Origin of the sequence: Pseudomonas beijingensis, from assembly GCF_030687295.1 — a bacterium.
GTDB classification, from domain to species: Bacteria; Pseudomonadota; Gammaproteobacteria; order Pseudomonadales; family Pseudomonadaceae; genus Aquipseudomonas; species Aquipseudomonas beijingensis.
This window is the reverse complement of sequence record NZ_CP117425.1, coordinates 3,990,299-4,047,969: the sequence shown is the minus strand read 5'-3', so window position 1 is coordinate 4,047,969 and position 57,671 is coordinate 3,990,299. Positions and strand designations below refer to the sequence as shown.

Annotated in this window: 44 protein-coding genes and 4 pseudogenes (1 of these 48 cut by a window edge); 21 read left to right on the top strand and 27 right to left on the bottom strand. The window is 61.3% G+C overall.

Annotated elements, in window-relative coordinates; all coding sequences use genetic code 11:
• Positions 1–135: 135 nt before the first annotated feature.
• From PSH84_RS18270 to PSH84_RS18210, 13 genes and pseudogenes are all read right to left on the bottom strand, one after another.
• Complete coding sequence (locus PSH84_RS18270) at positions 136–1,116, bottom strand: LysR substrate-binding domain-containing protein (protein WP_305481492.1); 981 nt, start codon at positions 1,114–1,116, stop codon at positions 136–138.
• Between the two features lie 240 nt (positions 1,117–1,356).
• On the bottom strand, positions 1,357–2,301 hold the full coding sequence (locus PSH84_RS18265; RefSeq protein ID WP_122564643.1) for a peptidylprolyl isomerase: 945 nt from the start codon (positions 2,299–2,301) through the stop codon (positions 1,357–1,359).
• On the bottom strand, positions 2,298–2,777 hold the full coding sequence (locus PSH84_RS18260; RefSeq protein WP_305481491.1) for a YbjN domain-containing protein: 480 nt from the start codon (positions 2,775–2,777) through the stop codon (positions 2,298–2,300). Before PSH84_RS18260 ends, PSH84_RS18265 begins: the two co-directional genes overlap by 4 nt.
• A gap of 22 nt (positions 2,778–2,799) precedes the next feature.
• A complete protein-coding gene (locus tag PSH84_RS18255; protein WP_305481490.1) occupies positions 2,800–3,447 on the bottom strand; it encodes a DNA repair protein in 648 nt (215 codons plus the stop codon).
• Positions 3,448–3,462: 15 nt separating this feature from the next.
• Positions 3,463–5,154 carry a putative porin gene (locus PSH84_RS18250; protein WP_305481489.1) on the bottom strand — a complete coding sequence of 564 codons (1,692 nt, stop codon included), beginning with the start codon at positions 5,152–5,154 and terminating at the stop codon, positions 3,463–3,465.
• A gap of 38 nt (positions 5,155–5,192) precedes the next feature.
• Positions 5,193–5,898: pseudogene (locus PSH84_RS18245) on the bottom strand (energy transducer TonB family protein).
• A gap of 2 nt (positions 5,899–5,900) precedes the next feature.
• Positions 5,901–6,326: an ExbD/TolR family protein gene (locus tag PSH84_RS18240; protein WP_003201710.1), complete on the bottom strand. Its 426-nt coding sequence runs from the start codon at positions 6,324–6,326 to the stop codon at positions 5,901–5,903.
• A gap of 10 nt (positions 6,327–6,336) precedes the next feature.
• The gene (locus PSH84_RS18235) at positions 6,337–8,136 is read right to left on the bottom strand and encodes a DUF2341 domain-containing protein (RefSeq protein WP_122564647.1); all 1,800 of its coding nucleotides are present in this window, start codon (positions 8,134–8,136) and stop codon (positions 6,337–6,339) included.
• A 17-nt stretch (positions 8,137–8,153) separates the two neighbouring features.
• A complete protein-coding gene (locus tag PSH84_RS18230) occupies positions 8,154–9,716 on the bottom strand; it encodes a ShlB/FhaC/HecB family hemolysin secretion/activation protein (protein WP_439800567.1) in 1,563 nt (520 codons plus the stop codon).
• Positions 9,717–9,784: 68 nt separating this feature from the next.
• Positions 9,785–10,387 (bottom strand): transposase, encoded by a 603-nt coding sequence (locus PSH84_RS29055; protein ID WP_436278771.1) that lies wholly within the window; start codon positions 10,385–10,387, stop codon positions 9,785–9,787.
• 1,098 nt (positions 10,388–11,485) lie between these two features.
• On the bottom strand, positions 11,486–12,283 hold the full coding sequence (locus tag PSH84_RS18220; protein WP_122564650.1) for a transglutaminase family protein: 798 nt from the start codon (positions 12,281–12,283) through the stop codon (positions 11,486–11,488).
• Complete coding sequence (locus PSH84_RS18215) at positions 12,280–13,230, bottom strand: alpha-E domain-containing protein (RefSeq protein ID WP_003201699.1); 951 nt, start codon at positions 13,228–13,230, stop codon at positions 12,280–12,282. The genes PSH84_RS18220 and PSH84_RS18215 overlap by 4 nt, the downstream gene beginning before the upstream one ends.
• A 3-nt stretch (positions 13,231–13,233) precedes the next feature.
• Positions 13,234–14,643 (bottom strand): circularly permuted type 2 ATP-grasp protein, encoded by a 1,410-nt coding sequence (locus PSH84_RS18210; protein ID WP_122564651.1) that lies wholly within the window; start codon positions 14,641–14,643, stop codon positions 13,234–13,236.
• A gap of 553 nt (positions 14,644–15,196) precedes the next feature.
• Between PSH84_RS18210 and PSH84_RS18205 the strand changes: the two are divergent.
• Positions 15,197–15,529 (top strand): annotated as a pseudogene (locus tag PSH84_RS18205) (LLM class flavin-dependent oxidoreductase); the annotation flags it as partial.
• A gap of 228 nt (positions 15,530–15,757) precedes the next feature.
• Here PSH84_RS18205 and PSH84_RS18200 read toward each other — a convergent pair.
• From PSH84_RS18200 to PSH84_RS18190, 3 genes are all read right to left on the bottom strand, one after another.
• On the bottom strand, positions 15,758–17,809 hold the full coding sequence (locus PSH84_RS18200) for a TonB-dependent siderophore receptor (protein ID WP_305470924.1): 2,052 nt from the start codon (positions 17,807–17,809) through the stop codon (positions 15,758–15,760).
• 239 nt (positions 17,810–18,048) lie between these two features.
• Positions 18,049–19,818, bottom strand: coding sequence for a sodium:solute symporter family protein (locus PSH84_RS18195; RefSeq protein WP_122564653.1), 1,770 nt, complete (start codon positions 19,816–19,818; stop codon positions 18,049–18,051).
• 11 nt (positions 19,819–19,829) lie between these two features.
• The gene (locus tag PSH84_RS18190; protein ID WP_122564654.1) at positions 19,830–20,096 is read right to left on the bottom strand and encodes a DUF4212 domain-containing protein; all 267 of its coding nucleotides are present in this window, start codon (positions 20,094–20,096) and stop codon (positions 19,830–19,832) included.
• A 248-nt stretch (positions 20,097–20,344) separates the two neighbouring features.
• Here PSH84_RS18190 and PSH84_RS18185 point away from each other — a divergent pair, with 248 nt between their 5' ends.
• Positions 20,345–22,141 (top strand): methyl-accepting chemotaxis protein, encoded by a 1,797-nt coding sequence (locus tag PSH84_RS18185; protein WP_122564655.1) that lies wholly within the window; start codon positions 20,345–20,347, stop codon positions 22,139–22,141.
• Positions 22,142–22,495: 354 nt separating this feature from the next.
• Here the strand turns inward: PSH84_RS18185 and PSH84_RS18175 are convergent, their stop codons facing one another.
• On the bottom strand, positions 22,496–22,693 hold the full coding sequence (locus tag PSH84_RS18175; protein ID WP_122566089.1) for a YbdD/YjiX family protein: 198 nt from the start codon (positions 22,691–22,693) through the stop codon (positions 22,496–22,498).
• 15 nt (positions 22,694–22,708) lie between these two features.
• A complete protein-coding gene (locus PSH84_RS18170) occupies positions 22,709–24,769 on the bottom strand; it encodes a carbon starvation CstA family protein (protein WP_305470919.1) in 2,061 nt (686 codons plus the stop codon).
• A gap of 314 nt (positions 24,770–25,083) precedes the next feature.
• Between PSH84_RS18170 and PSH84_RS18165 the strand changes: the two genes are divergently transcribed.
• The 5 genes from PSH84_RS18165 (at position 25,084) to PSH84_RS18145 (ending at position 30,646) form a co-directional block, all read left to right on the top strand.
• The gene (locus tag PSH84_RS18165; RefSeq protein ID WP_305470917.1) at positions 25,084–26,445 is read left to right on the top strand and encodes a cache domain-containing protein; all 1,362 of its coding nucleotides are present in this window, start codon (positions 25,084–25,086) and stop codon (positions 26,443–26,445) included.
• 31 nt (positions 26,446–26,476) lie between these two features.
• Positions 26,477–27,109, top strand: coding sequence for a response regulator (locus PSH84_RS18160; protein ID WP_305470915.1), 633 nt, complete (start codon positions 26,477–26,479; stop codon positions 27,107–27,109).
• Between the two features lie 55 nt (positions 27,110–27,164).
• Entirely contained in the window at positions 27,165–27,956 is a 792-nt protein-coding gene (locus PSH84_RS18155; RefSeq protein WP_122569422.1) for a transporter substrate-binding domain-containing protein, read from the top strand.
• Positions 27,957–28,052: 96 nt separating this feature from the next.
• The gene (locus PSH84_RS18150; RefSeq protein WP_305470913.1) at positions 28,053–29,930 is read left to right on the top strand and encodes a DUF294 nucleotidyltransferase-like domain-containing protein; all 1,878 of its coding nucleotides are present in this window, start codon (positions 28,053–28,055) and stop codon (positions 29,928–29,930) included.
• Positions 29,927–30,646, top strand: a complete 720-nt coding sequence (locus PSH84_RS18145) for a 3'-5' exonuclease (RefSeq protein WP_305470912.1) — start codon at positions 29,927–29,929, stop codon at positions 30,644–30,646. The genes PSH84_RS18150 and PSH84_RS18145 overlap by 4 nt, the downstream gene beginning before the upstream one ends.
• 48 nt (positions 30,647–30,694) lie before the next feature.
• On the opposite strand, the gene PSH84_RS18140 is transcribed toward PSH84_RS18145, so the two are convergent.
• The 4 genes and pseudogenes from PSH84_RS18140 to PSH84_RS18125 form a co-directional block, all read right to left on the bottom strand.
• The gene (locus PSH84_RS18140; RefSeq protein ID WP_305470911.1) at positions 30,695–32,455 is read right to left on the bottom strand and encodes a BCCT family transporter; all 1,761 of its coding nucleotides are present in this window, start codon (positions 32,453–32,455) and stop codon (positions 30,695–30,697) included.
• A gap of 190 nt (positions 32,456–32,645) precedes the next feature.
• A pseudogene (locus tag PSH84_RS18135) lies at positions 32,646–33,667 on the bottom strand (TRAP transporter substrate-binding protein).
• 50 nt (positions 33,668–33,717) lie between these two features.
• Entirely contained in the window at positions 33,718–34,998 is a 1,281-nt protein-coding gene (locus tag PSH84_RS18130; protein WP_305481488.1) for a TRAP transporter large permease subunit, read from the bottom strand.
• Complete coding sequence (locus PSH84_RS18125) at positions 34,995–35,555, bottom strand: TRAP transporter small permease (RefSeq protein ID WP_305470908.1); 561 nt, start codon at positions 35,553–35,555, stop codon at positions 34,995–34,997. Before PSH84_RS18125 ends, PSH84_RS18130 begins: the two co-directional genes overlap by 4 nt.
• A gap of 920 nt (positions 35,556–36,475) precedes the next feature.
• Between PSH84_RS18125 and wecB the strand changes: the two are divergent.
• The 6 genes and pseudogenes from wecB to PSH84_RS18095 all read left to right on the top strand — a co-directional run bounded on the left by wecB (position 36,476) and on the right by PSH84_RS18095 (position 45,476).
• Positions 36,476–37,706: pseudogene (gene wecB, locus PSH84_RS18120) on the top strand (non-hydrolyzing UDP-N-acetylglucosamine 2-epimerase).
• 39 nt (positions 37,707–37,745) lie between these two features.
• Complete coding sequence (locus PSH84_RS18115; RefSeq protein WP_305481487.1) at positions 37,746–39,959, top strand: hypothetical protein; 2,214 nt, start codon at positions 37,746–37,748, stop codon at positions 39,957–39,959.
• A 12-nt stretch (positions 39,960–39,971) separates the two neighbouring features.
• Entirely contained in the window at positions 39,972–42,086 is a 2,115-nt protein-coding gene (locus tag PSH84_RS18110) for a glycosyl transferase family protein (protein ID WP_122569430.1), read from the top strand.
• Entirely contained in the window at positions 42,083–44,074 is a 1,992-nt protein-coding gene (locus PSH84_RS18105) for a bacteriophage N4 adsorption protein A (RefSeq protein ID WP_305481486.1), read from the top strand. Before PSH84_RS18110 ends, PSH84_RS18105 begins: the two co-directional genes overlap by 4 nt.
• Before the next feature lie 177 nt (positions 44,075–44,251).
• Positions 44,252–45,037, top strand: a complete 786-nt coding sequence (locus PSH84_RS18100) for an alpha-amylase family protein (RefSeq protein WP_240998554.1) — start codon at positions 44,252–44,254, stop codon at positions 45,035–45,037.
• Positions 45,038–45,227: 190 nt separating this feature from the next.
• A complete protein-coding gene (locus PSH84_RS18095; protein WP_122569433.1) occupies positions 45,228–45,476 on the top strand; it encodes a phage infection protein in 249 nt (82 codons plus the stop codon).
• Positions 45,477–45,666: 190 nt separating this feature from the next.
• On the opposite strand, the gene hpaR (PSH84_RS18090) is transcribed toward PSH84_RS18095, so the two are convergent.
• Positions 45,667–46,089, bottom strand: coding sequence for a homoprotocatechuate degradation operon regulator HpaR (gene hpaR, locus PSH84_RS18090; RefSeq protein WP_060742174.1), 423 nt, complete (start codon positions 46,087–46,089; stop codon positions 45,667–45,669).
• Positions 46,090–46,293: 204 nt separating this feature from the next.
• Positions 46,294–47,199, bottom strand: a complete 906-nt coding sequence (gene hpaA / locus PSH84_RS18085) for a 4-hydroxyphenylacetate catabolism regulatory protein HpaA (RefSeq protein WP_305481485.1) — start codon at positions 47,197–47,199, stop codon at positions 46,294–46,296.
• Between the two features lie 185 nt (positions 47,200–47,384).
• Between hpaA and PSH84_RS18080 the strand changes: the two genes are divergently transcribed.
• The 8 genes from PSH84_RS18080 to hpaI all read left to right on the top strand — a co-directional run bounded on the left by PSH84_RS18080 (position 47,385) and on the right by hpaI (position 54,794).
• Positions 47,385–48,062: a fumarylacetoacetate hydrolase family protein gene (locus tag PSH84_RS18080; protein WP_305481484.1), complete on the top strand. Its 678-nt coding sequence runs from the start codon at positions 47,385–47,387 to the stop codon at positions 48,060–48,062.
• On the top strand, positions 48,059–48,829 hold the full coding sequence (locus PSH84_RS18075) for a fumarylacetoacetate hydrolase family protein (protein ID WP_305481483.1): 771 nt from the start codon (positions 48,059–48,061) through the stop codon (positions 48,827–48,829). The genes PSH84_RS18080 and PSH84_RS18075 overlap by 4 nt, the downstream gene beginning before the upstream one ends.
• Before the next feature lie 5 nt (positions 48,830–48,834).
• Positions 48,835–50,295, top strand: coding sequence for a 5-carboxymethyl-2-hydroxymuconate semialdehyde dehydrogenase (hpaE, locus tag PSH84_RS18070; RefSeq protein ID WP_122569438.1), 1,461 nt, complete (start codon positions 48,835–48,837; stop codon positions 50,293–50,295).
• A gap of 179 nt (positions 50,296–50,474) precedes the next feature.
• Positions 50,475–51,332, top strand: a complete 858-nt coding sequence (gene hpaD, locus PSH84_RS18065; RefSeq protein WP_305481482.1) for a 3,4-dihydroxyphenylacetate 2,3-dioxygenase — start codon at positions 50,475–50,477, stop codon at positions 51,330–51,332.
• An 84-nt stretch (positions 51,333–51,416) separates the two neighbouring features.
• The gene (locus tag PSH84_RS18060) at positions 51,417–51,809 is read left to right on the top strand and encodes a tautomerase family protein (RefSeq protein ID WP_122569440.1); all 393 of its coding nucleotides are present in this window, start codon (positions 51,417–51,419) and stop codon (positions 51,807–51,809) included.
• A 52-nt stretch (positions 51,810–51,861) separates the two neighbouring features.
• Positions 51,862–53,166 (top strand): MFS transporter, encoded by a 1,305-nt coding sequence (locus PSH84_RS18055; RefSeq protein WP_305481481.1) that lies wholly within the window; start codon positions 51,862–51,864, stop codon positions 53,164–53,166.
• A gap of 12 nt (positions 53,167–53,178) precedes the next feature.
• The gene (gene hpaH, locus PSH84_RS18050; protein WP_122569442.1) at positions 53,179–53,982 is read left to right on the top strand and encodes a 2-oxo-hept-4-ene-1,7-dioate hydratase; all 804 of its coding nucleotides are present in this window, start codon (positions 53,179–53,181) and stop codon (positions 53,980–53,982) included.
• A gap of 14 nt (positions 53,983–53,996) precedes the next feature.
• Positions 53,997–54,794 carry a 4-hydroxy-2-oxoheptanedioate aldolase gene (hpaI, locus tag PSH84_RS18045; RefSeq protein WP_305481480.1) on the top strand — a complete coding sequence of 266 codons (798 nt, stop codon included), beginning with the start codon at positions 53,997–53,999 and terminating at the stop codon, positions 54,792–54,794.
• 139 nt (positions 54,795–54,933) lie between these two features.
• On the opposite strand, the gene hpaR (PSH84_RS18040) is transcribed toward hpaI, so the two are convergent.
• From hpaR (PSH84_RS18040) to PSH84_RS18030, 3 genes are all read right to left on the bottom strand, one after another.
• Positions 54,934–55,356 (bottom strand): homoprotocatechuate degradation operon regulator HpaR, encoded by a 423-nt coding sequence (gene hpaR, locus PSH84_RS18040; RefSeq protein WP_122569444.1) that lies wholly within the window; start codon positions 55,354–55,356, stop codon positions 54,934–54,936.
• A gap of 301 nt (positions 55,357–55,657) precedes the next feature.
• The gene (locus PSH84_RS18035; protein WP_305481479.1) at positions 55,658–56,599 is read right to left on the bottom strand and encodes a p-hydroxyphenylacetate 3-hydroxylase reductase component; all 942 of its coding nucleotides are present in this window, start codon (positions 56,597–56,599) and stop codon (positions 55,658–55,660) included.
• Positions 56,600–56,656: 57 nt separating this feature from the next.
• A protein-coding gene (locus PSH84_RS18030) for a p-hydroxyphenylacetate 3-hydroxylase oxygenase component (protein ID WP_122569446.1) crosses the window boundary here: on the bottom strand, positions 56,657–57,671 show its 3' portion. Its footprint extends 155 nt past the window's final position; only the last 1,015 of its 1,170 coding nucleotides appear in the window; its start codon lies beyond the right edge, outside the window; its stop codon occupies positions 56,657–56,659.

The window sequence follows — 57,671 nt, the reverse complement described above, 5'->3', positions numbered from 1 at the left end:
ACATGATTTATCTCAACTGAAGATCCAGGGTGGGAGCGAGCTTGCTCGCGATGAGGCCCTTTCAGCCGGCATTGATGTTGAATGAATGGCCGCTAGCGCGAGCAAGCTCGCTCCCACAGGGTTATGGTGATGCAACTAGGTCTGGAACCAATCCCGGCGCTCATCCAGTGTGTGGTGGATCAGCTCACGCAGCATCTGCACCTCTGGCGAACCTTCGGCCAGGGCATTGACGGCCATCCACAGGTGCCGCTGCATCGACAGGCTGAACACTTGCGGCAACGCCACCAGGCCTCGATCGAAGCGGCTCATGTATTGCGGCAACAGACCGATGCAGGCGCTGCAGCGAATCATTTCCAGCATCAATTCGTAGGATTGCACCTGCACCACACCGGCCCGGCGTTGTTCTATCAGCGCGTTCCACGGTGCGAAGCCGTCCACGTGTCGGTCCGCCTGCCATTGCACCAGCATGTAGTCGTTCAGGTCGTCAAGGCAGTCTGGGCGCGTGGCCGGTCGTGAGTAACGTTTGGCGATGTGCGGCACATAGTCCAGCCGCGCCAATCGATCTGCGGGCAACGTGGCAAAGCTCGGCCCCGGCACCGACGCATGGGCATCGCTCAACCACAGCACCAGGTCGGCGCTGACGGCTTGCAGCGCCAGTTCGCTGTCCAGGGTGATGATCTGCAGTCGCACGCTGGCGTTGCGTCGCAGCAACGAAATCAGGTCGCGCCCGAGGATGTCATGCAGAATCGACTCGGCCACGGCCAGGCGAATCAAGGGCTGATCGTTCAAGGGCGGCGCGCTTTCGTGGGCCAGGCTGATCAAGCGCGCCTGCAACTGCCGGCCTTCGCGACTGAGGGTCAAGGCGCTGCCCTGGAAGCTGAACAGCGAACGTTGCAACCGCGCCTCCAACTGCGCCAACTGCTTGCGCAGCCAGGTCGCCTTGACGTTGAGGCTGCGTGCCGCTTGCATGAAACAGCCGCAACGAGCACTGACCAGGAAACACTGCGCCACCTGCGGCTCGATACCACCGGCCATGGCCAGCCACGGGTCGGGGGCACGCAACGGGGTGCGGTATGGGGTGACAGCCTGGCGTCCTGCGGGCTCGATAAAGGTCATGGGTGACTCCCTGTCGGTTGTACGAATACTTGGGGCTGCGCGGCGTTCCAGATACAGCGCTGCTCCCTATGGCGAAGGGATTCATCTGTGGGAGCAAGGCTTGCCCGCGATGAAGATGACGCGGTCTCCCTGGGAACCGAGGCGTTTGCATCGCGAGCAAGCTTTGCTCCCACAGATAAATCCCCTCGCCATAAAAGGTGTCATCTCACAAAGGTGTTCACATCAAAAAAAATGCCGCGGTTAAAGCCCCTCCTCCAACACCTTGCTCAACTGCGCGCCATCGATGCTCAACGTTGCCGTGTCGAGCATGCCGTCCAGGTACGCCTTGGCGATCTGTTCCTGGCGCTGGGCACGCAGGGCCTGGGTCAGGCGCTCGCGGACTTCGTCCAGGGTCGCCTCTCGGGCCGGTTGTTGTTCGGTGAGCTTGATGACATGGAACCCTGCCGGGCTTTGCACCGGGTCCGACACCGCGCCGACCTTCAAGCGTGCCACCGCCTCACGCACGGGCGGAACCAATTGCTGCAGCGGCTGGAAACCGCTGTCACCGCCGCGCTCGGCACTGGTGCGGTCCTGGGAAAAACGACTGGCCAGGGCACCGAACTCAGCGGGCGACGCCTGGGCCTTTTTACTCAATTCCAGCGCTTGCCGGCGCACCGCCTCCACGGTTTGCGGCTCGGTGGCCGCCAGGAAAATCTGGCTGACCCGGTACAGCGCCGGCGCGGTCCAGTTGGCTTTGCCGGCGTCGTAAGCCTGTTTCAGCTCGTCTTCACTGGGATACCCGGCCGGCACCTGGCTGACCGACTGTAAATAGTCACGAAACACGATCTGCTCAGCCGCCGCTCGCGTCTGCCGCTCCACCTCGGGCCGCTGACGCCAACCCTGGGCATCGGCCTGCTCCAACACGGCTTTTTCCGCCAGGCGGGTACGGATCCAGCCCTCCAGCGCAGCCCGGTTGCCACGCATTTGCTGGCGTACCTCTGGGGCCAGTGCGGCCAGCAAGGTCTTGAGCTCTTCGGGGCTGACCTGCTGGTTGCCCAATCGGGCCAAGCTCGGCGAGTCGGCCGCAACAACGCTGGCGGTCTGCACCGCGGCGACCGGATCGCTGCCCGGCCGCAGGCCCAGCACCAGCGCCACGGCGATCAGGCCCAGCGCTGCGGCACTGATGACGAAGGTCGGCTTTTTCACGATGCGACGGCCTCCTCCAAGGGCGCCTCAACAGGCTCGGCCGGGGTTTGCACCCGCGCCGCGTTCTGGCTGTATTCACGCAGGTAGACAATGAACTCCTGCAACAGTCGATCCCACAGTTCCAGATTGCTGCGCAGATGATCGGCACTCACGCCCGCCGCAACCACCACGTCCATTTCCATCATCAGGAATTCGCCTTGCAGCGACAGCCGGGCAAAGCGCCGCGAAGCGTTCCACAGTTCTGCCAACCCGGCCGGCAACTCGCCCTGTACCCGCAAGGCACAGCTGAAGGTGAAGTCCAGGTATTCCCCCGCCGTCGCCGCAGGATTGCCGAAACGCACAGCAAAACCGATACCCTGGCTGGCGCTGAGCAGTTGCACGATACCGTTCTGCTCGGTTTCGTTGACCCGATAACCCGCGGCCTGCAACAACTCGGTCAGGGATTTTGCACCGACGTTTTCAATCATTGAGGTCATGTTCGATTCTTCCTTGTTCTATTCAGTGAGTGATCGAGGTCTGGGGCGCATCGAAACGGTTCTTGTAGAGATCATCGCCAAACCCTTGGGCCAGCTCTTCGAAACGCACCCGGGCCTTGGCCGCGAACGGCTGGCGGATCTTCATGATGTCGGTCACATCGATGGTTTCGTAGGCATGCAGCAGCGTCTTGGCGACTTCGTACATCTGCTGATTCTTGACCGAACATTGCTGCACTTGTGTGTCACGCTCGCTCAATTGCGCTTCCAAACGCGCCCGCTCGGTCTCTTTGCCACGGGCCAGGGTCAACAACTCCTCGTAGGCTTTCTTGAACTTGCCGACCTGCTCGTTGCTGGCCGCCACCTGGGCCTGGGCCTGGCTTTGCAGGCTTTGCTGATGCCCGGCCAGTTGCTCGTTCAGGGCCTGGGCCTTGCTCAGTTGCGCGGTCAATTGCTTGATCTGCGCCTGGGCCTCCTTGGCCTGACTCTCCGCCGCCTGCCGGGCAGCGCTGGCCTGGGCCTGCTCGCTTTGCAGGGCTTGCAACTGCGCGGTGGTGCTACGCAGTTGCGCCCGCAGCCGCTCTTCCAGGCCTTCGCCGTGGGCCATGCCACTGAGCAGCAGGCCCAATATCAACAAAGCACTTGGGCATGGGTATTTGGCTCGCCTTTGCATGGGGCCTCCTTGCGCTTAGAAGCGCGTGTTGATTTCAAGCTGCAAGACATCGATGTCGTACGGCGCGCCGTACACCGCTTCGGAACTCAACCAGCGACCGGTGGCGAAGACGTTGCTCGCCAAGCCATAGTTGCCGCCCAGGAAATACCCCTTGGCGTTGGTGCCACCCAGATGGAATGACGAATCGTTGAAGCCGTCCGGCAAGGCGTCCGGCTGGATGTACTTGTAGCCGGCAAACAGGTTCCAGTCGCCTTCGCGCTTGAGTTCCAGGGAGTTGCCAAGGGTGAACTGGAGCATCCAGGCGTTGGCACCGCTTTCCACCTCGCCATCGCTGTCCAGGTTGTTGGCGAACTGCCCCGCGGAGCGCTTGCGCATCTCGCCTTCGTCGTAGCCCAGGTTGTGAACATAATGGGCCTGGCTGCGCAGCTTCAGGTCTTCAGGCAAATCGGTGTCCCACGCGAAGTTCAGGTCCAGCAGGTTGAACTCCGAGGCCAGGCCGACGAATTGCGGCTGTGGCGTGGTGGACGGGTTGAGGGGGTTGGGCGTGATGTCGCGCAACAGGAACACCGTGTTGCCCTTCTGCATGAACGCCACCCGCGAACCGTCGCTGTCGCAACCTGGATCACCGGCCCAGGGCTGACACGGCGAAGAACGCTGGCCTTCGATGTCGTCGAAGCGGTAATAGGCCATCGCCCCCTTGATCCGGTTGCTGTCGTTGATGGCCCAGTTGGCCCCCAGTTGCGCACCGTACAGCCACTTGTTCTCGCTCTCTTCCTTGTCACTGCCGTTGCTGGTGCTGGTGTCGTTGGTGTACTCCACCGGGAATGCACCGACAGTACCGAAGACGCCCCAGTCCTGGTTGAGCTTTTGGTTGAAATTCGCCGCCACGCCATCGAAGTTCAGGTCACCGGAATACAACAGGTCGGTGGAGAAAAACGGGTTGGCGAAACGCCCGCCGGTCAGGGTCAATTCGTCCGAGGGCTTCCAGGTCAAGTAGCCCTGGTCGAGCCAGATGTCTTTCTTGCCAAAGCCGCCACCGAGGGTCTGAGTGGTGGACACCGGGTTGTTGTCCGAGCCGGTGCCGATGCGGATGCCCGCCGTCCATTGCGGGGCAATCACGGCCTTCATGCCCAGGCGGGCGCGCAGGCGGAACAGGTTTTCCCGGTCTTCGCGGGTATTGAGCAACGGCGGCAGGCTGGAACTGCTGTTGGGGTTGACATCGTAAGGCCCCTTGTCATTGAGTCGGGCGAAGTCGACGATTTCGTTGCTATTGGTGCCTGAGTAATAGCGCGACTCATCCCGCAGGCGAATGTCACCATCAAAACTGATGCGCGAGACCCAATCAGGGAAGGTATTGGGCTGGGCCCAGTTTTCCTGCTTGGCGGTGGCCATGACTTCGGCCTTGACCTGGTCGCGGATCTGCTCACGCACGATGTTCGGCACGTATTGCACCCGCACGTCCCCCGGTGCCCCGGCGGGCGCTGCGGCAACCGCCGTGGCGGCCTGGCGGGCCTGCACGGCTTCCCGCTCGGCCTGGGCGATCAGGCCGTCGGCCTGGTCCTGCTTCAACACGCCCTGCTGCACCAGCAGGCGGATCAGATTGATCGTGGCGTTTTCCGAAGGCGCCGGGGCCGCGGCCGCGTGTCCGGCCAGGCTCAGGACTACCAGGCCGATCGCCCACGACAATCGATTCACATTGGAAATCATCTGCACACAACTCCTGTTGGCAAACTTCAAATAGTCGGTTAACCCGGCCGCCGTCCCTGCAAGGACAGGCGCACGGGCAAGGTCAAGGAGGCCGGTGGCCGTTCACTCAAATGGGGCGCGGCACGCAGGGCGGAAATCACTTGCTCATCCACTTGCGGGTTGCCGCTGGACTTGACCAGCTCGACCCGGGTGATTTCGCCCACGGCACTGAGCCAGACATCGGCCTGCAGCGAGAACGCCAGGCTGCGCAAGTCGGGGTTTTCCCGCAGCAGACGCTGGAAGGTGAACGCCAGGAACTGGCTGTAGGTGCCATTGCCCAAGCGCCCGCCCCCTGCCCCGGCCATACCGCCGCCCTTGCCGGCGCCGATGTTGAACGCGTCGTTGCCGGACTGCGCATCGCCATCCATTTGCATCGGGTTGGCCAGGTCATCCACCGGTGACGACGGCGGTGCTTCTTCTTCGGGCTTGACCTCTTCGGGCTCCGGGGTCGGCTCTGGCTCGACCACCTTTTCCTCGACCTGAGGCTCGGGTTCCTTGGGTTTCTCCGGCGGCGGTGGGGGCGGAGGCGGCAGCGGGATGATGGTTGGCACTTTTGGCGCCTCTCGCCGTACACCGCTCATGTCGTTGGCCCACTGCCACAGCAGCCAGCGCCACGGCGCCCAGCAGCAGGCCGGCAGCCCACTTGAGCAGGCGCAGCGGCGAAGTCTTCACCGGGGGCGGATCGATGGGAAGTCTGGCGGTCATGATCAGCCCTGGCTCGGTTTGCCGGTCACGAGACCGACCTGGGACAGTTCCAGGCGCCGCAACAGATCCAGCACTTCAATGACTTTCTGGTATTGCACCGTCGCGTCGCCGCGCACGATCACCGGAAAGTCCGGGCTCTGGGCCTTCTCGATGCGCAGGCGCTCTTCCAGTTCGGCCAGGGTCACCGGATAGGCATCGAGGAAGACCTGCCCGCCGTCGTTCACCGAAATCGCCTTGGTCTTGGCCTCGGACAACGACACCGAGGCGCTGGCCTTGGGCAGGTTGATCTGGATACCCGACACCTGGGCCGTGGCGGTGAGGATGAACATCACCAGCACCACCATGAGCACGTCCACCAGCGGCGTGATGTTGATGCTGTCGACCGCCGCGTCATCGTCGTCATCGTGTGAAGCGTTTACGCTAGCCATGGCGATTTCCTCAGGCCGGTACGGACGATGGGGCGTGATGATTACGGCGATGCGCCGCTTCACCGGACTGGCCTTCACCGTGCATCTCCGCCAGGCGAGTGATGAACTCGTCAACGAAGACCCGCATGTCGGCGCTGACTTCCTTGTTGCGGGTGATCAGGCGGTTGTAGCCAAACAACGCCGGGATCGCGACGAACAAGCCCATGGCGGTGGCGAGCAAGGCCGCGGCCATGCCCGGGGCGATGGCGTTGATGTTCACGTCACCGGCCATGGCCGTGCCGAGGAACACCACCATGATCCCCAGCACGGTGCCGAGCAGGCCGATGTATGGACCTCCGGCGATGGCGTTGGACAGGGTCGAGAGCTTCGAACTCAGCGCTTGGTTCTCGCGGGTGCGCACGCCGTCCATGGAACAGCGGATCGCTTCGATGGTGGCCGCTGACACCGACGAGGTGTCAGCACCCTGCTCGCGACGGGTGCGGATTTCCTTGACGGCCACCAGGTACAAGCGCCACAGCGACGAATGTTGCAGACGCTGGGCCAGGTCCTGGTCGTCGGCGAACATTTCCAGGCGCGTGCCGATCCTGGCGAACTGCTCGCGAAAGGCTTCGTTGGCGGCGCTGAGGCGGCTGACCATGCGGTTCTTGCGGATCATGATGATCCACGACTGGAACATCATCAGCACCAGCACCCCGATGATCACCCAAGCGTCGAGCGGCACGGCGTTGAGCAGAAAGCCCAGGCTGCCGAAACCAAAGCCCGACTGCTCTTCATCGACACCGTAGGCCACCAGTTTCGTTTCGGCGCCCTGGGCATTGGCGTCGGCCAACAGCAACGGCGCCGGGCGGGCGACCTTGGACAGGCGCGCTTCGTCCATGGCGCCACTGAAGGGCGCGAAGGCACCGGCGGCAACGTCAGCGCCCAAGGCTATCGGCGCATTGAACGCCGGCATCGCCACGGCGAGGCTCGCGGTTTCACGTCCGTTGACGTACAGCACGACCCGGTCGCCCGAGGCGGTCAGCGCCAGGTGCTGCCACTGGCCAGGGTTCAGCGGCTGGGTCGAGACCGCGCGCTGCTCATTGATCGCTACGAACGGCACACCCTGGTTGACCCCAACCAACAAGCTGGTGGCGGCTTCGCGACGGGCCAGGATGAGTTGCTCGCCGCTGGACTGGTCCTGGCGCAGCCAGGTGCTGAAGGTGAACGCCGCGCCGGCACTGTGTTGCAACGACGGACTGGCCGGCAGCAACAGCGGCTGGCCGTTGAACTGCACGGCCCGCCCGATCACGCCGTCGATGCTCACGCCGGCCGCGCCTTGGGCATTGTTGCCGTAGGCCGTGGTGTCCTTGGGCGGCACGCCGGTGGCGCCGTCGAAGTGGTACAGCGCGGTGTAGTCCGGGTCGAAGGTCAACTGGCCGCTGCTCGTGGCCGGCGCCTTCTGGTTGCCGTAATACATCCACAGGTCCTGACGTTGGCCGCCCTCAACGTTGGGCACGTCGACCCAGATCAGCGCCATGCCCATCAACGGGTCGAAGCTTTCGATCTGGTGATTGAGCACGGTCTTGTCGTCGGCGCTGACGAAACGCAAGTCCGAGCCGTCGTCCTTGACGCCGTCGAAGGTGAAGTTGCCGGTGTGCAGGCGCACCAGCAATGCGGTGCGGCCCAAGGCCTGGGCGATGGCGGCGCCCTGGGGCGTGGTGTCCACCGAAATCTGTTTGCGATAGTGCCAGTCGTCCTGCCACCAGGCGTTGGCGGTCGCCGGAAGCACCAGCCCCAGGCAGATAAACAGGGATAACAATAAGCGTTGCATGGACATGACTCCTGGGTTCAAAACGTCGCTTGCAGGTTGAAGTGCAGGCGCGATTCCTGTTTCGAGGTGTTCGGCCCTTCGAGCAGCGGATAGCCCCAATCGAGGCTGCCGGACAGCCACTTGCTCAAGCTCGCACGGGTGCCGAGGCCGACGCTGGCGAGGCTGTAGTCGGCATCCTGGTCGGGCAGTTCGTCACGCAAATACAGCTGCGCACCTTCGGCGAAGGCATAGAAACGCCACTCCTGGACATAGCTGCCGAGGAACTTGGCCAGGGACGGGGTGCGCAACTCCTGGGACAGCAGGTAGCCGTCATCGCCGGTGCGCTCGGCGGCCAGATAGCCGCGCACCGAGGTGGCGCCACCGGCGGAGAATTGCTCGTTGGAGACCAGCGGCCCGGAGGCCAGTTGGAAGGCCGCCTTGGAAGCGGTCTGCCAGTCATTGCCGAAGGTAAAGGTGTAATTGCCGTCGCCCTTGAGCACCGCGAAACTGGGGCTGGCGCGATAGCGCTTGTAGTCGAACTCGTCGTCGGAGCTGCCATAACCCAGCAGGCTCCGGGTGCCCGCCACCAGGCTCAGGCCGAGGCCCAACTGGCTGTGTTCGGTGTAGCGAAAGCCGTTGTAGGCGAAGGTGAACGGCGCGTACTTGAGCGGTGCCTTGTCGCTGGCGCCGCCCAGGTTCAGCTCTTCCTCGAAGTCCTTGAAATCCACCCCGACCGAAAAGCTGTTGGCCCATGCTCCCGTGGACGGCAGGCTGTAGATCGCCGACACCCCGTAGGAATGCCCTTTGCCCAATACGTTGCTGCCACCGACGGTGGCGACGTTGCTGTCGGATTGGTACCCCGAGAACTGCACACTCCAGCGTTCGCTCAGCGGCGCGGTATAGGAACCCGACCAGACCTTGGCGTTTTCGGTGTCCTGGGGCGCAGTGAAGAAAGTCAGCGAAACGCTGTGGCCCAGTTGCCAGAGGTTGTTGTAGCCCAGGCTGGCGACCGTGCGCAGCTTTTCGGTGTCGGCACTGTAGTCGTTGTTCAGCCCCAGGCTGGCTTGCCAGGGATTCTGGTCTTCGACTTGCAAATCCACGTCCATGGTCCCGGGGCGCTGGCCTTCGCGCACCAGCGGCATGACTTGACGTCCCGGGGTCTTGTTCAACAGCGCCAGCTCTGCCTGGACCCGGGCGAAATCCGGTACTTCGCCTTCCTTCAGCGCTGGTACATCATCGCGGATTTCAACGGGCGAATAGTGCTTGGCCCCTACCACCCGCACCCGACCGATCTTGGTCTCGCTGACTTGCAGGTAGACGATGCCGTCTTCGACTTTCTGCTCCGGCAGTTCGACGAACACCGATTGATAACCACGGGTCTGATAGGCTTTTTGCAGGGCTTCCCGGGCGCCTTCGATGTCGCTCAAGGCCTTTTGCGGACCGAGGAACGGGTACACCGCTTCCTCGATGGCCCGGGCATCGAGCACGGTGTTGCCACGCACGAAATACTCGTTCACGTCCACCAGGCGCGCCGGCGCCGCTTCGGCCTCCTGCCCTCCTTCGGCGGCAAAGGCCGACGGCCCCCCGACCGCCAGCAACAGCCAGCCCCACAGCGCCGGCCGCGATTTGAAGAAATGCTCCACATCACCCCCTGAATTCAAAGTACGGCTCAATTGCTGATGGTCGATGTTGTGGCGTGCCGGGCCAGCCAGGTGTGCAGCAGCGCGAAGTTCAAGGAGAACTCCGGCATTTGCAGCAAGGCGCCACAGAACACTTCACCGATGATTTTCTGGATGAGCCGCACCGCCCGTGCATCGCCCAGCAGCGTGGCGAGGTCTCTGCTCAGGACGTTGAAACTCCAGACCTTCTGGTTCAGGTCCAGGCCGACAAACCAGCGGAACAGCAGGTTGTAATTGAGTTGTTCGTAGAGTTGCTGCTCGCTGGGCACCGAATAGAGCAGTTGCAGCAAGAGGATGTGCATGGCGGTTTGCGGCGCGATCAGCATCTGGGCACCGGCGTTGAGGCCTTGCAGCACATCGCGATGGTCATCCAGCAGGTCGTCGATCTGCGGACGTAGCAAGACCAGTGAATGGCCTTGCGGAATGTAGCTGGACACTTCCTTGAGCGCGCCCTGCCAGTCATCCTGGGAAACAATCCAGACCCACGGCGCACCGTAGCGATACACCGAGACCGGCTGTTTGCGCGCCGCCTCGACGATCTTCGACAGCCGCTGGTCAAGCTCCTGCATGCCCACTTTCGAATAACGTTCCATAGTCCCCATCGCCTCACTCCCGGCTTCGCGCCCCGGCTCCAAACGACCTGAAAGGTCCCCTCGAACACGTCACACAGGCATGACGGGAATGGCGATGTGCTACCGAACTTTTGTCATGAAAGCTTCATTTTTGAGGTTGTAGAGGCGTGAGGGTTTTGTGGGAGCGAGCTTGCTCGCGATGGCGGTGGGTCAGGTTGCGGCGATGTTGGCCGGGCGACCGCCATCGCGAGCAAGCTCGGCTCCCACAAGGGTTCTCGGGTGGTTACAAGATTTGTGTCTACCACCCATTCCAGTGTGGGAGCGAGCTTGCTCGCGATGGCGATGGGTCAGTTGGCGGGGATGCTGGATGGACTGCCGTCTTCGCGAGCAAGCCCGCTCCCACAAGGGTTCTCGGGTGGATACAAGATTTGTGTCCACCACCCATTCCGGTGTGGGAGCGAGCTTGCTCGCGATGGCGGGGGGTCAGGTTGCGGCGATGTTGGCCGGGCGACCGTCATCGCGAGCAAGCTCGGCTCCCACAGGGGTTCTCGGGTGGATACAAGATTTGTGTCCACCACCCATTCCGGTGTGGGAGCGAGCTTGCTCGCGATGGCGGTGGGTCAGGTTGCGGCGATGTTGGCCGGGCGACCGTCATCGCGAGCAAGCTCGGCTCCCACAGGGGTTCTCGGGTGGTTACAAGATTTGTGTCCACCACCCATTCCGGTGTGGGAGCGAGCTTGCTCGCGATGGCGATGGGTCAGTTGGCGGGGATGTTGGATGGACTGCCGTCTTCGCGAGCAAGCCCGCTCCCACAGGGGTTCTCGGGTGGTTACAAGATTTGTGTCCACCACCCATTCCGGTGTGGGAGCGAGCTTGCTCGCGATGGCGGTGGGTCAGCTTGCGGCGATGTTGGCCGGGCGACCGCCATCGCGAGCAAGCCCGCTCCCACAAGGGTTCTCGGGTGGTTACAAGATTTGTGTCTACCACCCATTCCAGTGTGGGAGCGAGCTTGCTCGCGATGGCGGTGGGTCAGGTTGCATTAATGCTGAAGGGGCCGGCCTCATCGCGAGCAAGCTCGCTCCCACAGGGGATCGGGTGTTGGCGATGAGGCCTGTGCTGTTATTGGTGCTGCACTTGCACCATCGAGCTCACCTGCACCCGCGCCTGCATCTGTTCCGCCCCGCCACCCCGGCGCATGCCCCGGACCGGGCAGGCGTCGAGGTAGTCCAGGCCGATCGCCAGTTTCAGGTGGCGGTCAGGGCGGGTCAGGCGGTTGGTCACGTCGAAGCTGTACCAGCCGTCGTCCAGCCAGGCTTCCGCCCAGGCGTGGCTCGCCAGGTGGCTTTCGTCTTCGGTGCACAGGTATCCGGAGACGTAGCGGGCCGGGATCCCCAGGCTACGCGCGCAGGCCAGGAACGCATGGGTGTGGTCCTGGCACACCCCGCTCCCCCCGGCAAACGCCTCGGCGGCGGTGCTGCTGACAGCCGTCGTGCCCGGGCTGTAGGGCATGCGGGCGGCCAGACCATTCATCAAGTCGGTCAGCGCCGCTCGATCACGCCGGGCTCCGCATTGCTCCACGGCGAAGGCACTGAGCACGTCATCCGCCTGGGTCAGACGGCTGGTACGCAGGAACGGCAACGGCGATTGGCTGTCCCCCTCCATCTCCACCGTCTGATCGATCTCCACCTGACCATAAGCCGTCAGCACCAAGGCGCCGTGGGGTTCGTCCATGGTCATCACGTGCAGGATGTTGCCATAAGGGTCGACCTGGCTACGCACCAACCGCGGCAGCTCCAGGTGCCATTCCAGGATGCGCTGGCGCTGAGTGTCCCGGGGCGTCAGGCGCAGAAACTGGATGCTGGTGCAGACTTCATCGGCGTAGCTGTAAGTAGTGTCGTGGCGTATGGACAGTTTCATACGACCTCCAGGTAAGACTCATGGACGGTCTGGCCCAAGTGGCGGATCTGACCAATCAGATCAGTCAGCCATTGGTGCAAGCCCGACGCCAGGATCTCGTCGATTCCGGAATAGCGCAGGCGCGCGTTCAGCTCGGCGGCCAGGCGTTGCGCCGGCCGGCCATTGTTGCCCGGCAAGCTGGCGAGGATATGGTCCAGTTCCTCGATGCAGGCATGCAGCGAACGCGGAACGTCGGCCCGCAGCAACAACATCTCGGACACCTGCTCGGCATTGGGCGCGTTGCGGTAGATCTCGTTGAACGCCTCGAACGAAGACAGCGCGCGCAGCAAGGCGCTCCACTGGTAATAGCCGCGGGCCGAATTGTCGCTGACCTCCTCCGACTCCTCGCCGAACATCTCGTAGCGGGCGTCCAGCAGGCGCAGGGTGTTGTCCGCCCGCTCGATAAAGGTCCCCAGGCGAATGAAACAGTAGGCATCGTTGCGCATGATGGTGCCCGACGTCGCGCCACGGAACAGGTGCGAGCGCTCCTTGACCCACTCGCAGAAATGGCTGATGCCATAGCGCCCCAGACCGTTGCTGGCGATGTTGCGCATTTCCAGCCAGGTGGCGTTGATGTTTTCCCACATGTCGGCGGTGATGCGCCCGCGCACGGCATGGGCATTGGTCCGCGCGGCTCGCAGGCAGCTGTAGATACTGCCGGGGTTGGTTTCGTCCAGGGCAAAAAAATGCAGCATGCGCTCGGTGTTGAGCGCGTCATAACGAGCGTTGTAGTCGTCCAGCGTGCCGGCCGCCAGCAGTGACATCGCCAGCTCGGCGTGGCCATCGCTGCGCCCGGCCTGGGGCATCAGCGACAGCGAGTAGCTGACTTCGAGCATGCGCGCCAGGTTCTCGGCGCGCTCCAGGTAGCGGGACATCCAATAGAGGTCCGAAGCAGTTCTTGAAAGCATGTCTTAGTCCTCCACTACCCAAGTGTCTTTAGTGCCGCCGCCCTGGGACGAATTCACCACCAGCGATCCTTCGCGCAGCGCCACGCGGGTCAGCCCGCCGGGCACCAGGCGGGTTTCCTTGCCTGACAGCACGAACGGACGCAGGTCGATGTGGCGCGGTGCGATGCCGCTCTCGACAAACGTCGGGCACGTGGACAGGCTCAAGGTTGGCTGGGCGATGTAGGCTTCGGGACGGGCCTTGAGGCGTGTACGGAAGTCTTCGATTTCCGCCGCAGTGGCCGCAGGGCCGACCAACATGCCGTAGCCGCCGGAGCCTTGGGTTTCCTTGACCACCAGATCGGGCAGGTTGGCCAGCACATGGGACAAGTCCTGGGGTTTGCGGCACTGCCAGGTGGGCACGTTCTTCAGGATCGGCTCTTCGGTGAGGTAGAAGCGGATCATCTCGTCGACGTAGGGGTAGATCGACTTGTCATCGGCCACGCCCGTGCCGACCGCGTTCGCCAGCACCACGTTGCCTGCACGATAAACAGCGATCAGCCCGGGCACGCCCAGCATCGAATCGGGGTTGAACGACAGCGGGTCGAGGTAGGCATCGTCAAGGCGACGATAAATCACGTCCACCTGCCGGGGGCCGGCGGTGGTGCGCATGTACACGTGGTCATCGCGCACGAACAGATCGGCCCCCTCCACCAGCTCCACGCCCATTTCACGGGCCAGGAACGCGTGTTCGAAATAGGCACTGTTGAAGCGTCCCGGGGTCAGCACCACGGCGGTGGGGTTTTCCAGGGGACTGGAGCTTTTGAGGGTATCGAGCAACAGGTTCGGGTAGTGATCGATGGGGGCCACGCGCTGGGCGGCGAAGAGCTCGGGGAACAGGCGCATCATCATCTTGCGGTCTTCGAGCATGTAGCTCACACCGCTGGGGGTGCGCAGGTTGTCTTCCAGCACGTAGTAGCTGCCGTCACCGTCGCGCACCAGGTCGACACCGGCGATATGGGCGTAGATGCCCCGGTGCAGGTTCAGGCCCTGCATCGCAATCTGGTAACCCTCGTTGGCGAGCACCTGTTCGGCAGGAATGATCCCTTCCTTGAGGATGTGCTGCCCATGGTAGATGTCGGCCAGGAACATGTTCAGGGCCTGGACCCGCTGGATGCAGCCACGTTCGACCATTTGCCATTCACTGGCCTTGATGCTGCGCGGGATGATGTCGAACGGAATCAACCGTTCAGTGCCCTGCTCGTCCCCATAGAGGGTGAAGGTGATACCGGCGCGATGGAACAGCAGGTCGGCTTCGCGGCGTCGTTGTTCGAGCAGTTCAAGCGGTGTGTCCGCCAGCCAGCGCGAGAAGGCTTGGTAATGCGGGCGGCAGTCACCCTGGGCGTCATACATTTCATTAAAAAAAGCGTGGGGCATAGCCAACTCCCAGCCGTGTCGTACACGGCATTTCTTATTACGTCGTCATTCCACTCAGTGCGGCCTTGCCTTTTTATGAGCCCTGGTTCTCTTGAATACCTCTTCGGCATGGGTCTCTGATCAGGCCTTTGCGTCCGGATGACGTGCGCCCCCCTGTTTATCTACGTATCGAATACCTCTGGCTGGCTCTGTGGTTCTGGAGTCTTAGCAAGGGCTGTGCCTAAGTGCGGTGCATCGCACCAATGCTGGAAAAACCATCGCAGAACGACAGAAAAGCGAAATTTATTTTCGATTTTGCGACGAAAAACTGTTTGAAGGCTGAAACGTTTATTTCAGTTCCCGGCGTCAATGCCACAAACGGGTCGAATCGGTGCACGCAGGCGGGATGCCGGCGTCGAATGCCCTGAAAAGGGGAAATTTATACCCACCGCTCAAACGCCGGGATTAACCCAACGATAGCTGACACACCGGACTTCGGGGTGATGAATATTCGTGGCGAGGGAGCTTGCTCCCGCTGGGCTGCGAAGCAGCCCTATCACACGTCTATGGAGTGGATGACCTCGAAGGCTGGAAGGTCGGCGCCCAGGCGATCTCGAAGTTCTATCGCACCTTCGATGCCTGGTTCGGCAACAAGCAAGTGCCGGTCAACGGCTTCCTGGCGCCAAGCCCGGAAGAAAAGTTCGCCGAGCGCCCGGAATTCCAGCTGGAAAACATCCGCAAGAACACCATGATCGGCACCCCGCAGCAGGTCGTCGAGCGGATCAAGTATTACCAGGAACTGAGGATGGATGAATTCAGCTTCTGGTGTGACAACAGCCTGCCCCATGCCGAGAAGAAAAAATCCCTGGAGCTGTTCATCCAGCAGGTAGTGCCGGCGTTTCGGTGATCCGCAGCTCTTGAAGTCTGATAGCGGGAGCGCCTGTTCTGGTCAGTCAATTGAACCGCCATCGCGAGCAAGCTCGCTCCCACAGGGGATTCATGGCGAACACAAACTGGATGAGCACCCGCAGCCAATGTGGGAGCGAGCTTGCTCGCGATGGCGACCGAAATGTGAAGGTGATCCCACAAAAAATGCCCGGACTTCAAAGTCCGGGCATTTTGTTTTCTGAATGGATCAGAACGTTACGCTGGCACTCAGGCGAGCGGTACGTGGTTCACCGACATTGACTTGCACCTCGCTGCCAGTGGAAGACGGGTAGTACTGCTTGTCGAACAGGTTGTCGACATTCAGCTGCAACGACGTCTTGTGCCCGAACACCGGCGACTCCCAACGCAGGAAGGCGTCGGCGACGGTGTAGCTGCTCAGCCAGAAATCGTTGGCGTTGTTGGCGGCGCGTTCGCCGACATAACGCGCACCGGCACCGGCGTGCCAGGTACCGAATTCGGCAGGCACGTTCAGGTGGTGGGACAGGTACAGGCTGGCGGTGTGTTTGGGGGCGTCGGCCAGACGATGGCCTTCGTCGTCCGGATCGTCGAGGATTTCCGTGTGGGTATAGGCGTATGTGCCGATCAGGTCCCAGCGGTCGGCGAGGCGACCGGTGATGTCGAGTTCCAGGCCTTGGGAGCCGACTTTGCCGGCGGCTTCCGACAGCGTCACGCCATTGACCGTGGAGGACGTCACGACGTTTTTCTTGACGATGTCGAACAACGCGAGGTTGATGTTCAGGCCTGGTAGCGGATCGTACTTGGCGCCGATTTCATAGCTGCGACCCTCTTCCGGATCGAAGGTATTGCCGGCGTCATCCACGGTGTCATTGGGCTTGAACGACCGGCTGTAGTTGCCGTACAGCGACAGGGTATCGGTGGCTTTGTAGACCAAGCCGAGGAACGGTACGAAGGCGTCGCCGTTGTCATCGCGATTGACTTCGTAGTCCTTACCAAGCCCTTGGTCGCTGTATTGATCGTAGTGCTGATAACGACCGCCCAATACCAATATCCAGCGATCATCGAGATGCCAGTTGTCCTTCAAATAGACAGAACTGGAGTTCAACTGATTGCGTAGATCACTTTGAGTTGTACTGATCACACTGGGCTCAGCCAAACCGCCATAAACCGGCGACGTGATATCGAAACCAGCTTGAGCCTTTCCACGGTAAGTCTTGCCACGAAACTGATCGGAAACCTGATTATCGACGCCGATCAACAAGTCATGACGCTGGCCCAGCAACTCTTGCTTGCCCATGAAATCCCAACTGGCATAACGGGTTTCGTCGTCGTAGTGCGCGCCGTTGGCGGCTCGCTGAAAAACACCGGTTTTCGACAGGCTCGGCTGCGCGATCGAAAGACTGTACCGATCATTGTTCCACCCATAAGTCACGCGGGTCTTCCACGCCTCGCTCAACTCATACTCAAACCGCGCCGTCGCCGTTTCGCGAATACCGACGCTCTTGGCCCAAGGCTCATCAAGACGCTTGTCGTAGTCGATATCGGCCGGATGCCCATCGGTGAATATCGTTCCCCGATCAAACGGATTTGAATATTCGTTGTATTCATAACTCAGGTTCAACGAAGCCCGTTCCCCCGTCCACGCCAGGGACGGCGCCACCAGGGTGCTCTCATTGACGCCGTAGTTGCGCCAGTAATCCTCATGCTTACGCTCGGCAATCAGTCGATAGGCCAGGCCGGTGTCGCCCAGCGGCCCGGTGGTGTCCAAGGCCATGGTGCCGCCACCTTCGCTGTAGGCCGAGCCGCTCAACGTGGTGCTTTGAACATATTCCGGTTTCTTGCTGATGACGTTGATCAGGCCGCCGGGCTCCAGCGCGCCGTACAGCATCGAGGCCGGGCCCTTGAGCACTTCGACCCGTTCGGTGGTAGCGCTGAAGTTGTGCCCCAGGTTCGAACGCACGCCGTCGCGCAGGATCGAGCCGTCGTCGTTGGTACCGAACCCGCGCTTGACCAGCGAGTCCCGCGAGCCGCCCAAGGTGTTGCCCTGGCTGACGCCGCTGACGAACTTCATCGCGTCGTTCAGCGAGCGCACCTGGTAGTCGGCCAGGGTCTGCTGGGTCACCACGTTGATCGATTGCGCCTCTTCCTTGATCGGTACATCGCTCTTGCTCGCCGTGCTGGCTTGCGACGTCGTATAGCCCTCGTCCTGAGTGACACGACTGCCCTGCACGTTGGTGGTGGGCAGCTCCAGAGTGTCTTGTGCCCTCAAGGGGCTTGCCATGAAACAGCAGGACAGCGCAGGTAAAACACATTTGACGAGGGCATTGCGGTAGGTGAGAGGGGTGGAACGATTCAAGACGCGCACTCACAGAGGGATAGTAATGAGAGCGAATATACTTTGAGAATGATTCCCAGTAAATCTTTCTAACATCTCCCTGCTTGACTCTGCGCACAAAAAAGGGCGCCGGATGATAAGTCCGGCACCCTTGATGCTTCCCTCCCAGTCTCGGGCGGGTGCGGTCAGTGGTCGATGGCGGCACCGGCTCCTCTCGGTACGCGGATGTCTTCGACCAGGTGCTGGATGTGCTCCGGTGGCGGTGCGGTAAAACGTGACACCACCACAGCCGCCAGGAAGTTGAAGAGCATGCCCAACGTACCGATACCTTCAGGGGAAACCCCCAGCCACCAATGTTCAGCCGTGTTCATCGTCGGGTTGATGAACTTGAAGTAGACGATGTAAGTGAACGTGAAGGTCAGCCCGACGATCATCCCGGCGATCGCGCCTTCGCGGTTCATGCGTTTGGAGAAGATCCCCATGACAATGACCGGGAAGAACGAAGACGCCGCCAACCCGAAGGCGAACGCAACCACCTGGGCGACGAATGCGGGTGGATAGATGCCAAACAATCCGGCAATCAGCACCGCCACACCGGCGGCAATGCGTGCTGCGAGCAACTCCTGCTTTTCGTTGATCCTGGGCATGATGTTGCTTTTGAGCAGGTCATGGGAAATCGAGGTGGAGATCACCAGCAATAACCCCGCCGCCGTCGAAAGCGCCGCCGCCAGGCCACCGGCCGCGATCAACGCGATCACCCACCCCGGCAGGCCGGCGATCTCGGGGTTGGCCAGCACCATGATGTCGTTGTCGACATAGAGTTCATTGGGCACCGGCGAGAGCTGGTTCGTGAGCAATCGTTGCTCATGCGCCCCACGCTCACCGGTAAAACTCGGCGCTCCGACCAGGGCCGCACCCGGGCTGTATTGGATGATGCCGTCGTTGTTCTTGTCCGCCCACGCAATCAGCCCGGAGTTTTCCCAGGCCTTGAACCAGGCCGGCGCGGTGGCATAACTGACGTTAGGGATGGAGGTCAGCAGATTGGTCCGCGCGAACGCCGCCACGGCCGGCGCGGTGGTGTAGAGGATGGCGATGAACAACAATGCGTAGCCTGCCGACTTGCGTGCATCCCGAACGGTGGGGGTGGTAAAGAACCGCACGATCACGTGAGGCAGGCCCGCGGTGCCGACCATCAGCGCCATGGTGATGAAAAACACATCCATGGTCGACTTGGTGCCATTGGTATAGGCGGTGAAGCCCAATTCAGCGCCCAAACCGTTGAGCCGCTCGATCACGCTCTGCCCCGAGCCGGCGGCCTCGCTGATAAAGCCCAACTGCGGTATCGGGTTGCCGGTGATCATGATCGAGATGAAAATCGCCGGCACCATGTAGGCAAAGATCATCACGCAATACTGCGCCACTTGGGTGTAGGTGATGCCCTTCATGCCACCCAATACCGAATAAAAGAACACGATGGCCATGCCGATCATGACACCGACGTTGATATCCACTTCCAGGTAACGGGAAAAGACGATCCCGACGCCGCGCATCTGCCCTGCCACATAGGTAAAGGAGATGAAGATCACGCAGATCACCGCCACCACCCGCGCCGTCTGCGAGTAATAACGCGCCCCGACGAACTCGGGTACGGTGAACTTGCCGAATTTTCGCAGGTACGGCGCCAGGCACATTGCCAACAGCACGTAGCCACCGGTCCAGCCCATCAAGTAGACCGAACCATCGTAACCGGCAAAGGCAATGATCCCGGCCATGGAGATGAACGATGCCGCCGACATCCAGTCCGCACCGGTGGCCATGCCGTTGAGCACCGGATGCACGCCCTTGCTGGCGACGTAGTATTCGCTGGTGGAACCGGCACGCGTCCAGATTGCAATCGCGATGTACAACGCAAAGGAGGCGCCTACGACCAGATAGATCAGGGTTTTTGTGTCCATGTGCGCCGCCCTCAGTCTTCGTGAACATCATATTTGCGATCGAGCTGATTCATCTTCCAGACATAGAAGAAGATCTCGAGCACAAAGACGTAGATGGAACCCTGCTGGGCAAACCAGAACCCCAAGGGGGTACCGAAGAAACTGACGGTGTTGAGTGCATCAACCAACAAAATACCGAAGCCGAAGGACACCAGAAACCAGATGGCCAGCAATATCACCATCCAGCGTAGGTTTTCCTTCCAGTAGGCGCGCGCAGCCTGTTGCTTTTCAGTGGACATGGAGGTGCCCTCCCGTTTGTTTTTATTGTTTTGCACTTCAAACCGTAGCAGTCACTGGGCATGACGCTAGTACGACTTTCGTCTAATTCGCGCCATTAAGCATTGACATCCCTGCCTAATCGCCACAGGGAGCGCTAAACAGCATCTAGATGCCGGAGTGATATCAAATCGCCCTACCGTCCTAAAGCTTTGGCGCTCGCGGTCGAATGTATTCCATTAAGAGATTTTTTTTGCCCAGGAGCAGCGGCATGCAGACGTTAAAGGCCTTGTACGAGTCTATCGAAATGCAGTTTTTCGATACCCTCACCAAAAAGCTGTCGAGCCTTTTCCTGTTGGTGTTGGTCAGTGGCTTGCTCTATTGGGTAGCCCTCAGCGCCCGCGCCGAGATTTTGCTGCTGTTGCGCAACGCGCAGTTGGACGGCGCATTGCTGGGGCAGATCGAAGACCGGCTCGATAGCCTGACCCATGCCCTGCTCTTCGGCGCGGTCCTGACGCTGGGCATGATCAGCTTCATGGTCTGGTATTTCCGTCATCTCATCGTGCGCCCCGTCACCGCCATGACCAAGGCCCTGGAAGAGATCGCCAACGGCGAAGGCGATCTGTCCAAGGACCTGCCGCTGGTGACTCACGACGAGATCCGCACGCTGGCCGGCACCTGCAACCGATTCCTGGCCAAGCAGCGGGAGATCATCAGCAACGTCCAGGCGCTGACCGTGCACATCGCCGTCGAATCGGCCCGCTCGCTGAAAAACATCAGCGACTCCAGCGACAGCGCCACCCACCAGGCCCGCTTCGCCAAGGAAGTGATGGACCAGAGCAACACCGCCGTGGGCCGCATCGAAGAAGTCTCGCGCCAGACCCAGGGCATCTCCAGCACCACCGCCCAGAACCTGAGCATGGCTCGCGATTCCTACGCCGAGCTACTGGAAGTGACCGGCAACATCAGTGAGATTTCCAGCAGCCTCGGTGAATTTGCCACCCTGGTGAGCGCCCTGAACCAGCGTTCCTCGAGCATCAAGTCGATTGTCGGGTTGATCCAGCAGATCTCTGCCCAGACCAACCTGCTGGCACTCAATGCCGCCATCGAAGCCGCCCGGGCCGGCGAAAGCGGCCGTGGCTTCGCGGTGGTGGCCGATGAAGTGCGGACCCTGGCACAAAACGTCAGCCGGGCCACCGATGATATCTCGCGCAACATCGACGCCATGCTCGATGAAGTCAGTTCCACTCACGAACAGACCACGCAAATCAGCCACAGCGCCCGGGAAACCCAGAAAGTGGTGGAACGCGCCTCTGGCCATTTTGAAAGCATGATCGGCGATTTCGAATCCACCAACGGCAAGCTGGCGGACATCGCCACCCATATCCAGCAATTCGCCGACAGCAACACCGGGATCAATGATCGGGTCACCCAGATTCATGCCGACAGCCAGTTGATCGACCAGCGCATGCAGCATTCGGCAACGGCCACCCGCGACCTGTCCGGCGTGGCCGAAAAGGTCCAGGCGCTGCTCGGTCGCTTCGTACTCGGCCACGGCAAGCTGGATGCCGCCATCACCCGCGCCAGCGAGTGCCGCGACACCCTACAGGTTCGCCTGGAAGCACTGCAACGCGAAGGCCTGAACCTGTTCGATCAGAATTACCAACTGATTCCCGGCACCGATCCCAAGCAGTACATGGCCAGCTACACCGAACGCTTTGCCCAGGTCTGCCAGGAAGAATGCGACAAACTCACCCGCAGCACGCCGGGTGGCAAGGTTTCGTTCATTGTCGACAGCAAGGGCTATTGCCCGGTGAACAACAGCTGGGTCTCCAAGCCGCCGACCGGCGACCGGGCAGTGGATTTGCCGGTGTGCCGCAACAAGCGAATTTTCAACGACCCGATCGGCCTGCGCGCGGCGGGCAACGTCCAGCGCTTCCTGCTGCAGACCTACCTGCGCGATACCGGGGAAATCATGACCGAGATCGACGTCCCGTTCTTCTTTGACGGCCGTCATTGGGGCAATTTGCGGGTGGGCTTCGATGCGGCGGTGTTGTTGGCGGAGTGATCAACACCGCAATCAAGCCAGACAACTACCCCGTGGCGAGGGAGCTTGCTCCCTCGCCACAAGGGATTTGTGGTGTATGCAATTCTTGAGACCACCCCAAAAACAACTGTGGGAGCGAGCTTGCTCGCGATGGCGTCGGGTCAGTCGACATTATCATTAACTGACACTCCGCTATCGCGAGCAAGCTCGCTCCCACAAGGGTTCTGTGGCGTATGCAAATGCTGAAACCAACCCAAAACAACTGTGGGAGCGGGCTTGCTCGCGAAAGCGGTGTGTCAGCCACATTATCTGTTAACTGACCCGACGCCTTCGCGAGCAAGCCCGCTCCCACATGGGGTTTGGGTTTAGCTCAACTCAACAACACTTGGGCCCAGCCTTGCCGCCGTAACGGGCCTCCTGGCGTTCGCGAAAGAACGCCTCGTAGTCCATCATCGGCTTGTCCGGGTGTTTGGTTTGCATGTGCTCGACGTAGTTGTCGTAGTCGGGCATGCCGACCATCAGGCGGGCGGCCTGACCGAGGTATTTACCCAGGCGACTCAAGTCATTGAACATCGTTGCAATCCTCTATCAAGCGTCTGGCAGGGCCTGGAATGGCGCTTCTTTGTCCGTGCGTTCCTTGGTGCCCCAGGCGGCGATGCCGACCTTGAGCGCGTAGAACAGGATGCTGAAGACCACGAACAGGAACAACACCGTCAGCGTCGCGTTGGTGTAGGCGTTGAACACCACGTGCTGCATCTGCTCGATGCTCTTGGCCGGGGCCAGGATCTGGCCGGCAGCCAGGGCATCGTTGTATTTGCGCGCCAGGGCCAAAAAGCCGATCGCCGGGTTGGCGTCGAACAGCTTGATCAGGCCCGCCGTGGTGGTGCAGATCAGCAGCCAGGCCGCCGGCAGCAGCGTGACCCAGACGTAGCGCTGGCGCTTCATCTTGATCAGTACCACGGTGGCGAGCATCAGGGCGATACCGGCCAGCATCTGGTTGGAGATGCCGAACAGCGGCCACAAGGTGTTGATGCCGCCCAGCGGATCGATCACGCCCTGGTACAACAAGTAACCCCACAGCGCCACGCAGCCGGCGGTGGCGATCAGGTTGGCGGTCCAGGATTCGGTGCGCTTGAGCGCCGGCACGAACGAGCCGAGCAGATCCTGGAGCATGAACCGCCCGGCACGGGTACCGGCGTCCACGGCGGTGAGGATGAACAGCGCTTCGAACAGGATCGCGAAGTGGTACCAGAACGCCATGGTGTTCTCACCCGGCAGCACCGAGTGCAGGATCTGCGCGATACCCACCGCCAGGGTCGGCGCACCGCCGGCACGGGCCAGCACGGTGGTCTCGCCGATGTCCTTGGCCACCGCTTGCAGCGCTTCGGGGGTGATTGCAAAACCCCAGCTGCTGACGGTCTGCGCCACGGCCACCACGTCACCGCCGACGATCGCCGCCGGGCTGTTCATGGCGAAGTACACGCCCGGCTCGATCACCGATGCGGCAACCATCGCCATGATCGCCACGAAGGACTCCATCAGCATGCCGCCGTAACCGATGTAGCGGGCGTTGGTTTCGTTATCCAGCAGCTTGGGCGTGGTGCCCGAGGAAATCAGCGCATGGAAACCCGAGACCGCGCCGCAGGCAATGGTGATGAACAGGAACGGGAACAGCCCGCCCTTCCACACCGGCCCGGTGCCGTCGGTGAACTGGGTCAGCGCCGGCATTTTCAGCTCGGGCATGGTGACCAGGATGCCGATCGCCAGGGCGACGATGGTGCCGATTTTCAAGAACGTCGACAGGTAGTCCCGCGGCGCCAGGATCAGCCACACCGGCAGTACCGCCGCGACGAAACCGTAGCCGATCAGCATCCAGGTGATCTGGATCCCGGTGAAGGTGAAAGCCTTGGCCCAGACCGGGTCGGCCGCGATCTGCCCGCCCAGCCAGATCGAGCCCAGCAGCAACAGCACGCCGATGATCGAGATTTCACCGATGCGGCCCGGGCGGATGTAGCGCATGTAAATGCCCATGAACATCGCGATCGGGATGGTTGCCATCACCGTGAAGATCCCCCACGGGCTCTCGGCCAGGGCCTTGACCACGATCAGCGCCAGCACCGCGAGGATGATGATCATGATCAGGAAGCAGCCGAACAGCGCGATGGTGCCGGGGATGCGGCCCATTTCCTCGCGCACCATGTCGCCCAGGGAGCGACCGTTGCGGCGAGTGGACAGGAACAGGACCATGAAGTCCTGCACCGCACCGGCCAGCACCACGCCGGCGATCAGCCAGAGCGTGCCGGGCAAATAGCCCATCTGCGCCGCCAGCACCGGCCCGACCAGCGGCCCCGCGCCGGCAATGGCCGCGAAGTGGTGGCCGAAGAGAATGTGTTTGTTGGTCGGGACGTAGTCCAGGCCATCGTTGTTGAGCACGGCGGGGGTGGCCCGACGCGCATCGAGTTGCATCACGTTGTTGGCGATGAAGAGGCTGTAGTAGCGGTAGGCGACCAAGTAGATGGCCACGGCGGCGACGACGATCCAGAGGGCGTTGATGGGTTCGCCGCGGCGCAAGGCCACGACGCTCAACGCACAAGCTCCTAGAACAGCCACGGCAAACCAGGCGAGGTGTTTAACCAGACGGGTTGTCATTGCGTGTCTCCTGCCGATATCCAGAGGATTGCGGCGATTGTTTTTATAGTGTGCCCCGGCTATTCGGAGCCGGCCCAATATCCCTGCAATGGGTCAATAAATAAATCCGTAGTACTACGTAGAACCCCAATTCCCCCTGTGGGAGCAAGGCTTGCCCGCGATAGAGTCAATACGGTCTTTCATACACTGCGGCGCCTGCATCGCGAGCAAGCTTTGCTCCCACATGTCTTGCGCCACAGGTTTTATGCCTCATCCATGGGTTTGGCATATGATGCCGCCATTCGCCTACCCGCCGAGCCCGGACAGGAGTACAGATGCTGCTCAAACACAAAATCGTCGCCCTCGGGATTTTGCCGCTGGTCCTGGCCATCGCGGTCATCTGCGCCCTGGTGATCTCGCTCAACCGCCAGTTGGGCGACCAGCAGGCACAACTGATCGAAGACAGCATCCTGGCGAGCAAGCGCGCCGAGTTGAAGAACTATGTCGAGATGGCGCAGAGCCTGATCGCCCCGCTGTACGACAACGGCCAGGGCGACGCACGGGCGCAACAGCAGGTCTTGGAAGAGCTGCGCAAGCTCAGTTTCGGCATCAACGGTTACTTCTTCGTGTACGACCGCCAGGGCCGCAGCCTCATGCATGCCCGCCAGTCGGAACTGGTCGGGCAGTACCTCTGGGACATGAAGGACCCCCACGGCCTGCCGGTCATCCAGGCGCTGATCAAAAGCGCCGAGTCAGGCGAAGGGTTCCAGCGCTATGCCTGGAACAAGCCCTCCTCCGGCCAGGTGACCGACAAACTGGCCTATGTCGTGATGCTGGACAAATGGGGCTGGATGCTCGGCACCGGGATTTACCTGGAGGATGTCGAGCGCGCCACCCAGCAGGCCCGTGACGAAGTCGCCCATGGCATCCACACCACCATGCAAGCCATCGCCGCGATCGCGTTGGTGGCGGTCCTGCTGGTGTTTGCCGGCGGCATGACCCTCAACGTCAGCGAACATCGCCTGGCCGACAAAAAGCTGCAGCGCTTGAACCAACGCATCGTCAGCCTGCAGGAAGAAGAACGCTCACGGGTTTCGCGCGAGCTGCATGACGGCATCAGCCAACTGCTGGTGTCGATAAAATTCCAGTTCGAACTGGCCAGCCACGTGTTGGAGAATGGCCAGGAAAACGGCCTGGGCATCCTGAAGAACGCCACCGACCGGCTCGGCGAAGCCATCGGCGAGATCCGCAATATCTCCCACGACTTGCGCTCGTCCCTGCTCGACACCTTGGGCCTGCCCGCCGCCATCGGCCAACTCGCCACCGAATTCCAACAGCGCAGCGGGCTGGAAGTGTCCTACCGAAGCAACGAATTCGATTGCCGCCTCGAAAATGGCGCCCCTGTCTCGCTGTTTCGCATTGCCCAGGAAGCCCTGACCAATATCGAGCGCCATGCCGGGGCGAAAAGCGTCGGCATCACCCTGTTCGGCTCCAGCCAGTCCTTGCGCCTGACAGTGGTCGATGACGGCATGGGGTTCAACGTCCCGCAAGTGGAACGCGGCCATGCCGGCATCGGCCTGCGTAACATCCGCGAGCGGGTCGAGCATTTCGGCGGACGCCTGGAAGTGACGTCGGTGCCGGGCCGCAGCGAACTGGACATCCTGCTGCCCATGAATCTCTCGGTCACGGAAAGCTGATGCGCGCCCACGCCAACAGGAGCACTTATCAATGAACCTGCCTCCCGTGATTCGCGTCGCGCTGGTCGATGACCATTCCCTGGTCCGCGACGGCATCAGGGCCCTGCTCTCGGTAATGCCGCAACTGGACGTAGTGGGCGAAGCCGAGAACGGCGCGCAGGCGATCGAAATGGTCGGTCGCTGCCAACCGGACCTGCTGCTGATGGACATCGGCCTCAAGGACAAGAACGGGCTCGAGCTGACCCGACTGCTGGGCAAGCAATACCCCAGCCTCAAGATCCTGATCCTCAGCATGTACGACAATTATGAGTACGTGAGCGAGTCCGTGCGTTCCGGCGCCAGCGGTTACGTGCTCAAGAACGCGCCGTCGCGGGAAATCATCGCGGCCATCGAAGCCATCATCAGCGGCGGCACCTTCTACAGCGCCGAGATAGCCCAGCGGCTCGCCACCGACCCGCACACCGACAACGAGCTGACGCCACGGGAGAGCCAAGTCCTGGCGAAAATGGTCCAGGGCCTGAACAACAAGGAAATGGCCCGTGAACTGGACATCAGCGTACGCACCGTCGAAACCCATCGCCTGAGCATCCGCCGCAAGCTGAACATCGACAAGCCCGCGGCCCTGGTGAAATACGCGATCGACCACGGGATCATTTCCCGCTAGCCCCTTGCTACACTCCCCGGTCTTGTTCCCTTCCCTTGCGAGGCATCCAATCCCGATGAAAACCATAACAAGCTCGATGACGTTCTGTGGCCTGTTGGCGTTCTCCTGCAGCGCCCTGGCCGAGCCGGCACCCTCGCTGCTGGATCAGGTCCTGCAACGTGGCGAACTGAAGGTATGCACCACCGGCGACTACAAGCCCTATACCTTTAAAACCCAAGCAGGCGAATACGAAGGCATCGATATCGACATGGCGCGCTCCCTGGCCGCCAGCCTGGGCGTCAAGGTGCAATGGGTGCAGACCACTTGGAAAACCCTGATGCCGGATATGGTTGCAGGCAAATGCGACATCGGCATGGGCGGGATTTCGGTGACGCTGGAGCGCCAGAAAAAGGCCTATTTCAGTACCACTCTGGACGTGGATGGCAAGATCCCGCTGGTGCGTTGCGAAGACAAGGAGCGCTACCAGACGCTCGAACAGATGAACCAGCCTTCGGTGCGTCTTGTCGAGCCGGCCGGCGGCACCAACGAAGCCTTCGTCCGGGCGTTTCTGCCCAACGGCCAGCTCAGCTTCCATGACAACGTGACCATCTTCCAGCAACTCCTGGACAAGAAAGCCGACGTGATGATTACCGACGCGTCGGAAGCGCTCTACCAGCAAAAACTCAAGCCCGGCCTGTGCGCCGTCAACCCGACCCGCTACCTGCAATATGGCGAGAAGGCCTACCTGCTGCCGCGGGATGACAACACCTGGAAGATGTACGTCGATCAGTGGCTGCACTTGAGTAAAGCCAATGGCAGCTATCAGAAGGTGATTGGGCAATGGCTCGCGGTGCCTGAAGGCCAGTAACGAAACGGTGGTCGCGCACACTCGCCAATACCGGATTTGTGCGCGGCGCCAGGGTCTGGCATGTTGATCCTCTGAAGCGAACAGCCATGAGGCCCCATGCAAATCGAACTCTTGGAAATCAGCGAGCATTTGCATCGCTTTCCCCCATTCGATGACCTGCCCCAGACAACGCTGGAAGACATTGCCCGGCGTGTCGAGGTCGCCTATTTCAAGGCCGGCAGCCCTATCCTCGAAGCAGGTGCTGCCTTACATGACCTGCACTACGTACGCAGTGGTGCAGTCGAGGTGTATCGGCGCGACGGCGAGTTGTATGACCGTCTGGTGGAGGGCGATATTTTCGGTCAGGCCGGCCTGCTACGCAGCAACAAGGTGCGCTTTCCGGCCAAGGCCCTGGAAGATAGCCTGATCTATTTCATCCCGGCGGATGTCATTGCCCAATTGTGCAAGCGGCACGACAGCTTCGCCGATTTTGTCGAAGCCGAAGGTTACTCCAGGCTCAAATCGGCCGTTGAGGCCCAAGGGCGCGCGAGCGATCTGATCCAGCTTAAATCCCGAGCATTGATTTCCCGGAAACTGGTCTGGGTCACGCCACTGACCCGCGTCCAGGAAGCCGCACAGCTGATGACCGAACAAAGCGTTTCCTGTGTCGTCGTCCTGGAGCGGGCCGGGCATAACCCCGGGAAAATGCTCGGCATCGTGACCGACCGGGACCTGCGCACTCGTGTGGTGGCCGCCAACCGCAGCGGCGACACTACCATCGGCGAAGTGATGTCCAACGATCCGGTGTCCATCCAGGCCGACGACTCGCTGTTCGAGGCCATGCTGTGCATGCTTCGAAGCAACATTCACCATCTTCCTGTGATGCATAAGGGCCGCGCCCTGGGCCTGATCAATCTGTCGGACATTATCCGGCACGAGTCCCAGAGCAGCTTGTACCTGGTGAACAGCATCTCCAACCAGACCAGCGTCGAAGGTCTGCGATCATTGCTACGGGATCTACGCGGCACTTACATTCGCATGGTGCGCGACGGTGCCACCGCCCACATGATCGGCAGCGCCATTTCAGGCATTGGTCGCGCCTTCACCCAGCGTCTGCTCGAACTGGCGGAAAGGGAGTTGGGGCCGCCGCCGATTCCCTACTGCTTCATGGTGCTGGGCTCGATGGCCCGGGATGAACAGTTGCTGGTGACCGACCAGGACAACGCCCTGGTGCTGGATGATCGTTTCGACCCGCCCCTGCACGATGAGTACTTCAGGAAGTTGGCCACATTTGTCAGTGACGGGCTCGCCGCGTGCGGCTTCAGTTACTGCAAGGGCGGGATCATGGCGACCAACGCCCAGTGGCGTCAGCCGTTGCGAGTCTGGCGCGACTATTTCACCCAGTGGATTGAAAAGCCGAACGCCGCCACCCTGCTTAACGCTTGCATTTTCTTTGATCTGGACGGGGTCTATGGTCGGTTGGAAATGGTCAACGAGCTCAAAGCGCTTTGCGCTGAAAAACCAAAGGCCACGCCAGCCTTCCTGGCGGCAATGGCGCGTAACGCACTGAACAGGACACCGCCCCTGGGTTTCTTCCGCACGTTTGTCATGGAAACCGACGGGGAGCAAAAACAGATCATCAACCTGAAGGGACGTGGCACGGCGCCCCTTACCGACCTGATCCGAATTCATGCGTTGGCTTGCGCAAGTACCGCACAAAACTCCTTTGATCGACTCGAAGCCATCAGCACGACGAAATGGCTGCAACCGCAAGCCATCGATCATCTACGCTACGCATTGGAGTTCCTGTCGATGGTGCGCATACGGCACCAGGTCCATGCCATCGAGCAGGGCCAGACGCCAGACAACTACATCGAGCCCGAGCGCTTTTCAACCATTGAGCGCCACAACCTCAAGGAAGCGTTCCAAGTGTTGAGCAATGCGCAAAAATTCTTGCGCTTCCGCTATCCCGGCCACGCGCGGCCAACACGATGAGCGCTTCACGGAACCCGAACAGGCAGGCAACGCCAGACTGGCCAGCGCGCTTTGCACAGCTGGCACAGCAAGCCAGACACCCTCTCTTGCAACGTTTCTACCAGGCCGGCGTTGCCAACGGACAGACGCCGCTGGAGCAGGTGGACCTGCTGGCCTTGGACCTGGAAACCACCGGGTTGGATGCCCGTATCGACAGCATCGTCAGCATTGGCCTGATACCGTTGACGCTAAAGCGGATACGCTGCGGCGCAGCGCTGTACTGGATCATCAAACCCGCGCGACTGACCCACGAATCGGTAACGTTCCATCGCATCACCCACGCAGATATTCGCCATGCCCCCCGGTTGCCGGACATCATGGAACAGCTGCTGGAAGCAATGACGGGGAAGATCATGGTGGTGCACTACCGGGCCATCGAACGTGATTTCCTGGATCAGGCGTTTCGTCACCATTGGGGAGAAGGTCTGCAATTTCCAGTCATTGACACCATGCAACTCGAGGCGCGGCAGGTCCGGGGCCCTCGCAACTGGCTAGACCGACTGTTGCAACGCCCTCTCGCGTCCATCCGGCTGGCGGACAGCCGACCGCGCTACCACCTGCCGCCCTACCACGCCCATCAGGCCTTGACCGATGCCTTGGCCACGGCCGAACTGCTGCAAGCCCAAGTCGCCACGCACTACAGCCCTGACGTTGCGATTGGAGAACTTTGGGACTGAGGCCGACGATGGAACATGACGCTTTCCATCATCGGCATTCGTCGACCATCAGGATCGTGGTTCGGAGAGCAATCCCTTGACCAGCGAAATGCAGCCCAGCAGCAGGACAATGGCGAAGGGCAATCCGGTGGACACTGCCATGGCCTGCAAGGCAACCAGCCCCCCTCCCAGCAACAATGCGATGGCGATCACGCCTTCAATGACCGCCCAGAAGACCCGCTGCGGAACGGGCGCGTCAACCTTTCCTCCCGCCGTGATCGTATCGATCACCAGCGAGCCGGAGTCCGAGGAGGTGGTGAAGAACACGATCACCAGCACAATGCCCAGCAGCGACGAAATTTCCTTGAGGGGCAGCCCTTCAAGCATGACGAACAGCTTGAGTTCCAGCACGGCATCCGTCACACCGCTAAGCCCCCCCAGGGTGGCCTGATCAATGGCCGTCCCGCCAAAGGTCGTCATCCACAGCACCGACACCAGCGAAGGCACCAGCAATACCGAAATCAGGAACTCACGAACGGTACGGCCACGACTGACCCTCGCGATGAACATGCCCACGAACGGCGACCAACTGATCCACCAGGCCCAGTAGAACGCGGTCCAGCCCTGGGTGAACTCAGTGTCCGTGCGCCCGAAAGGATTGGACAATGCCGGCAGATATTCAACGTAGGTCACCACGTTCTTGAAGAACCCGGTGAGGATGGCCAGGGTTGGCCCCACGACAATGATGAACAGGAGCAACAGGAGCGCCAGGCCCATGTTGATTTCGGACAACAGCTTGACCCCCTTTTCCAGCCCGGCAAGTACCGACCACAGCGCAATCAGGGTGATGCCGATGATCAACAATACCTTGCTGACGTTGGTGGAGCGGATACCGAACAGGTGCTCAATCCCCGCAGCGGCCTGCTCGGCACCGATACCCAGCGATGTCGCCAGCCCAAACAGCGTGGCGAAGACCGCCAGGATGTCGATGATATGACCGGGCCATCCCCAGACACGCTCGCCCAACAGAGGATAAAAAATCGAGCGTATCGACAGCGGCAAGCCTTTGTTGAAGGAAAACAGCGCCAGGGACAACGCAACGATGGCGTAGATGGCCCAAGGATGCAGACCCCAATGAAAGATAGTCGCAGCCATCGCCAGGTCCGCGGCGCCTTTCATGTCACCCTTTGCGCCCTCAAGGGGAGCCCAATCCGTACGCACGCCACTGGCATCGACCGTGACGCCGCCCATTGCGGCGGCGTAATGCGACATCGGCTCCGCAACACCATAGAACATCAGCCCGATGCCCATCCCGGCGGCGAACAACATGGAAAACCACCCCAGGTACGTATGATCCGGTGTGGCGTCGCGACCACCCAACCGAACCCTGCCCAGAGGTGAAACAATCAGCGCCAGGCACAGTAATACGAAGATATTGCCTGCGCTCATGAAGAACCAGGCCAAGTGCCGGGTCAACCAACTGCGCATTGCGCTGAACAGCGGTTCGACTTCGTTTTGCAGGGCTAATGTCATGACGACGAACAGCAAAACGGTGGCGGCAGAGATCAGGAAGACTTTGCCATGGATATCCAGAGAGAACGAAAACTCACCGCTAATATTGTCCTGTCCTATGACATAGTCGGTTTCAATGAGATTTGCCTCGCCGCTGGGGGCTGGTATTCCCTCCGTGCCGGGCGCCTGGGATTTTCCTGATAGATTGCCTACAGGATTTTTACCCACGTGAACCTCCTTTGATATATGCCACGCGCATGCGTGCCATGGCCTGATTAGTCCTGCCGCTCCAAAATGAAAACGAGATGAGCGTGCCATAGCCTAACAAGTCTGGAGGCATGACCAGGGCATCGAGACCGGCCATGACTGTTCTACAAACGCCAATACGCTCCTAGGGCAAGGCGGCATCTCTGGTTCATGCCTTGGAAAAATTCGGTCGCAGACGCAACGAAGGGCGCCGAGACACTGCTCCGACGCCCTTCATCCCCCAATAGGGTGTGACTTCAACTCAATGGGCGGCACGCACCTTGGCAATCTCGTCATACATCGTCTTCACCAGGTCCCCATCCAAGGATTTAGCGAACTTGTCGACCACCGGTTTCACCCGCTCACGCAAGCGATCTTTCTCGGCTGGGCTGATCTCGTTGACGGTCATCGCAGCCGCCAACGTGGCCTTGGCCTTGTCCATGCTCGCCGCCGTGACTTCACGCTGGAATGCTTGCGCCTCGGCCGCGGCCGCGCGAATCAGCGCTTTCTCATCGTCGTTGAGGCGGGTTCCAGGTTTTCTGGCTGATGATCAACGACTGCGGGTTGAAGATATGCCCCGTGACGGAAAGATACTTTTGCACCTCGTAGAACTTGTTGCCCTCAATCACCGTGAAAGGGTTTTCCTGGCCGTCGATGGTGTGCTGCTCCAGGCCGGTGTAGACCTCTGGGAACGCCATCGGCACCGGGTTGGCGCCCAGGGCGGAGAAGGTCTCCAGGTAGATCGGCGACTGGATGACGCGAATCTTCAGGCCCTGCATGTCTTCAAGCTTGGTCACCGGGTGCTTGCTGTTGGTCAGGTTGCGAAAACCCAGATCCCAATAACCCCAGCCCTACCAGCCCTTTGCTGTCCAGTTGCGCCGCCAGTTTCTGCCCGACCGGCCCATCGATGACCGCATGAGCTTCCTCTACGTTGTTGAACAGGAACGGAAAATCGAGCATGGCGTAATCCGGTGCCTGGGCGGCCAGGATGCCGGAGTTGAGCACCGTGATGTCCAGTGTGCCGCCCTGCAACGCCGATACCGTTTGCACATCACCGCCCAACGTACCGCCAGGGAACAGGCGGACCTTGAGCTTGCCGCCGCTCTTTTCGCTGAGCAGGTCGGCGAACTTCTGTGCGCCCTGGCCCTGGGGGTGTTCCTTGACGTTCTGGAAGGCGAACCGCAGGGTTCGTTCGCGGATCTCGTCCGCGTGGCTGGCCGCGCCGGTCAACAGCAAGCCCGTCGCGCACGCGCCGGCCAGCAGGGTTTTCATCAGTTTTCCCATGTCACTCTCCGATCGTTATTGTTTTTAAGGTCGAGCTAACAGCACCAGTGTTATCCGGTAAAAAATTTCAATGGCCCCAGGACCAACTGCGGGAACAGGATCAACAGGAACAACACCACAAACTGCGCAAGCATGAACGGCCACACCCCACGCACGATCTCCTCGAAGTCCAGCTTGGCCACCCCGCAAACCACGTTGAGCACAGTGCCCACCGGCGGTGTGATCAGGCCGATGGCCGTGTTGATCAGGAACAGCACGCCGAAGTACACCGGATCGATCCCCGCCTGGATGACGGCTGGCATCAGCACCGGGGTGAGGATGAGGATGGTCGGAGTCATGTCCATCACCGTGCCCACCAGGATGATCAGCACCATCATTACCAGCAGCAGAAAGGTCTGGTTGTCCATGAACGGCGCCAGCAGCTCCGCCAATTGGCCCGGCAGATCGGCGATGGTCACCAGCCACGATGAAACCATGGCCGCCGCCACCAGCAGCATCACCACCGAGGTGGTCTTGGCCGAAGACAGGATCACTTCGTACAACTGGCTGACTTTCATTTCGCGGTAGATCACCAGGGACACGAACAGCGAATAAACCGCCGCGACCACCGCTGCTTCCGTGGGCGTGAAGATGCCGAATTTAAGGCCCAGGATGATGATCAAGGGCAGGCCCATGGCCCAACTGCCGTCGAGCAACGTGCGCAGCACTTCGGCACGAGAACGCTTGGGCGGTGTCTCGACGTTTTCACTGCGAGAGATGTACCACCAAGCCACGGCCAGCGAAGCCCCAAGCATCAGCCCCAGCACGATACCGGCCAGAAACAGCTTGGAAATCGACACCCCGGACGCCACGCCAAAGACGATGAAGCCAATGCTCGGCGGAATGACCGGCGCGATGATGCTGCCGGCGGCGATCAGGCCGGCCGAGCGCCCGCGGTTATGCCCGGCCAACACCATCATCGGCACCAGCAGCGCCGCCAGGGCCGCCGCATCGGCCACGGCCGAACCGGACAGCGAGGCCAGCAGGCAGGACGCGATGATCGCCACGTAACCGAGACCACCGCGCTTGTGCCCTACCAGCGCCATGGCAATGTTGACGATGCGTTTGGACAGGCCACCGACGTTCATGATTTCGCCGGCCAACATGAAGAACGGCACGGCCATCAGCGGAAAACTGTCCGCGCCGTTGAGCAGGTTCTGGGCAATGATTTGCGCATCGAACAGATCCAGGTAAACCATCAACGCCACGCTGACCACGAGCAAGGCAAACGCGATGGGCATGCCCAGCGCCATGCTGCCCATCAAGGACCCGAGGAAAATAACCAGTGTCATGGGTGGGTACTCTTGATGGGGTCAGCGGTGGCGGCGTTATGCGTGATCACCTCGGCGTCGTTGTCCTTGACCATCACCAGCTCGTCATCCCCCAGCTTGCCGAACAGCGCCAGGTAGAGCTCGTAGAGCAGGATCGGCGCAGCACTGGCGCCGAACACCAGGCCGGCGCCATAGAACAGCGCCATGGACAATCCCGACGCCGGGGCGACTACATCCAGGTTGATCGCCGCCTGTTGCCAACTGCCACTGAAGATCAGCCAGCAGATGTACAACATCAGCAGATGGCCGATGACCAGGCAGATACGCTTGCCGACCGCCGGCAAGCGCTTGACCAGGCTGTCCATGCCCAGGTGGGCACGGTCCTTGAGCGCCACCAGGGCACCGAGAAAAATCATCCAGACGAAGAACCAGCGCGACAGCTCCTCCGACACACTGATGCCCGAGTTGAACGCATAGCGCAGCACCACATTGCCGAACACCAGCACGATCATCGCGACCATGCACAACACGATCAGCAGCTTCAGCAGCTTGAAATACAGATCCACGACTTTTGTCATCTTGGAAACCTCCGAGGCTTGTCGAGCGCCCACGTCCCACTGGCGCGATAACTTCTGCAACAGCACTGGACCGCTATCGGATCGAACCTGGGAGGCTGGGGGATGCGTTAGAAAGATGGATCAAGGACAAAGCGTGGGGCGCGCGAATGGGCATGGGGTTTCCTCTATTTTTATTATGGTCTTTGCCACGATGGGCAAGACAGGTGCCGCTAAAATGTACCACCCGGTTAGTTTGGTCAATAACCCAGGCAGGTGCACCACACAAAGCGTGCGATTATCGGTCGGGAGGCTTCGACGACTAATGGGTACCTGGCTTAGGAGCAATCCAATCGGCGTAACTTTCTTATTGCAAGTAACGACTGTGCCTAGTGGGATTTTGCATTTGGAATGGATCCATTTTATTTAATATAAAAACTCAAAATAAATTGAACTTTCAATAGATAATTAAGTTCGCGACCAACTCATTAGTTCTTAAAGCCGTTACCACGACGACTTACAGGCGTCATTCCAGTGGCACGCCGCATTTGGGAACAACGTAAAATAAGGCGCCAAAAAAATCACGGCGCCACGCCTTTTAGTATCAATCGAGTATTAAACAGGCACGAAAATACAAAAAATACCTTTAATATCAATAGCTAATTGAAGTTAAAAAAATCAGAAATCCAACCTTTGCTCCACCACCAAAACACCTTTAAAAAATTATTAATCAACTTATTCATATAAACCTTTGCGCTCACGATGTTTGGTGCTATTAATTCTCCGCCCCGAACTTCAAGATGCCACTACGTCACTTCCTGTGCACGTCAAGCCGCTGTCTGACACCGGGCCAACTTAACTTAAATCGCTTGTTTGCTCGAACGCCCCCATCGCGTCCGGGCGGGCTGTTGTGCGGCGCAGCAAACTGCGCGAGGAAGGGCGTCATCGCAACTCATCATCCACGCATCAGGATCCTCTCGATCTTCGGCACCCGTCCGGAGGCCATCAAGATGGCGCCCTTGGTCAAGGCCCTTGCCGCCGAACCGGGCATCGAGTCGCTGATCTGCGTCACCGGCCAGCATCAGAGCATGCTCAAGCAGGTACTGGATCTGTTCGAGCTCAAGGCCGATTTCACCCTCGACGTGATGACGCCGCACCAGACTCTCAACTCCCTGACCGCCGCGTTGTACGCCGCCATCGACCCGGTGCTGGAACAAACCCGGCCGGATCGGGTGCTGGTTCACGGCGACACCACGTCGGCCATGGTGGCTTCGATGGCCGCCTTCCATCGACGCATCCCCGTCGGCCATGTGGAAGCCGGCCTGCGCACCGGAGACATCTACAGCCCTTGGCCGGAAGAAATGAACCGACGGTGCATCGACCTCGGCGCCGATCTGCTATTCGCCCCCACCGGACAGTCCCGCGATAACTTGCTGGGGGAACGCCTGCAAGGCCGTTGCCTGGTGACCGGCAACACCGTGATCGACGCGCTGCAACTGACGGCCCGGCGCATCAACGACGATGCCCGGTTGCGTAGCGAACTGGACCAACAGTTCCCGTTCCTGCAGACCGGACGCAAACTGCTGCTGGTGACCGGCCACCGCCGGGAAAACTTCGGCGAGGGCTTCCTCGACATCTGCAAGGCCCTGCGCCACCTGGCCCAGCGCCCGGATATCCAGATCGTCTACCCGGTGCACCTCAATCCCAACGTGCTGGGCCCGGTGACCGAGCAACTGGGCGAGTTGCTCAATGTGCATTTGATCAAGCCGCTGGACTACCTGGCGTTCGTGCGCCTGATGCAACACGCCCATGTCATCCTCACCGACTCCGGTGGCGTGCAGGAAGAAGCGCCGTCCCTGGGCAAACCGGTGCTGGTGATGCGCGACGTCACCGAACGCCCGGAAGCAGTGGCGGCGGGCACGGTGCGCCTGGTCGGCACCTCGCCGGCATCGATCATCGCCGGCGTGGATGCGCTGTTCGACGATGACGCGTCATGGCGCCGCGCCTCACAAGCGGCCAATCCTTATGGCGACGGCAAGGCCAGCCAACGCATCGTCGATACCTTGATGGGCCGCCCCGGTCGACGACTTTGTCGTGGCCCCGCTGCCTGCCCAACGGCAGCCCGTCTATCGGTCGCTGTCCGAGCCACGCGAGCTGCTCGCCGATTTCAACTGAACAACTGCTATTCCCCTTATCAGATCGAGACTTGCCTGAATGAAGCCTTCCGTTGCCATCCCTACGGGTGCGCTCAGCGCCCTTGCCTGTGGCTTGAGCCTGCTCGCGCTCATGCCGACCTTTGCCCTGGCCGCGGACAGCCCGCTGACCCAGGCCATTCATCGACTCAACGCTGATACCCGCCAGACACGTGAGGTTCGCTTGAGCGACCTGGGCATCACGGCGCCGATCCTCTTGAGCGCCAGCGACGCCCGCCGCGAGCTCTACCTGCCGGTCCCCGCCGGCGTTACCCTCGAAGACGCGACGCTGCAACTGGACGCCAGCTACCTCAATGGCGAAGGCGGCCGCAACACCCTGCTGCTGTCCCTCGACGGCTACCCGGTGCGTGCCGAAGGGCTCAGCGAGGCACAAGGCGATGCCAGCGCCAGGCTCGGCGTCGACAAGGCCGCACGTGACAACGGTCTGGTGCGCCTGGGCGTTGCCTGGTCCTCGATAGTGTCTCGACCATTGTGCGAAGACGATCGGGTCATCGGTAATGTGCTGCGCATCCAACCTGAAACACGCCTGAACTACAGCTACGACGCCAGCCAGTTGCGCGACGTCGGTGCGGCCTGGGCGGCCCTGCCCGGCGAGCCCGGCATTCTCGTTGCGCCCGGTTCATTGTCCGCCGCCAGCTACGATTCAGCCTGGCGCCTGGGCGTGGCGCTGGAGCGCATCGGCAAACACAGCCGCATCCTGCCCTTCCCCGCCGTGCAAGACAGCGTGGACCTGGGCAACCTGCACATCCCTGCCGAGTTATTGAGCATTCCGGCCTTCGCCAGCCTTAATGGCAAAGGCCCGCACACCTTGGCCAACCCGGCCGAGATCGGCGCACTGCTGGTGTTAGGCCAGACCCCGAACGTCCAGGCTGACCTGGCGATCAACGAGCCTGCGCTGCTCAAAGCTATCAACCAATCCCTGGACGCGTTGCAAAGCCAGGTCCAGGGACTCGACACGACTGCGGCCAGCGCACTGACCCAGTGGCGCGAACAGCACATCAACGCAGCACTCGCAGGCGCCGGCACTGACAACGTACGCCTGGCCCTGCTGGGCACTCGCCCGGTGCTGATGATCGCCCCAGAATCCACCGGCAAAGCCTTGTCCCTGCTCGGTACGGCCTGGAGCAAACTGGCGCGAAGTCGCCAATTGACCGTGAGCGAAGCGCAAACGCCGTTGAGCGAAGACGGCCGTGTGGTCCTGTCGCGACTGGGCGGCGCCCCCGGCACTTTCGACGTGGCGTCACGCTTCGACTGGAGCACTACGTTTCCCCTGGGCAGTGTCGCTTATGACGGTCGCCTGCCCGTCACGGCCGTGGTGGACGTCTCCGCCGCCCCGGGGGCTTCCGATACGGCACCGGTGGCTTCACTGTTTTTCAATGACTTCCTGATTGGTGCGCAGCAACTGACCCCCAACGGTGAATCGCAACGCATCCAGGCCCATATCCCACGTTACGCCCTGGGGTCGCAGAACATATTGCGCGTGTCGTTCCAACGTCAGCCGGTCAGCGACCGCTGCCTGGAAACGCCGCAAGCCTTCCCAGTGTCGGTCCTGCCGACCAGCCATATTGTCGTGGAAAAAACCTCGCTGGACGACGATTTCTCCGGCCTGGCCGCACGCTTCGCCGCCGACACCCAGATCCTGGTGCCCCAGGCCTACCTCGACCAACCGGCCAGCAGCCTGGCGCGGGTCATTGCGGTGGCTGATGCCAGCGGTGTATCGCCGCTGCGAGCGCAGCTCAAGGTGAGCGCTGATCCAAAAGCCGTCGTCAGCCCGGACAAAGCCTTCCTGGCCTTCGAGTTGGCGCTCAAGGGCAGCCAGGAATCGGTCCAGGTCGACGAGCAGGGTCGCCTGCGCATCAACCACAAGGACCAAGCGCTGCTGGACATACAGCCCCTCAACCAATTGGCCTCGCTGCAAGTGGTGCAGAGCTCGGGCCAATACGGGCTGGTCTATCGGACCCTGGGCAATCAGCCGCCAAGCCTGGCCAAGCCAATCGTGCTGACCCGTGGCGACGTGGCGATTCTGGGCAACAACGGCGCCGTGGCGATCCTCGATACCCAGGACCCCAGCGGCAGCCTGTTGATCGGCCGCGAGGAACCCAAGGGGCTGGATGCCTGGCGCAAACCGTCGCTGCTCTGGCTGATTCCAGGCGCCATTATCCTGTTCCTCCTCTTGTTGCTGGCAGGCCGTAGCGCCCGTCGCAATCGCCAGTAACGGTACCCTTCGATGACGTCGCTTTATTGGCCCTATTGGCTGGCCCACTACTACAACTACCTGGAAGCCGCGACCATCGTGGTCGCGGTACTGATCCTGATCTCCAGCCTGGACGATCTGATCATTGACCTGTGGTACTGGTCTCGTCGCCTGTACCGCAAGTTCACCGTGAACCGTCGCTACCGGCCACTGACCGTCGAGCAATTGTTGGCCCGGGACGAACAGCCCCTGGCGATCATGGTGCCGGCCTGGCTGGAATACGACGTCATCGCACCGATGATCGAGAACATGGTCTCGACACTCGACTACCAGAACTACGTGGTCTTCGTTGGTACGTACATCAACGACCAGCGCACCATCGACGAAGTCGAGCGGATGCGCAGGCGTTACAAACAACTGCACCGCGTGGAAGTGCCCCATGCCGGGCCGACCTGCAAGGCCGACTGCTTGAACTGGGTGATCCAGGCGATTTTCCTCCATGAGAAAACCCATGGCATGACCTTCGCCGGCGTCGTCCTGCACGACAGCGAGGACGTGCTGCATCCGCTTGAACTGCGTCTATTCAACTACCTGTTGCCGCGCAAGGACATGATCCAGTTGCCGGTGGTGTCTCTGGAGCGCAATTGGTACGAATGGGTGGCGGGTGTCTACATGGACGAGTTCGCCGAATGGCATGGCAAGGATCTGGTGGTGCGTGAAAGCATGACCGACACCGTGCCCTCGGCCGGCGTCGGCACCTGCTTCTCCCATCGCGCCCTGCGAGTGCTGGCCGGTGAAACCGAAAACCAGCCGTTCAACACCGACAGTCTCACCGAGGACTACGACGTGGGCGCGCGCTTGGCCAAGGTGGGCATGAATGCGATCTTCGTACGTTTCCCCGTGCAGTTCCGGGTGCTGCGCAAATCCTGGTTCCGCAAACCCTACGAATCGACCCTGACGATGCCACTGTGCGTGCGCGAGTTTTTCCCGGACACGTTTCGCACCGCCTTCCGGCAAAAGGCCCGCTGGACCCTGGGCATCGGCTTGCAAGGCTGGGAGCAGATGGGCTGGAATGGTTCGCTGGCCAACCGATACCTGCTGTTTCGCGACCGCAAGGGGGTAGTGACAGCGTTCATCAGCATCATTGCCTACGCGATCCTGGTGCAACTGCTGGGCCTGATCATCTTGCGCAACAGCGGTTTGTGGGACGTCAGTTTCCCAACGCCTTTTGAAACCAGCAGCGTAATCAAATACCTGTTGCTGGCCAACGGCGTTGCCCTGGCCTGGCGAATCCTGCATCGCTACTACTTCACCACGGTGTTGTACGGCTGGCAGCACGGCTTGCTGTCGATCCCACGCATGTTGGTGGGCAACTTCGTCAACTTCATGGCCGCCGCCCGGGCCTGGCGCATGTTCCTGGTGGGCAAGGTGATGAACCGCAAGCTGGTCTGGGACAAGACCATGCATGACTTCCCATCCACCGACCTGGTCGCCATTGCGCCGCGCCGCTTGGGCAGCGTGCTGTTGTCCTGGCAGGCTATTACCGACACCCACCTGCAAAGCGCCCTGGATGAACAGCAGTCGCGCAATGTGCCGCTGGGGCGAATTCTGCTGAATAACGGCTGGCTGGACGATGAAACCCTGGCCGAAGCCATCGCGTTCCAGAATGACCTGCCCCGGGTCTTCGACGTGGCCGAAAAAACCGCGGCCTCAACCTCGTCACTGACCAGCGAGTTTGCGTTGCGCTGGCGGGCGATTCCCTTGGGGCCCAATGGCGAAGGCCGGGAGCAGATCGCCGTCGCCAATCCGCTTTCCGACGAAGGCTTGCAGCAGGTCAGCGCCGAACTGGGCGGCGAGCCGGTGCAACTGATCGCCAGGGAAAGTGAAATTCTCGCTTTGTTGCGCCAGTTGCCCGCACGCAACGGCCACGCCGTACCGAATGCCAGTGCGCCGCTGCTGGGTGACTTGCTGATCGAAATGGGCCTGCTCGACCGCGATCAGTTCAGCCGTGCCATGTTGCAATATCGTCCGCAGCACCACGGCCGGATCGGCGATTACCTGGTGGACAGCGGCGTGCTGCCCCGGGCAACCATCGAACAAGTGGTGGCCCGTCAGCATAATCTCTACCCAACGGAGCTCCCGGCATGAACCGCCCCTTCCTGACTTTTTTGGCCACGGGGCTGAGCCTGATCCCTGCGTTTGCGCTTGCCGAGACGTTGCCGCTGCCACTGACCGGCCCGGCCTATACCGTTGCCAACGAAGCCTACAGCGCCTACGAGCGCAAGGACTACGACCTGGCCATCGCCAAGGCCCGCGAGGCCCTGCGCCTGCGTGCCGATGTGAAGCGCCTGAACACGCTGATTGAATTGGCCGAGCGGGACAAAAAGCTGCGCGACCAACCTCGGACCGCTGCATCTTCGCGCGCGGCGCCAGCTTCACCGGGTTTCGTCGCGGCGTCCCAGGGGTTCAAGGCCTACGACCGCGAACAATTCGACCTGGCCGCGCAATCGGCCCGCAAGGCCATCAGCCAGGCCCCCCGACGCCGTGAATATCGCCTGTTGCTGATCGACTCCTTGCAACGCCAGCAACACTTGGAAGAAGCCGATCGGGCCACCACCGAGGCCCTCGGCGTCTTTGCCAACGACAACACATTGTTCCTGCGCCGCAAAGCCATTCGCCGCCAATTGGCCGTACCGCTGGCGACCCAGGGCTATCGCGCCCTGGAGCAAGACAACACGACCCGCGCCGTGGACCAGGCGCGCAAAGCCGTGGCCTGGGCTCCAGAGATTGTCGCCAACCAGCAGTTGCTCATCAGTGCGCTGCTGGCGGCGAAGGATTATCCCGGTGCCGAACAGGCCGCGTCTGCCGCGCTGGCGGTGGACGACCGTCAAGCCGCCCCTTGGGTGTTGCGCAGCTATGCCCGTAACCACCAGGGCAAGTCGCAGGCGGCCCAGGATGATCTTGACCACGCCCAGAGCCTTGCGGGCCTGTCGGCAAGGGAAGCCCGTGACATCCGCTCCGCCCAGGCCCAATCCTCACCCCCCGTCCTGCTCTGCCAGGAAAGTACCTACGGTCTGACCTGCGCCATCTCGCCGGGTAACACCGGCGATCAGGCTCCGGTGAGTGATCTGCAGCTTGCTTACAATGGGGTTCGGGCCGGCGACGACGAAGCTGCCCATGCCGCGTTCCGCAAGGCGGACGCCACCGCTCGACTGGCACCGGCACCCGCCCAGGACGCCGCCTACAACGCCATGCGGGTCCATGAAGACGACGAAGCCGTGGCGTATTTCAAGCGTGTCATCGATGGGCAAAAAACCGCTGAGTCGCCCCTGTCCGCGCAACAGCTGTTCGATACCCGTCGCACCGTGGGCGATGTATCGCGCAGGCTCGGCCTGACCAGCACCACCAGCTATCGTGGCAGCAGCTCCAGTGGCCTGAGCGCCGCCCCGGGCGCCAGTAGCAGCAATGACCTGCTGCAAAACAGCACCGAGCTGTCGTGGCGTCCGCTGGGCTATCGCAACGGCCGCTTTGTCGAACTCTATGGGCGCATCACCGACACCCTGTGGAGCAAGAACAGCGATTCGGACACCGGCGCCGATGCCTTGCAAGGCGCCCTCGGCGTGCGGGTCAAGCCCTTCAGTTCGGTCAACATCATGGCCGCCCTTGAACGGACCTTCCCGCTGGGGTCTTCCAATGTCGACGGCGACTGGCTGGTGCGACTGGCCTACGGTTCGAGCATCGGTACCGATCTGCGAGTCGATGTGCCGAGCTGGTGGACCTCGCAGCTGTATGCCGAGGTCGGCCACTACCTCAACGCCTCGCGCAATTACTTCAACAGCGAATGGCAAGTGGGCCGCAGCTACGCCATCGGCGGGACCGGCTCGCGCTGGGTGGCGTTCCCCCATGTCGTCGCGGCGATCGACTACGATTCCAAGATGAAGAGCGAAGCCGGCGGCGGCTTTTCTTCCGGCGACGCCGGGGGGATCGGGATAGGAAACAACGTACGCTATTGGTTCCGGGAAGACGCCTACAACGCGCCACGCTCCTATGTGGATTTTTCCCTGCAATACCGGGCCAGGGTATTTGGCGAAGATCAGGCCAAAGGCGTGTTCGCCCGCCTGACCTACTCCTATTGAGCCCGTGGGTGTGACCGTCGCTCCATCGGCACGAAAAGCGGCTCGCCTTGCCGGGCCGCGACTACACTGCCTCCAGAAGGAACCTGTTTGAAAAGCTTCGCAACGTTCGTCCATCGCAAGACCGTCGCGGCGCTGTTAGTGGTCGCGCTCCTCGGCGCAGGTACAGGGACGTACTACATGAGCACGCTCACTGCGGCACCGAACATCGTCGGCATCGTCTGGCAGCCGGACAACCAGACCGTCGGTATCAGCGGCCATTGGGAAAAACTGGGGGTGCACGCGCTGCTGGTGCAATGGACGGTGGTGGACGACCAAGCCTTCGTGCCCGGCACCGGCTTGACCAGCGTACCGGTACTGCCGGATTGGGCGCGCATCGCCAAGGCGCCCTGGGCCCAGGATGTCATCCTTGGGCTGGCCGGTTATTTCAGCGAGAACCGCTCCCGGGACAATATCGAGCAACTGGCGGCGCTGTCGGAGCGCATCGCCGGGTTGCCGACGCCATTGCATGTCACCGGTTGGTATTTTCCGGCTGAAGTCGACCCCAGTTGGTCGCGCGCCACGGAGCTGCCGGCCTTGCTCGCCAAGCTGCCGCGACCGCTGTGGATCAGCGTCTACGACGGCGCCAATATCGGCCCAGCCGCCACCGCAGACTGGCTCAAGCAATGGCTGCCGAACGACATCGGCGTGTTTTTCCAGGACGGCGTCGGCGTCTACGCCCGCACCGCCCCGGTGGCTCGGAACTACGCCGATGCCCTGCGTGATCGGCTTGGCAAGGATCGCGTGCGGATCATCGTCGAAGCTTTCCGCCCCCAATACGGCGGTGGTTTCCGCTCCGCTACCGTCGCCGAACTCAAGCCACAACTGGCGGCCTATGCAGGCTACCCGCTCTACCTGTTCGACGGGCCGCACTACATGACCCCGGCGTTGGTGGACCAACTGAAGCAAGCCCTCGCCCAGCCCTGACCAGGCACTTGAAGCTATCCGCCCGCCCGCGCTGACTGAGTTTGTATCGGTCTGTATATGAAATGCGGACTGATACGAAATGATGAATTTCACCCTCTTCTGGCACACATCGTCGATACATCTGCGCGTTTAACTGTGCTCACCGGACAGCAGCACCCGGCCTACTCAACTAAACGCAAGGAGAATCACCATGTTCAACTTCTCGAAACTCTCGTCCTTGGCAATCGCCCTCACACTGGTTGGCGGTGTCGGCCTGGCGAACGCTGCCTCGGCAAAGAACGCCCCGGCCCAGGCTGCGCATCAACTGGCGGAAGGCGGGTCTGATCGGTTGATTCAGAATCGTGTGGCTGAAGGAGGCTCTGATCGCTTGATCGAGAATCGCGTGGCAGAAGGTGGGGCCGATCGGTTGCAGGAGTTGCGTGAACGCAGTGCGGTGTGAACACGACTTTGTGGCGAGGGAGCTTGCTCCCGCTGGGCTGCGTAGCAGCCCCTCGCCCCTCCCACTCGTTCAGGCATCGGTCGGCAGGCTTTGCGACTGCTTCGCAGTCGAGCGGGAGCAAGCTCCCTCGCCACAAAAGCTCAAAGCTCATTGGCCCAAAACTCAAGCCACATGAGTCATGAGACATGGCTCATGGCTTGATGTTCTTCAGCTCATTGAGCAAGGCGAGCAGTTGCTGCATCTTTTCCTCGCCAAACTGTTCTTCGATCCGCCGATAGTTGCCTTCCATACCCTCGCTCATGGACACGAAACACTGCTGGCCGCGCTCGGTCAGGCCCACGAAGACCCGCCGCTGGTCCTGGCTGGACTTCTGCCGACGCACCAAGCCATCGCGCTCCAGGCGACTGAGCACACCGGTCATGCTCGGCTTGAGAATGCAGGCCTGATGGGCGAGCTGGTGGCTTTCCAACTCACCTTGCTGATGGAGGATGCGGATCACTCGCCACTGCTGCTCCGTGAGGTCATGCTGGTTCAGCGCCGGGCGGAAAAAAGCCATCGCCGCTTCGCGGGCTTGCAACAGCGTCAGGGTCAAAGAAGGTCTGGGGTTGGCCATGTTCGAACTGTGTGAATGGGCGAGTCGGCAGCTTAGTGTCGTCGCCAGGCGGCTGCAAGAAGCAAAGCCGCGCTATGTCACTGTGGAAGGGGGTTCTGTGGGAGCAAAGCTTGCTCGCGATGGAGGCGCCTCGATTTCTGAAAGACCTCATCGCCAGTATTCGCGAGCAAGCTTTGCTCCCACAGAAATCCCTCCCGCCACCATTCAGCGCAACCCCGATTGCCGCTGGCGATACTCCCCCGGCGTGAGCTGGGCGTAACGTTGGAAAAACCGACTGAAATACGCCGGGTCCTTGAAGCCGAGCTGGTAGCAGATTTCATTGGCCGAGCTGCCGGTGAACAACAGCAGTCGCTTGGCCTCCTGCATCAACCGCTCCATGATCAGGCGCTTGGAAGGCAGGTCGGCGATGCGACGGCACACGTCATTGAGGCGCGCCTCGGTCACGCCAATGCCTTCGGCGTAGCGCGACAACGGCCAATGCTGCAGGTAGTGGGCCTCGATCAGCTCGTTGAAGCGGTGAAAGATCTTCAGGTCTTCATGCCGCGCCGGCCTGGCTTCCAGGGAGTTGGAACACAACCGCAGCAAGCTGATCATGATCAGTCGCGTCAACCCGTCCAGCGCCGCGCTGCGCCCCGGATGCCCCGCCACCACCTCCTCGCTCAGTTCCTCGAACAGGAATTCCAGGCGCCGCACCTCCCCCGCCTGCCCAGGCCCCAGTTGCGCCAAGGCCACGCAGGCGGCCGGCATCTGCACGCCAGCCGGCGCCAGGCTCGGGTCAGCATCGATCAGTTGCCACACCAATTGCTGGCGCACCGTCAGCACATGCCCGTCGCTGTCGGCCTCGGTCACGAAGGCATGGGGAATGGTCGGCGGCGTGAGGAAGAACATCGGGCCGGATTCGACGTACTGCTGGTCATCGAGGTATACGCGCACGGTGCCACTCTTGACGTAGTGCACCTGGAAGAACCGGTCGTGGCGGTGCACCGGCATGTTGCGGCCGAAAAAACCCGCCAGGTTGGCGAGCCGGTCGTAATGCACTTCGGCGTCGCTGTAGCGCTGGTCATACACCTGACCAATGTTGATGTTCGGAATCGGCTGGCGGTCGGTCATCACGCAATGCTCGTTTTTATGCTGATTCAGGTACCTGCCGCTCTCATCCTGCACCGAATCTGGCAAGGCAACCAGTGCCGGTCATTCTGTCACGCTTGACGATAGTTAACATCTTAATTATAACTGTTAACACATTAACAATAACCGCAGAGCCCTCATCACTCTGCCATCGCCAGGAGACAAGCATGAGCCGTGCCCTGCATGACGTCGCGACCGGCACCCTGTTCGGGGTCGCGCTGAACTACCAGGGGCTGCTGAAACAGCGCCTCGCCGAGTTCGAGCAACCGCCCTATCAGAAGCCGCCGCTCAAGCCCGTTCTGTTCATCAAGACGCCCAATACCCGCAACCGGCACGACGCCGACGTGGTTCACCCCGGTCACGGCGAAAGGCTGCAACCAGGACCGGCCCTTGGCGTGGTGATGGGCAAATCGGCCAGCCGCGTCAACGCCGCCGAAGCCCTGGACTACGTGGCCGGCTACACCATCGTCAATGAATTCAGCCTCCCGGAAGACAGCTATTACCGCCCCGCCGTCAAGGCCAAGTGCCGGGATGGCTTCTGCGCCATCGGTCCGGAACTGGTGCCGACCGCCCAGGTGACCGACCCCCACAGCCTGGCGATCACGCTGTACGTCAACGGCGAGGTTCGCCAGCAAAACAGCACGGCCAACTTCGTTCGCAACATTCCCCAGTTGATTGCCGAAATCAGCGAGTTCATGACCCTGCATGCCGGCGATGTGCTGATCACCGGTACGCCTGAGGGCCGGGTCGATGTTCTGCCCGGTGACCGTGTCGAAGTGGACATCAGCGGCCTGGGCCGCCTGGTCAATACCGTCGTGGCCGAGCAAACAGGAGCAGATTCATGAAACACGCGCGCATTCGTTTTGAAGGCCAGGAGCACGCCGTCACCGTCGAAGCCCACAACGCCGTGCGCCTGGCCGACGGTCGCCTGCTGGCCGAAGACCAGGTCCAGTGGCTGCCACCGGCCAGCGGCAGCATGTTCGCCCTGGGCCTGAACTACGCCGATCACGCCGCCGAACTGGCGTTCAAGCCACCGACCGAACCCCTGGCGTTCATCAAATCGCCCGGCACCTACACCGGCCACAACCAGGCGACCTGGCGCCCCGACAACGTCGTCTACATGCATTACGAGTGCGAGCTGGTGGCGGTCATCGGCAAAGCCGCGCGCAACGTCAAGCGCGAGGATGCACTGAGCTACATGGCCGGCTACACCGTGTGCAACGACTACGCGATCCGCGACTTCCTGGAAAACTACTACCGCCCTAACCTGCGGGTGAAGAACCGTGACGCGACAACGCCCGTCGGCCCCTGGATCGTCGATGTGGCCGATGTGCCGGACCCGAGCAACCTGACGCTACGCACCTGGATCAACGGCGAGTTGCGCCAGGAAGGCAGCACCAAGGACATGATTTTCGACATCCCCTACCTGATCGAATACCTGTCCAGCTTCATGACCCTGCAGCCCGGCGACATGATCGCCACCGGCACGCCGGAAGGCCTGGCGGACGTAATGCCCGGTGATGAAGTGGTGGTGGAAGTGGAAGGCGTGGGTCGCCTGGTCAATCGAATCGTTAGCGAAGCCGAGTTCTTCGCATCCCGTAAAGAGGCTTGAGCAGCATGATCAAACACTGGATCGACGGCCGTGAGGTCGAAAGCAAAGACGTCTTCGTCAACTACAATCCGGCCACCGGGGAGGCCATCGGCGAAGTCGCCAGCGGCGGAGCCGAGGAAGTCGCCCAAGCGGTCGCGGCGGCCAAGGAAGCGTTTCCGAAATGGGCCAACACCCCAGCCAAGGAACGCGCCCGGCTGATGCGCAAGCTCGGTGAATTGATCGAGCAGAACGTGCCGAAGCTGGCCGAACTGGAAACCCTCGACACCGGTTTGCCGATCCACCAGACCAAGAACGTGCTGATCCCACGCGCCTCCCACAACTTCGATTTCTTTGCTGAAGTCTGCACGCGGATGGACGGCCACACGTATCCGGTCGACGATCAGATGCTCAACTACACCCTGTACCAACCGGTGGGTGTCTGCGCGCTGGTGTCGCCCTGGAACGTGCCGTTCATGACCGCGACCTGGAAGACCGCGCCGTGCCTGGCGCTGGGCAACACGGCTGTGCTGAAGATGTCCGAACTGTCACCGTTGACCGCCAACGAGCTGGGTCGCCTGGCGGTCGAAGCCGGCATTCCCAACGGTGTGTTGAACGTGATCCAGGGCTATGGCGCCACCGCCGGCGATGCGTTGGTGCGCCACCCGGATGTGCGGGCGATCTCTTTCACCGGCGGTACCGCCACCGGCAAGAAAATCATGCAGACCGCCGGGTTGAAAAAGTACTCGATGGAATTGGGTGGCAAGTCGCCGGTGCTGATTTTCGAAGACGCCGACCTCGAACGTGCCCTTGATGCGGCGCTGTTCACGATTTTTTCCCTCAATGGCGAGCGCTGCACCGCCGGCAGCCGGATCTTCATCCAGGAAAGTGTCTACCCACAATTCGTCGCCGAGTTTGCCGCCCGCGCCAAACGCCTGATCGTCGGCGACCCGCAAGACCCGAAAACCCAGGTCGGCTCGATGATCACCCAGGCCCACTACGACAAGGTCACCGGCTACATCAAGATCGGCATCGAAGAAGGCGCCACCCTCCTGGCCGGTGGCCTGGAGCGCCCGGCCAACCTGCCGGCGCACTTGAGCCGCGGCCAGTTCATCCAGCCGACGGTATTCGCCGACGTCAACAATAAGATGCGCATCGCCCAGGAAGAAATCTTCGGTCCGGTGGTGTGCCTGATCCCGTTCAAGGATGAAGCCGAAGCCTTACAACTGGCCAACGACACCGAATATGGCCTGGCCTCGTATATCTGGACCCAGGACATCGGCAAGGCCCATCGCCTGGCCCACGGCATCGAGGCCGGCATGGTGTTCATCAACAGCCAGAACGTACGCGACCTGCGCCAGCCTTTCGGTGGCGTAAAGGGTTCCGGAACCGGCCGCGAAGGCGGACAGTACAGCTTTGAAGTGTTTGCCGAGATCAAGAACGTTTGCATTTCCATGGGCAGTCATCACATACCGCGTTGGGGGGTATGACGTAGAGAAAATCTGGTGATAAACCTTGTGGCAAGGGGATTTATCCCTGCTCCTGTGGGAGCAAGGCTTGCCCGCGATGAAGACGATGCGGCCTACCAGAAATCGAGTCGCCTGCATCGCGAGCAAGCTTTGCTCCCACAACCGAGATTCAACAAGAACAATTTTTCAGGAGAATCATCATGGGCGAAGTCGTCCTGGCTGCGAAAATCTGCCACGTTCCCTCGATGTACCTGTCGGAGCTGCCCGGCAAGCACCACGGTTGCCGCGCCGCAGCGATTGCCGGCCACAAGGAAATCGGCCGCCGCGCCCGTGAGCTGGGCGCCGATACCGCCGTAGTGTTCGACGTGCACTGGCTGGTCAACAGCGCCTACCACGTCAACAGCGGCGCGCACTTCAAGGGCATCTACACCAGCAACGAGCTGCCGCACTTCATCAAGAACATGGAGTACGAATACTCGGGCGCCCCGGAACTGGGCGAACTGATCGCCGCCGAGGCCAATGCCGTGGATGTGCGCACCCTGGCCCATAACATCCCAAGCCTTGAACTGGAATACGGCACGCTGGTGCCCATGCGCTACATGCACATGGATGTCCCGCAAGACCAGAAATTCAAAGTCGTGTCGATTGCCGCCTGGTGTGCCTGGCATCGCCTGCAGGACAGCTTCGCCTTCGGCGCCGCCGTGCGCCGGGCCATCGAGAAAAGCGATCGCAAGGTACTGGTGCTGGCGTCCGGCTCGTTGTCCCACCGCTTTTCCGATGATCGCAACGCCGAAGCCAACATCCATAACTGGACGCGGGAATTCGACAAGCAGGTCGATCTGCACGTCGTCGAAATGTGGCGCCAGGGCCGCTGGAAAGAGTTCTGCGCCATGCTCCCGGACTATGCCGAACACTGCTTCGGCGAAGGCAAGATGCATGACACGGCGATGCTGCTGGGGTTGCTCGGCGGGCCGGACTACGACAAGCCCGCCGAAATCATCACCGAGCCTTTCGGCAGTTCCGGCACCGGACAGATCAACGCCATTTTTCCAGTCTGAACAGCAGCCGCAAGCGACAAGCTGATCGCTTTCAACTTGTCGCTTGCGGCTTACAACTCAAAGCTGCCGACGCAGGAGGCCCCCATGCCCCATTTCATCGCTGAATACACCGACAACATCGAACAACAAGCCGACCTGCCCGGCCTGTTTGAAAAGGTCCATGCCTTGCTGGGCGAAAGCGGCGTATTTCCCCTGGGCGGCATCCGCAGCCGTGGCGTGCGCCTGGACACCTGGCGCATGGCCGACGGCAAGCACGACTACGCCTTCGTGCACATGACCTTGAAAGTCGGCCATGGCCGTGACCTGGCCACCCGCCAGAAAGTCGCGGAAAAACTCTTCGAGGCGATCACCGCGCACTTCGCCGAACTCCAGGCCCAACGCCTGCTGGCCCTGTCATTCGAGATGATCGAGCTGCACGAGCAACTCAACTTCAAGGCCAACAACGTCCACGCCTTCCTCAAGGGCCAGGCCTCCTGAATCCGTCTGCCCCGCACTCCCCATCGGCCTCTCTGACAAAAAGTACAAGATCATGAGCACAGCCAATACCGCCGACACGGCCGGCACCATCGCCCACGACCGCACCCATGCCACCATCACCTGGCGGCTGATGCCGCTGTTGCTGGTCTGTTACCTCTTCGCCCACCTGGACCGCATCAACATTGGCTTCGCGAAGATGCAGATGAGCGCCGACCTGCAGTTCAGCGACACGGTCTACGGCTTCGGCGCCGGCCTGTTCTTCATCGCTTATGCGCTGTTTGGCGTGCCCAGCAACATGGCCCTGGACCGGGTCGGCCCGCGGCGTTGGATCGCCACGCTGATGGTGGTCTGGGGCGCCCTGTCCACCGGCATGTTCCTCATCGAAAGCGCCGCCGGTTTCTACGTGTTGCGCTTTCTGCTGGGCGTGGCCGAGGCCGGTTTCTTTCCTGGCATCCTGGTCTTTCTCAACCGCTGGTATCCGGCCCGGCGCCGGGCCCAGGTGACCGCGTTGTTTGCCATCGCCGTGCCAATGGCCGGGGTGATTGGCGGGCCATTGTCCGGTGGCATTCTCGAGCATTTCCATGACCTTGGCGGCCTGCGCGGCTGGCAGTGGATGTTCGTCATCGAAGGGCTGCCGGTGATCCTGCTCGGCCTCGTTGTGCTCAAGTGCCTGCCGGACAGTTTCGAGACGGTCAACTGGCTCACGCCACACGCCAAGCAACAACTGCGTGAACAACTGAGCCTTGAAGAACAGCGCAAATCCATCACCTCGTTTTCGGCGATTCTCAACAATCCGCAGGTCTGGTTGTTGGTGGCGGTGTACTTCGCCGTGATGCTGGCGGTGAACACCCTGGCCTTCTGGATGCCGACCCTGATCCACGGCGCCGGCATCGGCAGCGACGGCAAGGTCGGGCTGCTCAGCGCAGTGCCCTACCTGGCCGGCTGCTTTTTCATGATCGGTTGCGGACGCTCCTCCGACCGCCATCGCGAACGCCGCTGGCACCTGTGCGTGCCGCTGTTGATGGCCGCGCTGGGCATTGCGGTCACCGGACTTTCTCCGGGCAATCCGACCCTGGTGCTCAGTGGCCTGATCGTCGCTGGCATGGGCGCCAGCGCGGCGTTGCCGATGTTCTGGCAAATGCCGCCGGCCTTCCTGTCCAACGGCACCCAGGCCGCCGGCATCGCCCTGATCAGTTCCTTCGGCAGCATCGCCTCATTCTTCGCGCCCTACCTGATCGGCTGGATGCGCGACACCACCCAGAGCGCCAGCCTCGCCCTCTATGTGCTGGCCCTGCTCATCGCCCTTGGCGGCTTGCTGGTGCTGCGCACCCGGGCTGCCGTCGTCAATCCTCAATAAGAGACCCCTGCCATGCTTGACCAGACCTTCATCCAACAAGCCGCCGCCCGCCTCGACCATGCCGAACGCTCCCGCGAGCAAGTGCGGCAGTTTTCCCTCGACCACCCGGACATCACCATCGAGGATGCCTACGCCATCCAGCGTGCCTGGGTGGCCCAAAAGATCAAGGACGGGCGCAAGTTGGTCGGCCACAAGATCGGCCTGACCTCCCGAGCCATGCAGGTGTCGTCGAACATCACCGAACCGGACTACGGCGCGCTGCTCGATGACATGTTTTTCGATGAAGGCACCGACATCCCGTTCGAACGCTTCATCGTGCCACGGGTGGAAGTGGAGCTGGCGTTCATCCTCGGCAAGCCGTTGAAAGGCCCGAACGTGACCGTGTTCGACGTGCTGGACGCCACCGAATGGGTGATCCCGGCGCTGGAAATCATCGACGCGCGCATCCAGCAGATCGACCCGCAGACCAAGGCGACCCGCAAGGTGTTCGACACCATTTCCGACAACGCCGCCAACGCCGGGGTGGTCATGGGCGGTCGCGCCGTACGCCCGACCGAGATCGACCTGCGCAAGGTGCCGGCGGTGCTCTACCGCAACGGCGTGATCGAAGAGTCCGGCGTCTCGGCCGCGGTGCTCAATCACCCGGCCAAAGGCGTGGCCTGGCTGGCGAACAAGCTGGCGGCCTATGACGTCACCCTGCAACCGGGACAGATCATCCTCGGTGGCTCCTTCACCCGCCCAGTGGCCGCCAACCCCGGCGACACCTTCCATGTCGACTACGACATGCTCGGTTCCATCGCCTGCCGTTTCGTCTGATCGGAGAACGCCCCATGGACATGCCCATCAATACCTTCAAGCAACGCCTGCGCAGCGGCGAAGCGCAGATCGGCCTGTGGCTGGGATTGGCCGATGCCTACTGTGCGGAACTGGCGGCCAATGCCGGCTTCGACTGGCTGCTGATCGACGGTGAACACGCGCCCAACGACTTGCGCACCCTGCTCGGCCAGCTCCAGGCCGTGGCGCCCTACCCCAGCCAGCCGGTGATACGTCCGGTAATCGGCGACACGGCGCTGATCAAACAAGTGCTCGATATCGGCGTGCAAACCTTGCTGGTGCCGATGGTGGAAAGCGCCGATCAGGCGCGCGAACTGGTGCGCGCCATCCACTATCCGCCCCACGGTGTCCGCGGGGTCGGCAGTGCGCTGGCCCGGGCGTCGCGCTGGAACAGCATCCCCGGCTACCTCGACAAGGCCGATGAACAGATGTGCCTGCTGGTGCAGATCGAAAGCCGCGAGGGCCTGGCCAATCTGGATGCCATTGCGGCGGTGGAAGGCGTGGATGGGGTCTTCATCGGCCCGGCGGACCTGAGTGCGTCCATGGGCTTTCGCGGTAACCCCGGCCACCCGCAGGTGCAAGCGGCCATCGAAGACGCCATCGCCCGCATCCGCCAGGCTGGCAAGGCCGCCGGGATTCTCAGTGCCGATGAAAAACTGGCCCGCCGCTACATCGAACTCGGCGCGGCGTTTGTCGCCGTGGGCGTGGATACAACGGTGCTGCTGCGGGGCTTGCAGACACTGGCGGCGGCGTTCAAGGACACACCAAAACCTGCGACGGGTGGTGTGTACTGATCGGTATCAAATGCCTTGTGGCAAGGGGATCTGTGGGAGCAAAGCTTGCTCGCGAAACAGGCACCTCGGTCTCTGGAAGACCGCAGCGTCTTCATCGCGGGCAAGCCTTGCTCCCACAGAAAACAACCAGCCCAGGTTCTCAGCGCCTGATCGCCTTCAGGTCATTGAGCAAGCCCAGCAACGTCTGCAGTTTTTCCTGCCCCAACTTGTCCTGCAAGCGCTGGTAATTCTCTTCCATGCTCTGGCTCATCGAATCGAAGCTCGCCTGCCCTTGCGGCGCCAGGCGCACCAGCACCCGCCGCTGGTCCTGTTCGGCCTTGCGCCGCACCACCATGCCCGCCGCTTCCATGCGCACCAACACGCCGGTCATGCTGGGCTTGAGGATGCAGGCCAGTTCGGCCAAGCGATTGATCTCCAGCTCATCGTGCTGGCTGAGAATCCGGATGACCCGCCATTGTTGTTCGGTCAAGCCATGTTGATTGAGGGAAGGTCGGAAAAAACCCATGGCCGCTTCGCGGGCCTGTAGCAGGGTCAGGGTCAAGGATTGGCGCGGCTTGGGCATGGAGTAGGTTCGCGAGAAGACTTAGTTAATGAGTTAACTAAATCTTAACAGCTTCCAACTCATGCTGGACTATCCATTCACAGAATCTGGATCAAGCGATGGCCCCTGTGGCGAGGGAGCTTGCTCCCGCTGGGCTGCGCAGCAGCCCCCGGCTCAGCTGTCATAACCCTGTGGGAGCGAGCTTGCTCGCGATAGGGGCCTGCCAGTCAACATCAACATCGACTGGTCGACCGCCATCGCGAGCAAGCTCGCTCCCACAGAAATGCATTTGCCTTACCGGGGCAGATGCCATTCATGTCGCTCAAGCGCCCTTGATCACGCCCTTGAGCACTTGCTTGAAATGTTCGACCTGTTCCTCGCTGAACTGACCGAACACCTTGTCCTGCTGTTCCTTGGCAATCGCCCAGAGCCCTTCGGTCTCATCGATACCCTTGGCGGTCAGGCGTACCCGCTCACCTTCATCGCTCACCAACCCCTTGCGCTTGAGATTGGCCACGGCTTCTTCGATCTCGCGCACCGGCATCGCCACCTCCCGTTGCAGGTCGCACAGGTTCAGCCCGGCGTCGTTCTCCAGCACCATCAACATCCGCGCCTCACTGGTGCGCAAACCGGTGGACAACTGACGCGGCTGGTAGCTGGCCTGGTAGGTTCGTAGCGCCTGGGTCATCAGATAGTACAAGTTGTGGCTCAAGCGTCCCTGGAAGTGACTGCTGGGAGACTGGCCCTCTTCCCGTTTGGTCATGCGCGTGTGAGGCAGCACCATCGAGTAGGCGCCCTGGTGATAGAGCAAGGGCGAGCGTCCGAAATCGTCAAAGGCCACGACCTTGCCGATCATGATCCAGTGATCGCCACCGTCGACCTGCTGGAATTTTTCACAGTGAAAACGCGCCGAGCAATCAACGAACATCGGAGCTCCGCCTTCGCCGGTCTCGAACTGGATTTGTGCGAAGCGGTCCTCCTTGGGTCGCGCGAAGTTGTTCGACAGGTCAATCTGGTCGGCGGCCAGCACGTTCACCGCAAAATGGCTGGCGGCTTCGAACACTTCGTGGCTGCTGGAGCGCTTGTCGATGCTCCACAGGATCAGTGGCGGGTCCAGGGACACCGAGTTGAAACTGTTGGCCGTCACCCCGACCTTGCGGCCATCTTCAGTGGCGGCGGTGACCACGGTCACGCCGGTGGCAAAGTTACCCAAGGCCCGGCGGAACGCGCGGGTATCGAAAGCGGTATCGCAAAGACTGGACATGCAAGACTCCCGGCCGCCTCAACGGACGGCCTCGATTATTGTTCTAAGGACAGGCGGTCAAACCATGGACGGATCGGGCTCGAGCCCCATCAGCTCACGACCGAGGATCTGCGCGCAGACGTCGTAGTCGGTGTAGGCATGGGCGCCAGTCAAGTGAGCGTCGCGGAACAGCCGTTGCAACTCGTTGTTCTCGAACCAGGCGCCGCCGCCGGCTGCCTCCATCAAGCGGTCGACGGCCTGGATGCACATCTTGGTGGCATAACCCTGGTTGGTCCGCCAGAACGCCAGGGTTTCCCGGCTGGGGTATTCGTGGCGCTCGCCATGTTCGGCGTGCTCCTGCCAGGTTTTCTCCAGGAAGGCACGGGCCGCCGCCACCTGATGGGTCGACTCGGCCAGGCGCATCAACGCCGGGGTGGCGGCACCGACGGCCGCGCCGGTGTAGGCCCGCACGCGGTTGCGGGTTTTCTCGCGAAAGACCTCCAGCATGCGCTCGGCCACGCCCAGGCTGACCGTGGAGAAACCACTGGCGAAATACGGCCGATACGGCGAGTAGAAAATCTTGCTGTCGGGGTACAGGCCGAATCCGCCGGACTTGCCTTCCATCATGTCCTTGGCTTTCTGGATCCGGTGTTCCGGCACAAAAGCGTTGTCGATGATCAAGGTCTTGCTGCCACTGCCGCGCATACCCACCGCGAACCAGTCATCGCGAATCTCATAGTCGCTGCGTGGCAGCACCGCAAAGCAATAGTCCTGGGTGCCTTCGGCGTTTTTGCGGCGAAACCCTACGATTGCCCATTCGGCGTGATCGCAGCCGCTGCTCCAACCCATTTCACCACTGAACATCACACCGCCGTCGACTTCTTCGGTGCGGCCAAACGGTGCGATGCTGCTGCTGGCGGTGGCATCCGGGTCATCGCCCCAGATTTCCTGCTGGGCCTTGGCCGGGAACATCGCCAACTGATGGCTGTGGGTGCACAACAGGCTCATGGCCCAAGCCGTGCTGGCACAGGCACCGGCCAGCAGCGCGATGCAATCGGCGAACTGCGGCAGGGAAATCTCCAGGCCACCGTAC

Coding starts and splice junctions, on each gene's coding strand:
- PSH84_RS18270 (WP_305481492.1), bottom strand. CDS start 1,116: ATGACCTTTATCGAGCCCGCAGGACGCCAGGCTGTCACCCCATACCGC.
- PSH84_RS18260 (WP_305481491.1), bottom strand. CDS start 2,777: ATGACCTCAATGATTGAAAACGTCGGTGCAAAATCCCTGACCGAGTTG.
- PSH84_RS18255 (WP_305481490.1), bottom strand. CDS start 3,447: ATGCAAAGGCGAGCCAAATACCCATGCCCAAGTGCTTTGTTGATATTG.
- PSH84_RS18250 (WP_305481489.1), bottom strand. CDS start 5,154: ATGATTTCCAATGTGAATCGATTGTCGTGGGCGATCGGCCTGGTAGTC.
- PSH84_RS18240 (WP_003201710.1), bottom strand. CDS start 6,326: ATGGCTAGCGTAAACGCTTCACACGATGACGACGATGACGCGGCGGTC.
- PSH84_RS18235 (WP_122564647.1), bottom strand. CDS start 8,136: ATGCAACGCTTATTGTTATCCCTGTTTATCTGCCTGGGGCTGGTGCTT.
- PSH84_RS29055 (WP_436278771.1), bottom strand. CDS start 10,387: ATGGAACGTTATTCGAAAGTGGGCATGCAGGAGCTTGACCAGCGGCTG.
- PSH84_RS18220 (WP_122564650.1), bottom strand. CDS start 12,283: ATGAAACTGTCCATACGCCACGACACTACTTACAGCTACGCCGATGAA.
- PSH84_RS18215 (WP_003201699.1), bottom strand. CDS start 13,230: ATGCTTTCAAGAACTGCTTCGGACCTCTATTGGATGTCCCGCTACCTG.
- PSH84_RS18210 (WP_122564651.1), bottom strand. CDS start 14,643: ATGCCCCACGCTTTTTTTAATGAAATGTATGACGCCCAGGGTGACTGC.
- PSH84_RS18200 (WP_305470924.1), bottom strand. CDS start 17,809: ATGGCAAGCCCCTTGAGGGCACAAGACACTCTGGAGCTGCCCACCACC.
- PSH84_RS18195 (WP_122564653.1), bottom strand. CDS start 19,818: ATGGACACAAAAACCCTGATCTATCTGGTCGTAGGCGCCTCCTTTGCG.
- PSH84_RS18190 (WP_122564654.1), bottom strand. CDS start 20,096: ATGTCCACTGAAAAGCAACAGGCTGCGCGCGCCTACTGGAAGGAAAAC.
- PSH84_RS18185 (WP_122564655.1), top strand. CDS start 20,345: ATGCAGACGTTAAAGGCCTTGTACGAGTCTATCGAAATGCAGTTTTTC.
- PSH84_RS18175 (WP_122566089.1), bottom strand. CDS start 22,693: ATGTTCAATGACTTGAGTCGCCTGGGTAAATACCTCGGTCAGGCCGCC.
- PSH84_RS18170 (WP_305470919.1), bottom strand. CDS start 24,769: ATGACAACCCGTCTGGTTAAACACCTCGCCTGGTTTGCCGTGGCTGTT.
- PSH84_RS18165 (WP_305470917.1), top strand. CDS start 25,084: ATGCTGCTCAAACACAAAATCGTCGCCCTCGGGATTTTGCCGCTGGTC.
- PSH84_RS18160 (WP_305470915.1), top strand. CDS start 26,477: ATGAACCTGCCTCCCGTGATTCGCGTCGCGCTGGTCGATGACCATTCC.
- PSH84_RS18155 (WP_122569422.1), top strand. CDS start 27,165: ATGAAAACCATAACAAGCTCGATGACGTTCTGTGGCCTGTTGGCGTTC.
- PSH84_RS18150 (WP_305470913.1), top strand. CDS start 28,053: ATGCAAATCGAACTCTTGGAAATCAGCGAGCATTTGCATCGCTTTCCC.
- PSH84_RS18145 (WP_305470912.1), top strand. CDS start 29,927: ATGAGCGCTTCACGGAACCCGAACAGGCAGGCAACGCCAGACTGGCCA.
- PSH84_RS18140 (WP_305470911.1), bottom strand. CDS start 32,455: ATGGCACGCTCATCTCGTTTTCATTTTGGAGCGGCAGGACTAATCAGG.
- PSH84_RS18130 (WP_305481488.1), bottom strand. CDS start 34,998: ATGACACTGGTTATTTTCCTCGGGTCCTTGATGGGCAGCATGGCGCTG.
- PSH84_RS18125 (WP_305470908.1), bottom strand. CDS start 35,555: ATGACAAAAGTCGTGGATCTGTATTTCAAGCTGCTGAAGCTGCTGATC.
- PSH84_RS18115 (WP_305481487.1), top strand. CDS start 37,746: ATGAAGCCTTCCGTTGCCATCCCTACGGGTGCGCTCAGCGCCCTTGCC.
- PSH84_RS18110 (WP_122569430.1), top strand. CDS start 39,972: ATGACGTCGCTTTATTGGCCCTATTGGCTGGCCCACTACTACAACTAC.
- PSH84_RS18105 (WP_305481486.1), top strand. CDS start 42,083: ATGAACCGCCCCTTCCTGACTTTTTTGGCCACGGGGCTGAGCCTGATC.
- PSH84_RS18100 (WP_240998554.1), top strand. CDS start 44,252: ATGAGCACGCTCACTGCGGCACCGAACATCGTCGGCATCGTCTGGCAG.
- PSH84_RS18095 (WP_122569433.1), top strand. CDS start 45,228: ATGTTCAACTTCTCGAAACTCTCGTCCTTGGCAATCGCCCTCACACTG.
- hpaR (WP_060742174.1), bottom strand. CDS start 46,089: ATGGCCAACCCCAGACCTTCTTTGACCCTGACGCTGTTGCAAGCCCGC.
- hpaA (WP_305481485.1), bottom strand. CDS start 47,199: ATGACCGACCGCCAGCCGATTCCGAACATCAACATTGGTCAGGTGTAT.
- PSH84_RS18080 (WP_305481484.1), top strand. CDS start 47,385: ATGAGCCGTGCCCTGCATGACGTCGCGACCGGCACCCTGTTCGGGGTC.
- PSH84_RS18075 (WP_305481483.1), top strand. CDS start 48,059: ATGAAACACGCGCGCATTCGTTTTGAAGGCCAGGAGCACGCCGTCACC.
- hpaE (WP_122569438.1), top strand. CDS start 48,835: ATGATCAAACACTGGATCGACGGCCGTGAGGTCGAAAGCAAAGACGTC.
- hpaD (WP_305481482.1), top strand. CDS start 50,475: ATGGGCGAAGTCGTCCTGGCTGCGAAAATCTGCCACGTTCCCTCGATG.
- PSH84_RS18060 (WP_122569440.1), top strand. CDS start 51,417: ATGCCCCATTTCATCGCTGAATACACCGACAACATCGAACAACAAGCC.
- PSH84_RS18055 (WP_305481481.1), top strand. CDS start 51,862: ATGAGCACAGCCAATACCGCCGACACGGCCGGCACCATCGCCCACGAC.
- hpaH (WP_122569442.1), top strand. CDS start 53,179: ATGCTTGACCAGACCTTCATCCAACAAGCCGCCGCCCGCCTCGACCAT.
- hpaI (WP_305481480.1), top strand. CDS start 53,997: ATGGACATGCCCATCAATACCTTCAAGCAACGCCTGCGCAGCGGCGAA.
- hpaR (WP_122569444.1), bottom strand. CDS start 55,356: ATGCCCAAGCCGCGCCAATCCTTGACCCTGACCCTGCTACAGGCCCGC.
- PSH84_RS18035 (WP_305481479.1), bottom strand. CDS start 56,599: ATGTCCAGTCTTTGCGATACCGCTTTCGATACCCGCGCGTTCCGCCGG.